A 57,040-nucleotide genomic window follows, 5' to 3' on the forward strand; every position below is an offset into this window, starting at 1 on the left:
TCACCCGTCACAATCACCCTCGTCCGCGTGTCACGGACGGGTGACGAATCCCTGCTCGACCATCCAGTTGAAGGCCACGTCGGCGGGCTCTTCACCCTCGACGTCGACCGCCAGGTTGAGTCGTCGCATCTCGGTGTCCGTGAGGGCCGGCGAGATCTCGTCGTACACCTCGGCCAGCTGCGGGTACTCCTGGAGGGTGGCCGTCGAGAGGACGGGTGCCGCGTTGTAGGCGGGGAAGAAGCCCTGGTCGTCCTCCAGCACGTCGAGGTCGAGCGAGTCGATCCGGCCGTCCGTGGTGAAGACCTCGCCGAAGTTGCAGCTGCCCCGGTCGGTCGCGGTGTAGACCGTGCCCGTGTCCAGGATGCTCACGTTGCTCGTCGGCACGCCGTCGGCGGCGCCGAGTTCGAGCCCGTACGCCGCGAGCATGGGCGCGAACCCGTCGGCCCTCGAGTTGAACTCGGCCTCGACGCAGAAGGTGCGCTGCTCGACGGGCAGGTCGGCGATCTGGGAGAGCGACGTGATGTCGCCGAGCTCGGGAACGGCCTCGGCCCGGACCGCCATGGCGTAGGTGTTGTTGAGGGGCGCCGGCTCGAGCCAGGTCAGGCCGTTGTCGGCGTCCGCGTCGCGGACGGCCTCGTACTGCTCCTGCTGGTCGGGGATGCCCTCCGCCTCGGCGAGATAGGTCAGCCAGGCGGTGCCGGTGTACTCGTAGGTCATGTCGGCCGTCCCGTCGAGCATCAGCTGTCGCACCGCCACCGACCCGGGCACGTTCGTCATGTCGGTCACCTCGAAGCCCGCGGCCTGCGCGGCGAGCACGGCGATCTTCCCGAGGATCAACTGCTCGGTGAAGTTCTTCGCCGTCACGGTGATCGCCGCGTCGTCGGGCAACCCCTCGACGGCTCGGATCGAGCCGGGCGCCACAGCGGGCACGAACGCCGTCGCCGGTTGCAGGCCGCACCCGGTCAGGGCGAGCGTCGCGGCGCCGATCACGGCGAGGGACGAGGAGGCGCGACGCAGTCGTCGGGGGAGGCGGGAGACGGTCATGCGCGGAGTCCCTTCGGACGGGCGACGTACTCGACCACACGGCCCAGCCAGTCGATCAAGAGGGCGAGCAGGGCGATGAGCAGGGCCCCGGAGACGAGGACCCGCGGCAGGAACAGGTTGACCCCGGTGGTGATCAGCAGCCCCAGGCCGCCGGCACCGATGAACGTGGCGAGGGCCGCCGACCCCACGAGCAGCACGAGGGCCGTGCGGATGCCGGAGAGCATCACGGGGACGGCCAGCGGCAGCTCGACCTTGAGCAGGACGGACGACGCGCTCATCCCCATGCCCCGACCGGCCTCGACGAGGCGGGCGTCGACGCTCTGCAGTCCGATCATGGTGTTGCGCAGCACCGGAAGTGCCGCGTACAGCACGAGGGCGACCACCGCAGCCCAGAAGGTGAAGCCGAGCCAGAACGCGAGCAGCACGATGAGTCCGATGGCCGGCGCGGCCTGGCCGAAGTTCGCGAGGACCAGGACGGGACCGCTGATGCGCACGAACGGCCGCCGGGTGAGCAGCACGCCGAGGGGGATGGCGAGGACGAGGACGATCGCCGCGGAGACGAAGGTCAACGCCAGGTGCTCGCCCGTGTAGGCCAGCAGGTCGGAGGGGTTGAGGGTGGTCCGTTCGGCCGTCGTCAGGTCGGCCGTGGTCAACCACGCGACGAATGCCGCGAACACGGCGAACACGGCCACGGGTTGCACGAGCAGTCCGAGCCACGCCGGGCGGGGCCCCCGCCGGCCGGACGAGCGTCCGTCGACCGAGGCCAGGGCGACCGAGGCGGTCACGCCGCGTCCTTCTCGTCGACGGGGGCTCCCGGCACGACGTCGAAGGAGCCCGTGTTGGTGCCCACCGGAGCGTCGTGGTGGGCCTCGGCGGCCGACGCGCGCGCCCGCGTGATGGCCTCCATGACGACCTCGACCGTGATGACGCCGATGAAGGCGTCGCGTCGACCGGTGACGAGGGCCGCACCCGCACTCGAGACGAGCATCGTGTCCAGGGCGTCGTTGAGGGTGGCGCCGCTGCCGATGACCGGCAGGTCGGCGTCGGGTGACGAGCCCAGCACGTCGAGACGGCCGAGCTGGCGGCGCGAGGGCCACGAGACGGGGCGTTCCCGGTCGTCCACGACGACCGCGTGGCCGTGACCGGCCGCCTCGACCCGGGCGAGGACGTCGGCGGCCGAGTCGCCCGCTCGGGCGACGACGGCCTCGGCGAGGTCGACGTCACGGACGCGCGTCAGCGTCAGCTGCTTGAGGCCGGCCCCCGACCCGATGAAGTTCTCGACGAACTCGTTCGCCGGCTCGGCGAGGATGCGCTCCGGGGTGTCGTACTGCACGATGTGCGCGCCCTCGGAGAAGATGACGATCCAGTCGCCGAGCTTCACGGCCTCGTCGAAGTCGTGGGTGACGATGACGATGGTCTTCTGCAGCTCGTGCTGGATGTTGATCAGCTCGTCCTGCAGGCGCTGGCGGGTGATGGGGTCGACGGCACCGAAGGGCTCGTCCATCAGCAACACGGGCGGGTCCGCCGCCAGTGCCCGCGCGACGCCGACGCGCTGCTGCTGACCACCCGAGAGCTCACGCGGGTAACGGTCGCGGTACGTGGCCGGATCGAGCGACACGAGTTCGAGCAGCTCGTCGACGCGGGCGGCGATGCGCTCCTTCGACCAACCGAGCATCTTCGGGACGATGGCGATGTTCGCCCCGACGGTCATGTGCGGGAACAACCCGCCGGCCTGGATCACGTAGCCGATGCGGCGGCGCAACTCGTCGCCGTCGATCGAGGTGACGTCGTCGCCGTCCAGGACGATCCGCCCCTCGGTGGGCTCGATCAGCCGGTTGATCATCTTGAGGGTCGTGGTCTTGCCGCACCCCGACGGTCCGACGAGCATGACGATCTTGCCAGCCGGGATCTCGAGCGTGATGCCGTCGACGGCCGGCTCGGCCTGGCCGGGGTACCGCTTGGTGACCTGGTCGAGGGTGATGCTGCGGCCCGAGACCTCGTCCGAGGGGGACGAGGAGGCGCGGGTGGGGTCAGTTCTGGACACGGATGCCTCTCGAGATGGTCAGGCGGCCGAGGCCGACGAGGAGGAGGTCGAGGACGAGGGCGAGGAGGACCACGCCCACCACGCCCGTGACCACGGAGGCGAGCGCGTTCGCGCCGCCCAGTCGGGACAGGCCCGAGAAGATGAAGCCGCCGAGGCCCGGGCCGAGCGCGTACGCCGCGACCGCGGCGATGCCCATCACCATCTGCGCGCTGACGCGCACGCCGGTGAGGATGATCGGCCAGGCGAGGGGCATCTGGACGGTCGCCAGGGTCCGGAAGCGCCCCATGCCGATGCCGCGAGCCGACTCGACGAGCGAACCGTCGACCTCGTGGAGGCCGACGACGGCGTTCCGCAGGATCGGCAGTGCGGCGAAGAACGTGACGACGATGACCGACGGCGCGACGCCGAACCCCGCGAAGGGGATGAGCAGGCCGACCAGCGCGAACGACGGAAGGGTCAGCCCCACGGCCGACACCCCGTTGGCCAGCGCGTAGAGCGTCGGGTTGCGGTGCACCAGGGCGGCGAGGCCGACCGAGACGACGACCGCCAGGACGAGGCACTGCACCACGAGCGAGAAGTGTTGCCATGAGGCGAACCAGATCTGGCTCCAGCGGTCCACCACGAAATCCCACGCCAAGCAGACCATCTCCTCTGAGCAACGACCATCAGTCCGAATCGTCGCTTCCCCGAGAGGCGACCGGCGTCCACACTAACCACGCCCCCCACGCCGCGTCATGTCGCCGACCACCCGTCCGGGAGCCCGGGAGTCGCCTGCCGTTATGAAATCCGGCAGATGAAAGCCCCGATGGGAACGGCGTGTCGACTTTCGCCGACACGCCGTTGTAACGATCCTCAGATCCTCGCCCCGCAGGGCCTCCGTCAGCCGACGCGGGCTCCGGTCGAGACCTTGTACCGCGCCCCGTGGTGCTCGTCCGGCAACCGGTCTCCGCGCCCGAACAGCTTCTGCCGCAGCGTGCCCGGTTCGTACTCGGTGGGATAGACGCCCCGCGCCTGGAGCACGGGGATCACGTGCTCGACGACGTCCTCGAACGTGCCCGGAGTGATGGCGTAGGCGAGGTTGAACCCGTCGACGTCGGTCTCGTCGACCCACTCCTGGAGCTGGTCGGCGATCTCCTCGCCGGACCCGACGATGCGGGGCCCGAGACCGCCGATCCCGGCCGCCTCGGCGATGTCGCGGATCGTCCACTCCGCGCCCGTGTCACCCGCCTGCGCCTGGAAGTTCGCGAGGGCCGACTGGATGGCGTTGCTCTCGACGTCACCCACCGGGTCGTCGAGCGAGTAGGTCGAGAGGTCGACGCCCATCCAGCCCGACATGAGCGTCAGGGCGCCCTCGTGCGAGGCGTAGCGCCGGTACTCGTCGTGCTTGGCCCGGGCGGCCTGGGGGGTGGCGTCGGTGATGATCGTCAGCAACGTGTAGATGCGCGCCGAGTAGCGGCCGCGGCCCGCGGCCTCGAGCGCGTCCCGGATCTTGCCGACCGTCGCGGCCAGGCGTTCCTTGGTCGGGGCCGCGACGAAGATCGACTCGGCGTTGCCGGCGGCGAAGCGGATGCCCCGCGGCGAGGCACCCGCCTGGTAGATCACGGGGGTGCGCTGTGGGCTGGGCTCGGCGATGTGGATGCCGGGCACCTTGTAATAGGTGCCGTCGTGCCTGATCTCGTGCACCTTGGCCGGGTCGGTGAAGACGCCGGACTCACGGTTGCGGACGACCGCGTCGTCCTCCCACGACCCCTCCCACAGCTTGTACAGGACCTCGAGGTACTCGTCGGCCTGGTCGTACCGGGTGTCGTGGTCGAGCTGGTCGTCGGCCCCCATGTTGCGGGCGGCGCTCGGCAGGTAGCCGGTGACGACGTTCCAGCCGATCCGCCCCTCCGTCAGGTGGTCGAGAGTCGACATGCGCCGGGCGAACGGGTAGGGGTGCTCGTAGGCCGTGCCGGCGGTGATGCCGAAGCCCAGGTGCTCGGTCGCGGCGGCCATGGCCGAGACGAGCAGCACCGGGTCGCCGACCGGGGTCTGGGTGCCGTTGCGCAACGCCGCGTCGTGGTTGCCGCCGTAGACGTCGTACGTGCCGAGCACGTCGGCGATGAAGAGCCCGTCGAAGACGCCCTTCTCGAGGAGGCGCGCGAGGGAGGTCCAGTAGCTCAGCTTCGTGTAGTCGGCCGAGCGGTCGTCGGGGTGCCGCCAGAGACCGGGGGACTGGTGCCCCACGCAGTTCATGTCGAAGGCGTTGAACCGGATTCGTCGAGTCATGAGGCCATCATCACGACCCGGGCCCGTGCTGTCGTCCTCGCCGACACACGAGGTCACACTCCGCGCCCCGTAGCCTGTGTCGGTGCTCCCGTTCCGCAGCCACGTCACCGACGTCGACCGCCCCCGTCTCACCCGCGATGTCTACGTCCTCGGCGTGATCGCCTTCTTCGTCATGGTCGGCTTCGGGGTGGTCGTCCCGGTCCTGCCGGTCTACGCCCGCAGCTTCGGCGTCGACCACGCCCTGGTGGGTGCCGTCCTCTCGGCCTTCGCCCTCATGCGCCTCGTGGCGAGCCCGTTCGTGGGTCGACTCATCGACCTGATGGGCGAGCGGGTCGTGCTCTCGGTGGGCATCGGCATCGTGGCGCTGTCGAGCGGACTCGCCGGGCTCGCCCAGACCTACCCGCAGCTCCTCCTGCTCCGGGGGGCGGGCGGCATCGGCTCGGCCATGTTCAGCATCGCGGCGATGACGTTGCTGCTCGGCGCGACCGACCCGTCGCTCCGGGCCCGGGCCGTCGGCTTCTACCAGGGCGGGTTCCTCGTCGGCGGCATGGCGGGTCCTGCCCTCGGCGGGCTGCTCGCGACCATCTCGTTGACGGCGCCGTTCTTCTTCTACGCGGGCACGCTCGCCGTGGCCGGCCTGGTCGGCGTCGTGCTCCTGCGCCGGGCACCGCAGCACTCCTCGACGACCGTCACCGCGCCTCCGGTGCCCCTCGGGGTCGTGCTGCGCGACGTGCGGTTCCGGACCGCGTGCGTGGCCAACTTCGCACAGGGTTGGTCGTCGCTGGGGGTGCGCAGCGCCCTCGTCCCCGTCCTCGTGGTCGAGGTACTGCGCGGACCGACGGCCTGGACGGGGTTGCTCTTCGCCGCGTCGGCGGTGGCCCAGACCATCGCGCTGGCACCGGCTGCGCGCTTCGTCGACACCGTCGGCCGTCGACCGGCCGTCATCGGCGCGTTCGCGGTGGCGGCCGTGACCCTGTTCGCGGTGTCCCTCGCCCCGGACGTCTGGACCCTCGGCGCCCTGCTCTGCGTCTACGGCGTCGCGACGGCGTTCATGGGCACCGCGCCCGCGGCACTCGTCGGCGACGCCGCGGGCGCCCGCGGTGGTCGTCCCGTCGCGATCTTCTCGATGTGCTCGGACGTGGGGGCGATCGCCGGGCCGCTCGTCGCGGGCCTGCTCGTCGACACGGTCTCGTACCCCGCGGCGTTCGGCGTCGCGGCCGTCCTGCTGGCCGTGGCGGCCGGGGCGGCGATCCGCCTGCCCCGGACCGCCACCGGCACGACGACCCCGGCCTGATCAGCCGAGGTGCACGGGCACCTCGGTGGGCAGCAGGTCCTCCTTGCGGCCGCGGATGAGGAAGAACGAGATCGGCGCGGCGAGCAGCATGGCGATCGCGGCGGCGAGGAAGGCCACCGAGTAGCCGTCGACCAGCGGACCGAGCGGCCCGCCCACCGTCGACGTCGAGGACGCGACGGCCCCCGCGTACAGGTTCGTGAAGACGGCGAGACCGATCGATCCGCCGATCTGCATCATGGCGTTCGAGGTCGCGCTGGCGGCACCGGCGTCGTGCGGCGCGACCCGGCTGAGCGCCAGGTTCTGCATGGGCACGAAGATGCCGGCGAGGCCGACGCCCATGACGAGCAGGGCCGGCAGCACCTGGACGGCGTACGAGCCGTCGGCCGTGATCTGCGTGGCGAGCCAGAGCAGCCCGGCCCCCGCGACGAGCGGCCCGACGATCATCATCGGGCGGGGGCCGACGATCGGCAGCGCCTTCGTCAGCAGGGGAGCGCAGACCATGATGACCAGCGTCATCGGCAGGCTGGCGAGCCCCGCCTCGAGCGGGCCGAAGCCGAGCACGATCTGCAGGTGGAAGGTCAGGTAGAGCAGGGCGCCGATCATGACGCTCCCGACGATCAACTGCACCAGGAAGGCACCGCCACGGACGCGGTCGGCGAGCACGCGCATCGGCAGCAGCGGGTGGTCGCTCCGTCGCTCGACGACGACGAACAGGGCGAGCAGACCGGCCCCCAGGGCGATGAAGCCGATGACGACGGCCGAGCCCCAGCCGTCCTCGGCCCGGGTGAAGCCGTAGACGAGGCTGGCGAGGCCGGCCGCGACGACGATCGTGCCGACGACGTCGAGGCGGTTCCGCCCCTCGGCCCGGCTCTCGCTCACGACGAAGGCGGCGGCGACGATGGCGACCAGCACGATCGGCACGTTGACGAGCAGGCACCAGCGCCAGCTGACGAACTCGGTCAGCACGCCGCCGAGCACGAGCCCGACGGCCGCGCCGGCGCCCGAGATGGCGCCGAAGACGGCGAAGGCGGTGTTCCGGTCGCGACCCGACGCGAAGGTGGTGGTGAGCACGGCCAGGGCCGCGGGGGCGAGCAGGGCCGCGAACACGCCCTGCAGGCCACGGGCGAGGATCAGCTCGCCACCGGTCTGCACGAGCCCGCCGAACGCGGAGGCGGCACCGAAGCCGACCATCCCGACGATGAAGGTGCGCTTACGGCCCCAGAAGTCGGCGATCCGACCACCGAGCAGCAGCAGCGCGCCGAAGGCGAGCGCGTAGGCCGTCACGACCCACTGGCGGTTCTCGTCGCTGAGGCCGAGGTCGGCCTGGGCGTCGGGCAGGGCGATGTTGACGATGGTGCCGTCGAGGACGACGACGAGTTGCGCGAGGGCGACGATGACGAGCACCCACCAACGGCGCGACGAACGCGTCTCGGTGGGGGCGGGGGCGACGGTGGTCACTGCGGTACCTGTTTCTCTGGGGGACGACGAACTACCCTACCTACTAGTTGGTTGGTTCGTAAGTCGGCTACGGTGATCCGATGCGAACCGATGCCGCCGAGACCCGTCGAGCCATCCTCGAGGCCGCGACCGCCGAGTTCTCGCGACACGGGTTGGCCGGGGCGCGCGTCGACCGCATCGCAGCCGAGGCCGGCTGCAGCAAGGAGCGCCTCTACGCGAACTTCGGTGACAAGAGGTCGCTCTTCACGACCGTCCTGAACGGCACCTTCGAGACCATGGGCGAGGCCGCGTCCCGCCCGGCCGCGAGCGTCGAGGAATTCGCCCTCGCCGTCTTCGACCACATGCAGGCCCACCCCGACCACAACCGGCTGCTCGCCTGGGCCCGGCTCGAGGGCGAGCACGACTGGGAGGCCTCGGTCCCCACCCTGCGCTCGGTCCAGGACGCCGCCCTGTCGCAGCTCGACCGCCTTCGCGGCGACCCCGCCGTGACGGTGTCCTGGAGCAGCGACGACATCTTCGCCCTCGTCATGTCGCTCGCCTGCGCCTGGCAGAACCTGCCCGGTCTCGGCGAGGCGCATCCGGGCGTGGTGCTCGACCCCGCCCTGCAACGCGAGATCGTGCGCGAGGCCGTGCGGCGCCTCACCACGGCCTGAGCCGGGCCCCGGGCCGCTCCACCGCACCGACGACGAAGGAGGCGCGCCCCGGTCACCCGGGACGCGCCTCCTTCTCGAGGTCGGTCGCGACTACTTCTTCGCGTCGACCTTCGGCGTCACCTTGAGGAATCCCGCGCGCGGGTCGCCGAGACCCACCAGCGGGGTCGTGTCGCGGCCGCCGACGAAGTTCGTCACCCATCCCGACAGGATGCGGAACTTCCGGTTCAGCGTCGGCATCGCGTACAGGTGGTAGCCACGGTGGGCCATCCAGGCCGGCACGTTCTTCAGCTGGAGGCCGAACATGCTGGCCGCGCCCTTGCCGATGCCGTAGCTCGCCACGGTGCCGAGCGACTCGTGGCGGTACTCCTTGACGGGCTCGCCCGACAGGGTCGCGATGACGTTGTCGGCCACGGTGACCGCCTGGCGCACGGCGTTCTGCGCGTTCGGCGGGTAGTACGCCGGCTGCTTCTCGGCCAGCAGGTCGGGGACCTGCGCGCCGTCGCCGAGGGCCCAGACGCCGTCGAGCTTCTGGCCGTCCTCGGTCTGGACCTGCAGGGTCGCGCTGACGTTCACGTGTCCCTTCGGGCCGAGGGGGAGGCCCATGTCGCCGAGCACCGGGTTCGGCTTGACGCCGGCCGTCCAGACGATCGTGCCGGCGGGGATGGTCTCGCCGTCGCTCAGCACGACGTCGCCGTCGACGCACGAGGGCATCGTCGTCTTGAGGCGGATGTCGATGCCTCGACCGCGCAGCTGGCCCAGGGTCCACTTTGAGAGCTCGGGACCGACCTCGGGGGCGACGCGGTCCAGGGCCTCGACGAGCACGAAGCGCAGTTCGTCGCGTGACAGGTTCGGGAACGTGTCGACGGCGGAGTTCGCGGCGTCGGACAGTTCGGCGAGGGCCTCGACGCCGGTGTAGCCGCCACCGACGAAGACGACGGTGAGGAGCTTGCGGCGGACGGCCGGGTCCTTGACGCTCGCCGCCTCGGCGATGTTGCCGAGGATGCGGTCACGGACGTACTGAGCCTCTTCGACGCTCTTGAAGCCGACGCCGTTCTCGGCCAGGCCCGGGGTCGGGAAGGTCCGGGTGACGGCGCCGAGGGCGACGACCAACTGGTCGTAGGCGATGTCGCTGGACTCGCCGTCCGCACTCGTGACGGTGACCTTCTTGGCCTCGCTGTCGAGCCCGGTGACCGACGCCTCGACGACCTTCGTGCGCTTGAGCGTCTTGCGCAGCGGCACGGTGACGTCGCGGGCGGCGATGTGGCCACCGGCGACCTCGGGCAAGAACGGCTGGTAGGTGAAGTACGGGGCCTGGTCGACGAGGGTGATGCTCGCCGCCTGGGGTGGGTGTCGCTTCTGCAGTTCGAGTGCAGTGGTGAGCCCGGCGGAACCGCCGCCGAGAATTACGATTCGCTTGGTCATGTATGTGTTCCTCCCTCAGACGACCGTACCCCCGGGGCCGCCTGCCGGAACGCCACACGCCGAACGGCCCGGCACCCCTCGGGGGCCGGGCCGGGCACGGCCGCGCGTCGGACGGTGGGGTCAGCGACCGCCGTCGAGGTCGCTCTGCGTGAACGACCCGTCCGGTTCGCCGTCGTGGGGTCCGCCGTCGGCGGCCGGCTCGTCCGGGACCTGCGCGTCGACGTACGACCCGTCGCCCTCGCTCGTGCCGGCTTCTTCGGTGTAGGTGCCGTCGGCCTCGCCGTCGTGCGGCCCGCGCGTGCGGGCGCCGCCGTCGAGGTCGTCGTCGACGTACGAGCCGTCCTCGCCCGAGGTGGGTCCGCCGGTGCTCGGCCGGTCGTGCTCGTGGTGGTTGGCGTCGCTGCCCATGGGTGCTGCCCTTCGTCGAGATCGGTCGGCGTCGTCGCCGCCCGTGCGGCTCACCCTAGACCGACGTGGTGCCGGTCGACCGGGCGGGACCGTGTCGTCAGAACCCCTCGTTCTCGCGGGTCACGTAGGGCGACTCCAGCGCGTCGAGCTCGTCGTCGGTGAGCCACAGGTCGACCGAGGCCACGGCGTCGTCGAGGTGCTGCATCTTCGTGGCACCGACGATGGGGGACGTGACCGCGTCCTGCTGCCGCACCCAGGCCAACGCGACCTGCGCGCGAGGGACGCCCCGCGCCTCCGCGACGTCGGCGACGGCCTGCGCCACGAGGCGGTCACCGTCCTCGCGCTGCTTGTAGAGCGTCTGACCGAAGCGGTCGGTCTCGGTCCGGGCCGTGGTGGCGTCCCAGTCCCGGGTCAGCTTCCCGCGGGCCAGGGGCGACCAGGGCAGCACGCCGACGCCCTGGTCCAGGCAATAGGGGTGCATCTCGCGTTCTTCCTCGCGTTGGATCAGGCTGTACTGGTCCTGCATCGAGACGAAACGCGTCCAGCCCCCGAGGTCGGCCGCGTGCTGCATCGAGGCGAACTGCCAGGCCCACATGCTCGAGGCGCCGATGTAGCGGGCCTTGCCGGCCTTGACGACGTCGTGGAGCGCCTCCATCGTCTCCTCCACGGGCACCTCGGGGTCGAAGCGGTGGATCTGGTACAGGTCGACGTAGTCGGTGCCGAGCCGGCGCAGGCTGTCGTCGATCGCGCTCATGACGTGCCCCCGGCTGAGCCCGGCCCCGTTCGGGCCGGGACGCATGCGGCCGTGCACCTTGGTCGCCAGGACGACCTCCTCGCGGGTCGCGAAGTCCCGCAGTGCCCGTCCGACGATCTCCTCGCTGGTGCCGTCCGAGTAGACGTCGGCGGTGTCGAAGGTCGTGATGCCGAGCTCGAGCGCCCGCGAGATGAACGGGCGGCTCTCGTCCTCGGGCAGGCTCCACTCGTGCGTCCCGCGGTCGGGCACGCCGTAGCTCATGCACCCCAGGGTCACCGCCGAGACGGTCAGGCCGCTCGTGCCCAGTCGTGCGTACTCCATGTGTGGCACCTCTCGTCGTCGAGGCGGGGCACCGACGCCCGCGCCGACTGCGACCCTACGCGCGGGGCGGCGCGGTCCGGCCCGCGATCGACGCGTCCCCACGGATCACCGAGGCGGCGTGTCGGAGCGCCCTCCGCGCCTCCGGGGTCCAGGGAGCGCCGACGAAGTCGTGGAAGGCACCGCGGTACAGCCGCAGCTCGACGCGTCCACCCGCCGCGGTCACGCCCGCGGCCAGCCGCTTCACGTCGGGCGTCAGCAGGTCGCGATCGCCGGCGTAGGCGAACACGGGCGGGAGACCCGAGAGGTCGCCGCGCACCGGGCTGACGACGGGGTCGGCCGGATCACGGTCGCCGGCCCACCACCGACCCGCGGCGACGAGACCGTCGCGGGCGAGCATCGGGTCGAGCGGTGCGACCTCGTCGATCGCGGGGGAGTCGAGCAGGGCGTCCACCCACGGCGAGAAGAGCACGAGCGCGTCGGGTGCCGGTCGGCCGGCGTCGCGTCCCCGCATGGCCGCGACGAGGGCGAGCGCCCCGCCCGCCGAGTCGCCGGCCACGACGACGCGGGACGGGGAGGCGCGGCGCACGTCCGCGAGGACGGCGTCCAGCAGCGGCAGCGCGTCGTCCACGTCGTGGGCCGGCGCGAGCCCGTAGAGGGGCACGGTGACGACGGCCCCGGAGGCGCGGACGAGACCCGCGAGCAGGTTCCAGTGCGTGGCCAGGACGGGGTGCACGTAGGCACCGCCGTGCAGGTAGACCACGTGGACGCCGCTCGGGGCCCGACGCGGACGGAGCGTGACGACGCGCGCACCACCGACCCGCGCCTCCTCGACGGTCGCGACGCGGTGCACCGCTCGCGTGACCGGCGCGGCGGAGCCCTGACGGGCGACCGAGCGGACGAGCGAGTCCTCGGACTCGGTCGAGCGGGGGCGGAAGCGGAGGCGCAGGCGCAGGCGCAGAAGAGCACGCGTGGCGGCCATCGAGAGCGACATGACCCGACCCTACGGGCGCCGGGGACGACCAGGGGAGGCGGGGGCTACCGGACGGGATGCGAGGGGGCTAGCTTGGCCCCCGAACGGGTCACCCGACCCCGACGTCGCCGGTGCCGTCATCTGGGAGCGCGCACCGACGGCACACCTCGCTGCACGAACACACCCGAAGGAACGACGATGTTCGACACACGCTTCATCAGCAGTGCCATCTCCCGGAGCGCCGAGACCCCGATCGATCGACGACGGCTGCTCGCCGCCGCCGGCGTCACGGGCCTCGGCACGGGGCTCGCCGCGGTCGCCGCGACGCTGCCCGCCCAGTCCGCGGCCGCCGTCTCGCCCTCCGACGAGGTGATCAGTGATGCGACGATCCTGAACTTCGCACTCAACCTCGAGTACCTCGAGGCGGAGTTCTACCTCCGGGCCGTCACCGGCTCGGGGCTGCCCGCCGACCAGATCACGGGCATCGACCCCCAGGGCGGCGTCGTCGGCGGCGCACCCGTGCCGTTCAAGACCACGATCGTCAAGCGCATCGCGCAGGAGATCGCGGCGGACGAGAAGGCGCACGTCTCCTTCTTGCGGTCGGCGCTCGGCGGCGCGAAGGTGTCGCGACCGGCGATCGACCTGCAGAGCAGCTTCACGGCGGCGGCCCTCGCGGCAGGTGTCATCACACCGGGCCAGACCTTCGACCCGTTCGCCTCGGAGGAGAACTTCCTGCTCGGGGCGTTCATCTTCGAGGACGTCGGCGTGACCGCCTACAAGGGGGCCGCACCCCTGATCTACAACAAGACCTACCTCGGCGCGGCCGCCGGCATCCTCGCGGTCGAGGCGTACCACGCAGGCATCATCCGCACCACGCTGAACGCCAAGGGACTGCAGGTGCCCGCGACGAAGATCTCGGACGCCCGCGACTCCCTCGACGGGTCGACGGACGACGACCAGGGTCTGACCCTCGGTGGCGTCCAGAACCTCGTGCCGACCGACGCCAACGCCATCGTCTACGGACGGACCGCCGAGCGCGTGCTCAACGTCGTGTACCTGACGCCGAACCAGATCGACAAGGGCGGGTTCTTCCCGCAGGGCATCAACGGCTCGATCGTCGCCAGCGGCAACCCCGGCAGCGCGGTCTGACGACCGACGAAGGCCCGAGAACCAAGGAAGGCCCGCACACCGAGGTGTGCGGGCCTTCCGTCGCTTGCGAACAAGCATCTGTCTCAACACAGATCTGGTGAAACATCTCTAGAGAGACTGTTTCGAGTGTCCGAGGGGGGACTTGAACCCCCACGCCCTATACGGGCACTAGCACCTCAAGCTAGCGCGTCTGCCATTTCCGCCACCCGGACTGGATGGTGCCGACCGAAGCCGACACGAAAGATTAGCACGGCTCGGAGGGCCCTCGTGACCACGGCCACGTCCGTCGGCGTGAGCGGCGCGGCAGGTAGCGTGGGGCGCATGACGACGACCCCCACGAGCACCGGTCCGACCGAGCCCGAGCTCGACGAGACGGCCCGCATCGCCCGCGACCTCATCCGGTTCGACACGTCGAACTACGGCGGTGGGCGGTCGAACGGCGAGGCGGATGCCGCCGAGTACGTCGAGGCGGCCCTCCTCGACCTCGGCCTCGAGCCGCAGCTGTTCGAGTCCGAACCCGGCCGGGTCAGCGTGATCGCCCGGGTCGAGGGCGCCGAGCCGGCGAAGCCCGGACTGGTGGTGCACGGCCACCTCGACGTCGTGCCCGCCGACCCCGCGAACTGGTCGGTCGACCCGTTCGGCGGCGTCGTCCGCGACGGCATGCTCTGGGGGCGCGGCGCCGTCGACATGAAGAACATGGACGCCATGATGCTGACGGCCGTCGGCGACATCCTGCGGGCGGGCGAACGACCGGCCCGCGACCTCGTGCTGGGCTTCCTCGCCGACGAGGAGGCCGGGGGAGTCCTCGGCTCGCACTTCCTGGTGAAGGAACACCCCGGGTTGTTCGACGGCGCCACCGAGGCCATCAGCGAGGTCGGCGGCTACTCGACCTTCATCGACGGTCGACGCTCGTACCTGCTGCAGACGGGCGAGAAGGCCCTGATCTGGATCAAGCTCAGGGCTCGGGGCACCGCCGGCCACGGCTCGCAGATGATCGAGGCGAACGCCGTGACGCGCCTGGCCGAGGCGGTGGCCGTCCTCGGCCGCCAGCAGTGGCCGATCGTGCTGACGGACACGACGACCGCCCTGCTGGGCGAGGTGGCCCGCATCCTCGACGTCGACGTGCACGAGGTCGCACCCGACGAACTGGTCCTGCGCACCGGCACCGCCAAGGGCTTCATCCGCGGCTCGCTGCGCACGACGACCAACCCGACGATGCTGACGGCGGGCTACAAGCACAACGTCGTGCCCGACACAGCCGAGGCCCTGGTCGACATCCGGTGCATGCCGGGGCAGGAGGCGGCGGTGCTCGCCGAGGTCCGGGCCCTGATCGGCGACGACGTCGAGATCGAGACGATGCACACCGACATCGGGCTCGAGACGCCCTTCTCGGGGCCCCTGGTGGACGCCATCACCGCCACCCTCGACCGGCACGACCCGGGGGCACCCGTCCTGCCCTACCTGCTCTCGGGCGGCACCGACAACAAGGCCCTCAGCCTGCTCGGCATCGCCGGGTACGGCTTCGCCCCGCTCCGGCTCGACGAGGGCATGGACTTCCCGGCCATGTTCCACGGCGTCGACGAACGGGTCCCGCTCGACGCACTATCCTTTGGCAGTCGCGTCCTGCGGGACTTGTTGTCGACGTACTAGCAACCCCCGCACCAGAAGGGTCACCCGCGTGGAGCATCTCCTCCAGGCACTCCTGCTCGGCCTCGTCCAGGGCCTCACGGAGTTCCTCCCCGTCTCGTCGAGCGCCCACCTGCGGCTCGTCGGCCTGTTCTTCAGCGATCCCGGGGCGGCGGCCGAGTTCGACCCGGGCGCCACCTTCACGGCGATCACGCAGCTCGGCACCGAGCTCGCGGTCGTCATCTACTTCCGGCGCGACATCACCCGCATCGTCTCGCGCTGGTTCGCGGGCGTGACCGGCAAGATCCCCCGCACCGACCCCGACGTCCGCATGGGCTGGCTCGTCATCATCGGCACCGTCCCGATCGTGCTCGTGGGGTACGTCGCGCAGGAGTACATCCGCACGGTGTTCCGCTCGCTCTGGATCGTGGCGATCGTCCTGATCGTGTTCGGCGTCCTTCTCGGACTGGCCGATCGTCTCGGCAAGAAGACCGAGCGCTTCGAGGACATGCGCTACGGCCACGGCATCGCCGTCGGCGTCGCCCAGGTGCTGGCGCTCTTCCCCGGCGTCTCGCGGTCGGGTGCCACGACGACCACGGCACTAGCACTCGGCTACACGCGTCCCGCCGCCGCCCGGTTCTCGTTCCTGCTCGCCGTGCCCGCCGTCTTCGGCAGCGGTCTCTACGAACTCGTCCAGAGCTTCAGCGACCCCGGGCCCTACTCGCTGGGCGAGACCCTGGCCGCCACGGTCGTCGCGTTCGTCGTCGGCTTCGTCGTCATCGCGTTCTTCATGAACTACATCTCGCGCCGCAGCTTCGCCCCGTTCGTGGCCTACCGCATCGTGCTCGGCGTCGTCCTGCTCGTCCTGCTCGGCACGGGCGTGGTGGCCGCATGAGGTCCTGGGCAGAACCCGACGTCCCGCGCCTCCCGGGCCTGGGCGACCTCCCGTCGCTCCACGACACGTCGACCGGCACGGTGCACCCGACCGAGGTCGACGGGTCGCGGGCCGGTCTCTACGTGTGCGGCATCACTCCGTACGACGCCACCCACCTGGGTCACGCGTCGACCTACCTGGCCTTCGACACCCTGCTGCGCGTCTGGCGCGACGCCGGGGTCGAGGTGGTCTACGCCCAGAACACGACCGACGTCGACGATCCGCTGCTCGAGCGGGCGACGGCCACCGGCGTCGACTGGCGAGAGCTCGCGGACGGCCAGACCGACCTCTTCCGCAGCGACATGCAGCACCTGGCCGTGGTGCCGCCGACGCACTACGTCGCGGTGACCGAGGTGGTGACCGACGTCGCCGACGCCGTGGCGCGCCTCCTCGACCGGGGTCTCGCGTACCCCGTGCCGACCGATGCCTCGAGCGCCGGCGACGACCTGTACTTCGACGTCCGGGCCGCCGAGCGCGACACCGACTGGCACCTGGGGCTCGAGAGTCGCTACGACGCCGAGACGATGGCCCGGTTCTTCGCCGAGCGCGGCGGCGACCCCGATCGCGCCGGCAAGCGCGACCCCCTCGACCCACTGCTCTGGCGCGCGGCCCGCGACGACGAGCCGTCGTGGCCCACCACCGTGGGCGCCGGCCGACCCGGTTGGCACATCGAGTGCACCGTCATCGCCCAGCAGCACCTCGACGTGCCCGTCACCGTCAACGGCGGCGGGAGCGACCTGGTGTTCCCGCACCACGAGATGAGCACGGCGCACGGCACGGCCCTCACCGGCCGCCCCTACGCCGTCCACCACACGCACACCGGGATGGTCGGCTACCAGGGCGAGAAGATGAGCAAGTCGCTCGGCAACCTCGTGAAGGTCAGCGAGCTCGTCGCCGCGGGCCGCGACCCCCGCGCCGTCCGGCTCGCCCTCCTGGCGCACCACTACCGCTCCGACTGGGAGTGGTTCGACGCCGACCTCGTCGCCGCCGAACGTCGTCTCGAGCGCTGGCTCGCCTGGGCAGCCACGAGAGCAGGAGGCGCGGTGCCGGTCCCGGCCCCCACCCCGTTGGTCGTCGGCCTGCGCTCGTCGCTGGCGGACGACCTCGACACGCCCTCGGCCCTCGACGCCGTCGACGCCGTCGTGGCCCGGGGAACGGCCCCGTCCGAGGTCGACGTCGACGCCGTGCAGGCGCTGCTGGGCATCGACCTGCGCGCCTGAACGCCGCCGACGGCGCCGAGGCGACCGGTCCGTCCCGGCACCCGGACGAAACGGGTCGTCCATCCCGTTCTCCATGCGCATGCATGAGTCTTCCTCAATCAGCACGCCCGTCTGCCCTACGATGGTCGGCGTGGAGACGTCGACGACCGCCCCGGCCCCGGCCGCGACGCCGGGCGACGCCCGCCGGCCGCTCACCCGACGCGACACCCGCGTCGACCTCTGGATCACCGCCCTCACCGCGGCGCTCGGCCTCGTCACGCTCTGGCTCAGCGCCGTCATCGTCGAGGACGCCGAGGGGGCGGGTTCGCCCTCGACCCTCGAGAGCGTGCTGTGGCTCCTGGGCCTCTGCGCCCCGCTCGCCTTCCGACGGCAGCGTCCCGTGGCCGTCCTCGTCGTCGTGTCGGCCGTGTTCCTGGCCGCCCAACTGAGGGGCTACCCCGACACCCTCACCCCGTCGATCGTCGAGTTCGTGGTCATCTTCACCGCGAACGCCTGGGCCGCCCGGCGCGGCCGTGCGCTCGTCGTCAGCGTCGTCGTGACCGCGGTCATGTTCGTCTGGCTGGGCGTGTGGCTGCACTCCGTCTACGTGTCCGACGCCGAGGCACCCGACCCCGTGACCCTCGCCACGATCGCCTACACGCTCGTGTCGAACGGCATCGTCCTCGTCACGGCCATCGCGTTCGGCCGGGCGGCCCGCGTGTCGGCCACCCGGCTCCACGCCCTCGAACGCACGGGGGTCGAGCTGCGCGCCGCCCACGAGCTCGTCGCCGATCGGGCCATCAACGAAGAACGCACCCGCCTCGCCCGCGAGCTGCACGACGTGGTCGCCCACCACGTGGCCGTCATCGGCATCCAGGCGGGCGCCGCCCGGCGGACGCTCGACCGGCCCGACATCGCACGAGGCGCCCTCTCGGCCGTCGAGGGCACGGCGCGGACGACCATCGACGAGCTGGACCGCCTGCTGTCCGTCCTGCGGTCGCGGGACGGCGAGGCCGGGTCCGGCCCCTCGGGCCTCGGCGCCCTGCCCGAACTCATGGCCGACACGCGAGCCCTGGGCCTCGACGTCCGGTTCTCGGTGCACGGCGACGCCCGCGACGTCCCCGAGAGCATCGGGGTCACCCTGTACCGCATCACCCAGGAGGCCCTGACCAACACCCTCAAGCACGGCAACGCCTCCCTCGCCGAGGTGCACCTCCGCTACGGCGACCGGACGATCGAGGTCGAGGTCGTCGACGACGGTCGTCCCGGCCCCATGCCCTATCCCGGCGCGGGTATCCCGCAGGGATCGACGGCGACCGGCCCCGGACTCGGCCAGCGGGGCATGCGCGAGAGGGTCGACCTGCACGGGGGCGAGCTCCAGCTCGGCCCCCGCTCGCGCGGGGGCTACCGGGTGTGCGCGGTCCTGCCCGTGAACGCCTGCGCCGACGCCCGCCCCCTCGACCACGTCACCGCCGCCGAACCCTCCGAGAGACCATGACCGACACGACCGCCCCCGTCTCCGTCCTGCTCGTCGACGACCAGGACCTCGTCCGCACGGGTTTCCGCATCATCCTCGACACCGCACCCGACGTCCGCGTCGTCGGCGAGGCCTGCGACGGGCTCGAGGCCGTCGACCTCGTCCGGCGGCTCCGCCCCGACGTCGTCGTCATGGACATCGAGATGCCCGTCCTCGACGGGCTCGAGGCCACGCGCCGCATCCTCGCGCAGTCATCCGGGGGCGGCCCGGCGATCCTCGTCCTGACGACCTTCGGCCGGGACGACTACGTCTTCCGGGCCCTGCAGGCGGGGGCGAGCGGCTTCCTGCTCAAGACGGCCACGCCGGAGGACCTGATCGAGGCGATCGCCGTCGTCCACCGCGGAGACGCCCTGCTCTCGCCCCAACTCACCCGTGCCGTGGTCGAACGCGCCGTGGGCGACCCCGCGACGACGCGCGTCGTCGTCCCCAGCCCCGCACTGGCGACCCTCACCGAACGCGAACGCGAGGTGCTCGACCGGTTGGCATCGGGGGCCTCCAACGCCGAGATCGCCCGCCGGCTGTTCCTGGGCGAGGCCACGGTCAAGACGCACGTCTCCAACGTGCTCGGCAAGCTCGGCCTCCGCGACCGGACGGCGGCCGTGGTGTTCGCCTACGAGAACGGCGTCGCGGTCCCGGGCGGGCCCGCCACCTGACCGGGGCCGTCGTACCGGGCCCCACCCCGCCCCTCCTGACGGGTCGCCGGAGGACCGGTCAGGGGACCGGGGGGTACCGCGGGTCGTCCGGTCGTCCGTCCCCGCCCTTGCCGTCGCGACGACGGAGGTACCGTTCGAACTCCTGCGCGATGGCCTCGCCGCTCGCCTCGGGGCTGTCCACCGTGTCGCGGGCCTGCTCGAGCTGCTCGATGTAGCCCGCCATGTCCTCGTCGTCGGCGGCGAGGGCGTCGATGCCGGACTCCCAGGCCGTCGACTCGGCGGCGAGCTCGCCGCGGGGGATCGTCACGCCCGAGAGCTCGTCGAGCTTCTCGATGAGCGCGAGCGTCGCCTTGGGCGACGGGGCGTTGTGGACGTAGTGGGGGACGGAGGCCCAGATCGACAGGGTCGGCACGCCCGCGGCCTCGACGGCGTCGGCGAGGACCGACAAGATGCCCACCGGCCCCTCGTAGGTGCTGCGCTCGAGGGTGTACTCGTCGCGGACGGCCTCGTTCTCGCTGCTGACGAAGACCGAGATGGGCCGCGTGTGGGGGACGTCGGCGAGCATGGATCCGAGGAACACCACGCCCGTGACGTCGTGCACGTCGATCAGGTCGACGATCTCGGCGGCGAAGCCGCGCCAGCTCCGCGACGGTTCGGCACCGAGCAGCACGAGCACCTCGGTGGTGGGCGACGACGGGTCGCGGGGGAGGACCGTCGCGGCGTCGGCGGCCGCGTGCAGCTGGATGCGCGGCCACACGAGGGTTCGCACCCCGTCGTCGTCGAGCCCCACCTGCGGGCGGTTGAACTGGTAGTCGATGTACCGTTCGCCGTCGAGTTCGGCCACCGGTTCGAGCGAGAGGGTCTCGACCAGGCTGCGCGCGACGCCGCTGGCGGCCTCGCCGGCGTCGTTCCAGCCCTCGAAGGCGACCACCAGCAGGCGTCCCGCAGCGAAATCCGACGTGTTCGTCAACCTGTGTCCTCACCGTGCCGGAAGGGCGTCCGGCGCTTGACCCTCCACGATAGACCGTGACCGCCACCAGGAGGCGCGGGCCGGGAGGCCACGTCGACCAGGCCCGGTAGACTGGTCCGCCGTGACCGAAACCCTGCCTGCCGCCGTCCTGTGGGACATGGACGGAACCCTCGTCGACACCGAACCGTACTGGTTCCTCTGCCAGGTCGAACTGGTCGAGTCGTTCGGCGGCACCTGGAGCCGCGAGGACGGCGACGCCATGATCGGGAGCGGCCTGTGGCAGTCCGCCCGGGTCCTGCAGTCCCACGGGGTCGACCTGACCGAGGACGAGATCATCGACCGCCTGACCACGGCGGTCCTCGAGCGGGCCGCGGTCGAGATCCCGTGGCGTCCCGGGGCGAAGGAACTCCTCGCCGAGCTCCGGCGAGAAGGCGTCCCGACCGCCCTGGTCACCATGTCCATCCGCCGCATGGCCCAGTTCATGGTCGACGCCATCGAGTTCGAGGCCTTCGACGCGATCGTCGCCGGCGACGACGTCGAACACGCCAAGCCGCACCCCGAGGCCTACCTGCGGGGTGCCGCCCTGCTGGGCGTCGACCCCGCCGACTGCATCGCCATCGAGGACAGCACCCCCGGCCTGGCCTCGGCCGTGGCCGCCGGCACCGTCGCGATCGGCGTCGAGCACCACGCACCGCTCGCCGACGACGGCCCCTACATCCGCCGCGACACCCTCGTCGGCACCACGGTCGACGACCTCCGCGCGTTGCACCGGGCCGGCCGTGCCGTCCGCGACCAGGCGACCTCCGACTCCTGACCCCGGTGCGCACGCCGCGCCTCCTGCACCCCTCGGGGTGCGACCCGATCGAAAGCAGCACCCTCGCATGACCGCGTTCCGCCGCCAGTCCGGCCCCTTCGTCGAAGGCGACAAGGTCCAGCTCACGGGCCCCAAGGGCAAGATGAACACCATCGTGCTGACCCCGGGCGCCGTGTTCCACACGCACCGCGGCATGATCGCGCACGACGACGTCGTCGGGTTGCCCGACGGGTCCGTCGTCCCCAGCACGACGGGCGACGAGTACCTCGCCCTCCGTCCGCTGCTGAGCGACTTCGTGATGTCCATGCCCCGGGGCGCGGCCATCGTCTACCCGAAGGACGCCGCCCAGATCGTGGCGTTCGCCGACATCTTCCCCGGCGCGACGGTCGTCGAGGCGGGCGTGGGTTCGGGTGCGCTGTCGCTCTGGCTGCTGCGGGCCGTCGGCCCCGAGGGTCGCCTGGCGTCCTTCGAGCGCCGACAGGAGTTCGCCGACGTCGCCGAGGGCAACGTCGCGAGCTTCTTCGGTGCCGAGCCCGAGAACTGGACGGTCACGGTCGGCGACCTGGCCGACGAGTTGCCCGCGGCGATGCCCGACGGGACGGTCGACCGGGTCGTGCTCGACATGCTCGCGCCGTGGGAGAACGTCGACGTCACGGCCGACGCCCTCAAGCCGGGCGGTCTGGTGATCTGCTACGTCGCCACCGCGACACAGCTCTCGCGCACGGCCGAGGCCCTGCGCGCCTCCGGGGCCTTCACCGAGCCCGACGCGTCCGAGACGCTCGTCCGCGGCTGGCACGTCGAGGGCCTCGCCGTCCGCCCCGACCACCGCATGATCGGGCACACCGGCTTCCTCCTCACCGCCCGCCGGCTGGCACCGGGAGCGGTGCTCCCGCAGCTCAAACGACGCCCCTCCAAGTCCGACTACAGCGATGCCGACGTCGAGGCCTGGACGCCCGGCGCACTCGGCGAGCGGTCGGCCAGCGACAAGAAGCTGCGCAAGACGGCACGCCAGGCCCGGACGGCGGCCGAGGCCGCGATCGCGGCGACCGAGGCCGTCGACGGCACCACCGACGGAGCCGGCGCCGACGGCACGTCGACCGGTTCCACCCCGGCCTGAGCATCGTCGAGGGCTCCGACCACCCCCGCTAAGCTGTCCCCGCATCCGAACGACCCGACCGGTCGCCCCACCCGACCCCCCGGTCGCCTCCACGAAATGAGTCCCCGTGCGCAAGATCCCCGCCCTCGTCGTGACGGTCGGCCTGCTCGCCTCGATGACGGCCTGCTCGAGCACGGCCGGCCCCGGCTCCGCCGGCTGCCCTCCCACGGGTGACGCCGCCTCGGTCGTCACCGCGACCGGCGACTTCGGCACGAAGCCCGACGTCGACGTGCCGACGCCGATCGTGACCAAGAAGACCGAGGTCTCGACGCTCATCGAGGGCGACGGTCAGCGACTCGTCGACGGCACCCCGGTCGTCATCGACTACACCCTGTTCGACGGCAGCACGGGCCAGGAACTCGAGGACAGCGGCTACGACGGCTCGACGAACGTCCCGTTGACGGTGGGCGGGCAGACGCTCGCCCCGCTCGTCGACGCGTTGGAGTGCTCCACGGTGGGGTCGCGCGTCGCGGTCGCCGTCAAGGCCAGCGACCTCTCGGCATCGATCAACGGCGCCGCGTCGACCCCGAACGACGATCCCGACGCCGCCTACGTCGCCGTCGTCGACGTCAAGCGGGCGTTCCTCGAGAAGGCCGACGGGGCCCTCCAGCTCGGCGCGGACGGCCTGCCCGCGGTGGTCACCGCCCCCGACGGTGCACCCGGCATCACGATCCCCGCGGGTGACGCCCCCACCGACGAGGTCGTGCACCTCGTCCGCAAGGGGCACGGTCCTACGTTGACCGCCGACGACTCCGCCGTCGTGCAGTTCACGGCCGTCACCTGGAGCCAGCCGTCCACGGTCGCGGGGTCGACCTGGACCAACGGCGGTTCGGCAACGCCGGTCGACCTCGGCGACGAGCAGATCCCCGACGACATCCGCTCGGCCCTGGTGGGCCAGCAGGTCGGCTCGCAGGTCATGGTCGTGCTCCCCGCGACGTCCGACAGCGGTGGCTCCGCCTACGTGTACGTGTTCGACGTGCTCGGGGCGATCCGATGACCCGGCCCTGCTGAGCCGGTCGCCGTGCCCACTGCCCGCACCCCCCGCGTCCCCGTCGAAGAGCGACTCTTCAGCCTCGTGTTGGCCTTGCTCGCGACGGACTCCGGGTTGAGCAAGACCGAGATCCTGTCGACCGTCCAGGGGTACCGCCAGAAGTACTCGCGCTCGGGTGACAACGCCGCGCTCGAGCGGCAGTTCGAGCGGGACAAGGACGACATCCGCGAACTGGGCGTCCCCCTCGAGACGATCGACGACCCGGCGGCGGCAGGCAACAACCAGGCACTCCGCTATCGCATCCCGCGGGGCGCGTACGAGCTGCCCGAGGACATCTCGTTCTCGTCCGAGGAGACCGCCCTCCTCACCTTGGCGGCGATGGTGTGGCGCGAGGGGTCGCTCTCGCACGAGTCCCGACGGGCACTCCTCAAGTTGCGCTCGCTCGGCGGCGCGGCGAGCGTTCCCGAGCTCGAGTACGCCCCTCGGCTCCGTTCCCGCGACGCGGCCTTCGAGCCGCTGCGGACGGCGCTCGACCGGGGCGTCGTCGTCCGGTTCGACTACCTGAAGCCCGGTGACGAGTCCGCCCGCCGGCGCGAGGTCGCCCCGGCAGCCCTGGTGCAGCACCAGGGCCGGTGGCTGGTGTCGGCGGTCGAGGTCGGCACGGGGGCGCTCAAGACCTTCCTCCTGTCCCGTGTCGTCGGCCCCGTCCAGCTGACCACCACCCCGTACACGAGACCCGACGACGCCACGGCCGAGCGCGCGCTGGCCGACCTCGAGCAGGTCTGGCGCGATCGCACCGCGACCGTCCGCGTCGAGCCCCTGTCCGACGCCGAGACCCGACTCGGCAAGCGCCGTGGCACGACCCGTCTCGATGCCGACACGCTCCTCGTCCACTGGACCGACGACAACCTGCTCGCCGACGAGCTGGCCTCCTTCGGTCCCGAGGTCACCGTCGTCGAACCCGACGGTCTCCGTGCCCTGGTGCGCACCCGCCTCGAGGCCGTGCTCGCCGCCCACACCACCGGCCCGGTCGACGGGGGTGCCCGTGGCTGAGCCCCGCGGTGCCCTCCACGCGGCCGACAAGCTCGCCTTCCTGCTGTCGCTCGTCCCGTGGCTCATGGACCACGAGCGAGTCAGCGTGGCCGAGGCGGCCGCGCACTTCGGCGTGAGCGTGGGCGAGATCCGGCGTGCGGTCGAGCTGATCGCCGTCTCGGGCGTCCCTGGCGAGACGACGCAGTACCAGCACGGCGACCTCTTCGACATCGCGTGGGACGACTTCGAGCAGAACGACGTCATCGTGCTGACCAACCTCGTCGCCATCGACGACTCGCCACGGTTCTCCGCCCGCGAAGCCGCCGCCCTCATCGCGGGCCTGCAGTACCTCTCGTCGCTGCCCGAGAACGCGGACCGCGCGGCCATCGCCACACTGATGAGCAAGCTGTCGCGTGGGGCGTCCAGCGAACCGAGCCAGGTGGCCGTCGACCAGTCCGAGACGAACGAGGTCCTGGGGCTCGTCGGCCGGGCGGTCGAGGCGGGCGTCCAGCTCGAGTTCGACTATCGCGGCACCCGGGGGGTCGCGGAACGACGGCGGGTGGACCCGCTGCGGGTCGAGTCGGTCGACGCCGACTGGTACCTCAGGGCCTGGGACCACCTGCGCGAGGCTCCCCGGACGTTCCGACTCGACCGGATCGCCTCCCCGGCGCTCACCGCGACTCCGATCGCTCACCGGGCCGACGACGTCACCCTGCCCGAGACGCTGTTCGAGGGGTCTCCGGACGACCTGGTCGTGGTGCTCGACCTCGACGCCGCCGCGGCGCCGCTCCTCGCGGACTATGGTCCCGACGAACCCGAACCCCTCCCGCACGACCGCGTGCGCCTCCGGTTGCGCGTCAACCGACTCGGCACGCTCTGTCGGCTCGTGGCGGGACTCCCGGGTCACCCCGAGGTCGTCGGGCCCGAGTCGGCGCGCTCGGCCGTGGCCGACTGGGCGCGTCGGGCGATCGAGCGTTACGACGTCGACCCGTCCGTCACTCCCTGAACGTCCGGCTGCGGCACGCCCTGTGCATCGCCTGCGCCGTGCCTGCCGCAGACGAGGCCGCACGGTAGAGTGGACGTCACCCTGCCCCGCAAGGAGACCCCATCATGTTCGGAAACGCGCTCTCAGGCTGGCACCTGATCATCATCCTGGCGATCGTCCTGTTGCTCTTCGGTGCGCCGAAGCTCCCGGCCCTCGCGAAGAGCATCGCCCAGTCGATGCGCATCTTCAAGAACGAGGTCAACAGCGACAAGAAGGAGTCGGCCGTCGACGACGACCTCGACGACCGTCCCGTCCGTCGTCCGGACGACTCGTCCGCCCGGTACACCGACGGTCCGACCGCACGCCGCGTCGACGACTCGTACCCGTCGCCGAACCGCGACGTCCCGCCGAAGTCCTGACGCGTGGCCACGACGACGACTCGTGGCGACAGCACCCAGGGAAGGGGCACGGGCCGCAGCCGAGGCCGCGACGGCAAGATGTCCCTCGGGCAACACCTGCTCGAGTTGCGCAAGCGACTCTTCATCTCCGCCCTGGCCCTCATCCTGGCCGCTGTCGCCGGTTGGTTCCTCGCGCCCTTCGTCCTCGACGCCCTGAGGTCGCCGGTCGAGGCGATCGCGGCGGCACGCACGGGTGAGACCACCCTCAACTACTCGAACATCACGGGCGCCTTCGACCTGAAGCTCCAGATCGCGGTCACCGTCGGGGTCGTCATCTCCAGTCCCGTCTGGCTGTACCAGGTCTGGGCCTTCATCGTTCCCGCCCTCGTGCGCAAAGAGAAGCTCTACGCCGTCGGCTTCATCGGCACCGCCATCCCGCTCTTCCTGGGCGGCTGCCTGGCGGGATGGTACGTGCTGCCCCACATCGTCGAGGTCATGACCGGCTTCGTCGACACCCAGGACGCGACGATCATCGAGTCGAAGGTCTACTACGACTTCGTCCTCAAGCTGGTGCTCGCCGTGGGCATCGCCTTCGTCATGCCGGTGTTCCTGGTGCTGTTGAACTTCGTGGGCGTCGTCTCGGCCGCCGCCATCGTCAAGGGCTGGCGGGTGGCCATCCTCGTCATCGTCCTGTTCACCGCGATCGCGACCCCGTCGGCCGACATCTTCTCGATGTTCCTCCTGGCCATCCCCATGATCGTGCTGTTCTTCCTCGCCGCCGGCGTCGCCTGGCTGCACGACCGCCGGGTCGCGAAGCGGGCAGCCGCGCTCGACGCCGAACTCGCGGCGGGGTGACCCGGTGAGCCCCGACCTCAGTCCCGCGGAACGCTTCGCCGCGGCGAAGACGCGAGACAAGACCCCCAAGCTCCAGGCCTTCCGGTCCCGTCTCGGCTTCGCCCTCGACCCGTTCCAGCTCGCCGCGTGCGCCGCCCTCGAAGCGGGCGACAGCGTCCTCGTCGCGGCACCGACCGGCGCCGGCAAGACCCTGGTGGCCGAGTACGCGATCCATCTCGCCATGCAGGACCCGCGGGCCAAGGTGTTCTACACCGCACCCATGAAGGCACTGAGCAACCAGAAGTTCCAAGAACTCGTGGCCGAGTACGGAGCGTCCGAGGTCGGGCTGCTCACCGGTGACACGAACGTGAACTCCCGGGCGCGCATCGTCGTGATGACGACCGAGGTGCTCCGCAACATGATCTACGCCGGGTCCGAGATGCTGACCGACCTGCGGTACGTCGTCCTCGACGAGGTCCACTTCCTGGCCGACCGGTTCCGCGGCGCGGTCTGGGAAGAAGTCATCATCCACCTGCCGCTCGACGTGAGGCTCATCTCGTTGAGCGCCACGGTGTCGAACGCCGAAGAGTTCGGCGACTGGCTCCAGACGGTCCGGGGGAGCACCGAGGTCATCGTCTCCGAGGACCGTCCCGTGCCCCTCGACCAACACGTCCTGGTCGGGGGCAAGTTCCTCGACCTCTTCGACTCCTCGGGGCAGGCCGCGACGAACCGGGTCAACCCCGAGCTCCTGCGCGCGACCTCGCTCGGCCGACGCGGCGGGCGGAGCGGTGGTCGTCGAGACGGCCACTCCGCGGGTCGGACCGGCCCCCGGGGCCACGTCGTACCGCCGACGCAGGGCGGTCCCGGTCGCCTCGACCGCTGGAAGATCGTCGAGATGCTCGACGACCAGAACCTGCTTCCCGCGATCTTCTTCGTCTTCAGCCGGGTCGGCTGCGACCAGGCCGTGTCCCAGGTGCTGCGGTCGGGCATCCGTCTCACGACCGCCGACCAGCGTCGTGAGATCCGCGAGATCGTCGAGGCCCGTTGTCGCACCCTGCGCGACGAAGACCTCGCGGTCCTCGGCTACTGGCGGTGGCTCGACGGGCTCGAGCGAGGTGTGGCGGCCCACCACGCCGGCCTGTTGCCGGCCTTCAAGGAAGTCGTCGAAGAGCTCTTCCAGAAGAAGCTCGTCAAGGTCGTGTTCGCGACCGAGACGCTGGCGCTCGGCATCAACATGCCGGCCCGCACGGTCGTGCTCGAGAAGCTCGAGAAGTTCAACGGCGAGGCTCGGGTGCCCATCACGCCCGGCGAGTACACCCAGTTGACCGGTCGTGCCGGTCGCCGGGGCATCGACGTCGAGGGCCACTCGCTCATCCAGTGGCAGCAGGGTCTCGACCCGCAGGCCGTCGCCTCGTTGGCCTCGCGGCGCACCTACCCGATGAACAGCAGCTTCCGGCCGACGTACAACATGGCCGTCAACCTCATCGAGCAGTTCGGACGATCCCGCACCCGCGAGGTGCTCGAGACGTCGTTCGCACAGTTCCAGGCCGACCGCTCGGTCGTCGACCTGGCCCGCAAGGTGCGATCGCAGCAGCAGTCACTCGACGGCTACGCCGCGTCGATGGCGTGCCACCTGGGTGACTTCGGCGAGTACACGATGCTGCGTCGCGAGGTCGGCGACCTCGAGAAGCAGGGGGCGGCCCGGGCCGACTCGCAGTCGCGGGCCGAGCGCGACAAGCGTCAGCGTCGCATCGGCGAACTGCGTCGGCAGGTGCGGACGCACCCCTGCCATGCCTGTCCGGAGCGCGAACAGCACGCCCGCTGGTCCGAGCGCTGGTTCAAGCTGAAGAAACAGACCGACCAACTGTCGGCGCAGATCCGCAGTCGGACCGGCGCCGTCGCCAAGGTCTTCGACCGGGTCACCGACGTGCTGCTCGACCGCGGCTACCTCGTCCCCACGGGCACGAACGCAGGAGGGGCGGGTCGCGTCCCGCGGGACGCCGAGGTCACCGTCGCCCCGACCGGTCGCACGTTGCGGCGCATCTACGGCGATCGCGACCTGCTCGTGGCCGAGAGCCTGCGCCTCGGTGTGTGGAACATGCTCGACGTGCCGTCCATGGCGGCCATGGCGGCCACCCTCGTGTACGAGCCCCGTCGGGACGAAGGCCAGCTCTCCGAGCGATTCCTGCCTCGCGGCGAGTTCCGTGCCGCGCTCGACGCCACGCAGCTGCTCTGGGCGGAGCTCGACGACCTCGAGCACGAGCACCACCTTCCGGGCAGCCAGCCCCCGGCACCGGGTCTCGCCCTCGCGATGCACCGTTGGGCCCGAGGTGCCGCACTCGATTCTGTGCTCGACGACGCCGACCTCGCCGCCGGCGACTTCGTCCGCTGGACGAAGCAGACGATCGACCTGCTCGACCAGCTGTCGGTCGTGGGGGACCTGCCGGTCGGTCCGACGGCCCGGCAGGCGCTCGACGCCGTCCGTCGCGGCATCGTGGCCTACACCGCGGTCGGCCCCTGACCCTCCTCCCCGACGAGGCCGGACGTCCGCCGAGGACGACCGGCCTCCCAGACGCCGCCACCTAGAATCACGGGGTGTCTTCCCGAGCGACCGACGTCCGACTGCCCCTCTGGCTCGCCCTGATCGTCGCCCTCGGTGCCGGCGCCGTCCTCGACGGCGGCTTCCCGGACGGCGACGTCTGGCCGCTGACCTTCGTCGGCATCGGGTTCGTGCTGGTGGCCCTCCGGGGCCGATCGCTCGGCGGTTCCTTCCTGGTCGGGCTCGTGGCGGGCCTGTCCTTCTACCTGATCCACATCTCGTGGGCGACGCTCTTCCTCGGTGTCGTCCCCTGGGCCGCGCTGTCGACCCTCGAGGCGCTCTTCTTCGCCGCCGGGGCGATGCTCATCACCCTCGCGTACCGCTGGGTCCCGCTCATCTGGCCCGGCACCCTGGGCCGCACGGTCCTCCTGCCCGTCGCCGTCGGGGGGCTCTGGACGCTCCGTGAGTTCGTCGCCGGCAACTGGCCCTACGGCGGCTTCGCCTGGGGTCGCGTGGCTCTCAGCCAGTCCGAGAGCCCGTTCGCCGGTCTCGTCGCCTGGCTCGGCATCTCGGGGCTGTCGTTCCTCATGGTGGCGATCGTCGCCGCACTGATCCAGCTCGCCCTGCAGACGACCGTCCGGGGTTCGACCCGCGTGCTCGCCGCTGCCACGGTCGTGGTCGCCGCCCTCGCGGTGCCGCACTGGCCGACGCACTCCTCGGGCACCGCCACCATCGCCGCCGTCCAGGGCGACGGCGACGCCGGCTACTTCGCCGACCGGCAGTACGGCGACCTGACCAACGCCCAGGTCCTCGCGATGAGCGACTTGCAGGCCCAGCTCGCACGGCTGCCGGAGGACCAGCGCTCCCTCGACATGATCGTCTGGCCCGAGGGAGGCAGCGACCGTGATCCCACCCGCGACGCCACCGGCCAGTACGTCTTCGACGCGATCTCCCGTGGCTACGACGCCCCCCTCGTGTCGGGCGTCATCACCGAGAGCGACGACGGTGAGACCGTCCACAACTCGTCCCTGCTCTGGTCGGACGGTGGAGTGGCGGACCAGTACGACAAGAAGCACCCGGTCCCGTTCGGGGAGTACGTCCCCGATCGCGCCTTCTGGCGGCCCTTCGCTCCCGACCTGATCGACCTCATCGGGCGGGACTACACGCCGGGCACGCGGGACGAGGTCTTCGACCTCGGTGACTTCCGTGCCGGGATCTCGATCTGCTTCGACATCGTCGACGACCAGCTCATCACCAACATGATGGACGAGGGCGCGCAGGTCATCATCGGCCAGACCAACAACGCCGACTTCGGGACCCGTCCCGGGCAGACCGACGAGAACGAGCAACAGCTCGCCATTGCACGCCTGCGGGCGATCGAGACGGCACGTCCCCTCGTCAACGTCTCGACCGTCGCCTCGACGCGGGCCATCGACGCCTCGGGCAGGACGACCGCGAGCATCCCCGACTACGAGCCCGGAACGATGGTGGCTGTCGTCGACCTCGGTACCGGGACGACGCCCGCCGTCGTGGCGAGTCGAGCGATCGAACTCCTCGTGTCGTTCTTCGGTCTCGCGATGCTGCTGCTGTCGCGCCCCTTCATCGGGACCCGGCGTTCCACTCGTCGACGCCGGCTCGACGAGGCACCCGACCCGATCCTGCCGCGGTGGCGGGTCGTCGACTGACGGTCCGGCCCCGCCGGGACGAGAGAAGGCCCGACCACCGTGAGGTGGTCGGGCCTTCTCGTCGGATCGCTGCCGGACGGGTCGTCAGGCGCCGATCTTGTGCTGACCCTTTCGGGCCCTGAGGAAGTCGAGTCGTTCTTGGAGGAGCTCCTCGAGCTCGTCACGGCTGCGTCGCTCGAGCAACATGTCCCAGTGGCTCCGGGGGACCTTCACGTCTCCGGCGTCGATCTCGACGGGCTTGCCGTCGGCCGAGAGCAGACGACCCTCTTGGCCGCTCTTGGGCGACTGCCAGATGTCCGGGATCTCGGCGTCCGCAGCGAACACCATGTCGAACGTCTGACCGTCGGTCGTCTGGTAGACGGCCTTCTTGCGGGGCGAGAACTCCACGCCCTCTTCGCTCTGCAGGCTCTGGCTGCCGAGCCTCATTCCGCGCAAACTGCGATCTGCCATTGTGTGGTCTCCTCTCGCGTTGCAATCACCCGTTGTAACCCGTTCTGGACCTCCGCCGTTCCGAGCCGTGCGATTTCACAGTCCCTTCACAGTGCCCGGGCAGTCTCGGGCCAGGGTCACACGGCGCGCCGACGCACCTCGTCGAGCGCCAGGTCCGCGCGATCGGTGACGATGCCGTGCACGCCCAGGTCGAGCAGCCTCACCATGTCGTCAGGCTCGTTGACGGTCCACACGTGTGTCTCGACGCCCAGGGCCGCCCACTCGGCCACGCGCGCAGCCGTGACGATGCGGACCGGGCCCTTGCGCTCAGGGACCTGGACGGCCCGGCACCCGACGAGGGCGCGCCGCACCAGTGACCGCCGGAGGCGGGGGAGCGGTACGAGGCCTGCGGCCACCGCCGCGACGATGCCCCGGGACGAGGCCGACGTCGCGACTCCCGGCAGCGCCCGGACCGCCCGCAGACGCCTCCGGTGGTCGAACGAGGTCACCAGGACGCGATCCGTCGCCCGGACGCGGGCGATCGCTCGAACGGCCGGCGCGACGGCCTCGTCCGACTTGAGGTCGATGTTGAACCGGGTCTCGGGGAAGGCGTCGAGCGCCTCGTCGAGGGTGGGGATCTCGTGCTCACCGTCGAGCCGGACCATCTTGACCTCCGCGAGGTCGAGGTCGAGGAGGCGCTGCTCACGTCCCGCGAGCCGCGTCAGGTCGGGATCGTGGCTGATCACCGCGATGCCGTCGCGCGTGGCGTGCACGTCGGTCTCGACGTACGTCGCCCCGGCCGACACGGCGAGGGCGAACGCCAGCATCGTGTTCTCCGGGGCGTCGACGGCCAGGCCGCGATGCGCCAACACCCGGGGGCCGGCCGGAGCGAACCAGCCGGCCGAGATCGGGGGAGCGGACGGCACTACGAGGTCGCCGGAGGAGTGGTCGGCCCGGTGTCCGTCGCGCTCGCTCCGGGAGCCGGCCGATCGGCGCCGGCCGCACCCGCGCCTCCGGAACCGACACCGGAGCCGGTCTCACCGGGCGTGGTGACGGTCGGGAAGCCGAGGTCCGGTTCGGCCTCGAGGTCGACGGTCGATGCGAGGTCGGGCGTGACGTCCATCTCGGAGACCTTGGGGGCCTCGGTCGGGGTCCACCCCGGGGCGTTCGGGTCGCGCGGGGCGAAGAAGCCCTGCCCGATGCCCTTCAGGGCCTCGGTCAACTCGCTCGGGATGATCCACATCGTGTTGGCCGAGCCGTCCGCGATCTTCGGCAGGGTCTGGAGGTACTGGTACGCGAGCAGCTTCGGGTCGGGGTCGCCGGCGTGGATGGCGTTGAAGACCGTCGCGATGGCCTCGGCTTCGCCCTGTGCCCGCAGCACCTGGGCCTTGGCGTCGCCCTCGGCCTTGAGGATCGACGACTGTCGCGACCCCTCGGCCTCGAGGATCTGGGACTGCTTGGTGCCCTCGGCGGTGAGGATGGCGGCGCGACGGTTGCGCTCGGCACGCATCTGCTGCTCCATGGAGTCCTGGATCGACAGGGGCGGATCGATGGCCTTCAGCTCGACGCGGCCGACCCGGATGCCCCATTTCCCGGTGGCCTCGTCGAGCACGATGCGCAACTGGCCGTTGATGTTGTCGCGACTGGTGAGGGCCTGCTCGAGGTTCAACCCACCGACCACGTTGCGCAGCGTGGTCGTCGTGAGCTGTTCGACGGCCCCGAGGTAGTTGGCGATCTCGTAGGTGGCCGCCCGGGCGTCGGTCACCTGGAAGTACACGACCGTGTCGATCGAGACGACCAGGTTGTCCTCGGTGATGACGGGCTGCGGCGGGAACGAGACGACCTGCTCGCGCATGTCGATCAGCGGCCGCACGCGGTCGATGAACGGCACCAGCAGGTTGAGCCCGGGGGAGAGGGTCTTGTGGTACCGCCCCAGACGTTCGACCACGCCGGCACTCGCCTGCGGGATGATGCGGACCGAGCGGAAGAGGATGACGAGGACGAGCACGACGACGATCGCGACGACCACGATCGTGACGACGGTTCCGGCACTGATGGTGTCCATGGCTTCAGGACCTCTCTGCGGGGGCGACGAAGGCGGTCGACCCCTCGATGGCGGTCACGACGACCGGGGCCCCGGTGTCGAGTGCGAGGTCGGCGCCCGCCGACGTCGCGGGGGAGGACAGCACGCGGGCTGTCCAGGTCTCGCCGTTCGACAGCTTGACCTGGCCGGGGTCGGAGCCGATGGGCACCACGACCGTGCCGCGCAGCCCGAGCAGCGCCTCGACGTTGCTGGGGGTCGGATCGCCCCCGCGGCGGAGCGCCCGCAGCAACGGCGGCCGCACGGTGAACAGCAACAGGACCGCGAGGACGGCCGCGATGATCGCCTGCAGCCACCACGGGGCGCCGAAGAAGCCGGCGAGCAGACCGCCGACGCTGCCGATGGCGAGCATGAGGAAGGTGAATTCGAGCGTCGTCACCTCGACGATGACGAACACCAGGATGAGCGCGATCCACGCGACCCATGCGTAATCGTTCAAGACGTCCACGTCGACCTTCTCTCGTTCCCCTGTTATGAAAACTATCACCCGCCCCTGACGATGACGAGGGGGATTGGTAGGGTCGAGTCCGGTCCACGGGCCGATCGATCCCCGCACAGTCTGGAGCACGCCTTGTCCAACCCCCTCGCCGCAGAGTCCCTCGCCGGAGCCCGAGTCCTGGTCACCGGATCGTCCCGGGGGATCGGTGCCGACACCGTGCGCTACTTCGCCGAGGCCGGAGCCAAGGTCGTCGTGAACTACCGCAACAAGGAGAAGCGCGCACTGCAGCTCGTCTCGACCATCGAGCAGGCGGGCGGCGAGGCGATCGCCATCGGGGCCGACCTCACCGACGAGGCCAGCCTGGCGGCGATGTTCGACACGGTGCGTGACGCCTGGGGCGGCCTCGACGTGCTCGTGATGAACGCCTCGGGCGGCATGGAGACGGGCATGGCCGAGGACTACGCACTCAAGCTCAACCGCGACGCCCAGGTGGCGCTCTTGACCGCGGCCCTGCCGCTGCTCGCCCCGGGGTCGCGCGTCGTCTTCGTCACGAGCCACCAGGCGCACTTCATCCGCACGACCGAGACGATGCCCGAGTACCTCCCCGTCGCCCTCAGCAAGCGTGCCGGCGAGGACGCCCTGCGCGAGATGCTGCCGCAGCTCGAGACCGCGGGCGTCGAGTTCGTCGTGGTCTCGGGGGACATGATCGAGGGCACGATCACGGCGACCCTGCTCGAACGCTCGAACCCCGGTGCCATCTCGTCGCGGAAAGAGAGCGCGGGCAAGCTGTACAACGTCGCCGAGTTCGCCGCCGAGGTCGCGTCGGCCGCCGTCGACCCCGTCCCGGCCGACCACACCCGCCTGGTGGGCGACACCAGCGACTTCGCCCCGATCGTCTGAGACGGGCCCCTTCGTGACCGAGCGCATCGTCCGACCGACCTCGCGCCTCCTCGTCCTCGACGACGACGACCGCGTGCTGCTGATGAAGACGGTGGCGCCCGACACGAGTCGCGTCGCTCGCTGGATCACGCCGGGTGGCGGGGTCGACCCGGGCGAGACCCATGTCGAGGCGGCGATCCGCGAGTTGCACGAAGAGACCGGTCAGGTGGTCACCGAGGTCGGTGACGTCGTGCGCGTGGACGACTTCGAGGTGTCCTGGGACGACGCCGACCACACGCACGGTCACGCCGAATTCTACGTCGTCCGCCTTCCGCACTTCGAGGTCGTCGACGACGACTGGACCGACGACGAGCGCAGCGACATCCTCGAGTCGCGCTGGTTCACCCTCGACGAGCTGGCGACCACCGACGAGCCGGTCGAACCCGGCGACCTGGCCGAGCTGCTGCGTCGGGTGCTGGCCTAGTCATCCGGGGCGTGAGGGCGGGGCGCCACCCGAGCCACCGTGCACCCCTTCCGGCGTCACTACCGCGCGACTGATAATGCACATTATGTCAAGTAACATCGAGAGGGGCGACGGAAGCGCTCCCCGCTGACGCACGCCGCGCCTCCTCGGAGTTTCCTGGTCGCATGACGACCGACACGACCCCCACGCCGCCCGACGACGCGCATCGCCGACCCCAGGGGCTCGACGACGACACCGTCGCTGCCCTCGGTGAACTCTCCGCCGCGCTCGAGATCGTCGAGCAGGCCCGTGGATTCCTCTACGGATTCCACCGACTGACGGGCAAGGCCGACCTCGCCCTCGGCGATGCCGTGGAATCGCTTCGCCGAGCCGGGCACGACGAGATCGCCGACCTGCTGGACCGGGACCTCGTCGGTCGCAACGTCGTCGAGGGACGCTGGACCTACCAACTCGTCGAGGACTACGACGACGGCTACTACGCCGCCTTCCGCGACCATGAGAAGAACGTACGTGATTCCTTGGCGGACGGCAAGAAGCACCTCTTCGAGGCCGAGATGAAGGAGGCGCGGCGCAGCCACGGACGGCGCCACCACGAGGCGCTCCCCCGCGAGACCGCCGTCGACCTCGGGAGCAGCACGGACGGCGCGGTCGACCCCTCCGCCTGAGAGGATGGTGCGATGACTCCTCCGCCGATCGACGGGCCCCGCATCGAGGCCGCCGTGCTCGAACTGCTCACCGCGATCGGTGAGGACGTCGACCGGCCCGGGCTCGAGTCGACCCCCCGACGCGTGGCCGACGCCTACGCCGAGTTCTTCTCGGGGCTCACGGTCGACGCGGCCGAACTCGTCCGCCAGGCCACCGTCCCGGCCGAAGCGCACCAGCTGGGCGAGGTCGTGATCGTTCGCGACATCTCGTTCCGGTCGGTGTGCGAGCACCACCTGCTGCCCTTCGTCGGCGTCGCTCACGTGGCCTACGTCCCGGGCGAGACGATCGTCGGCTTGGGTGCGCTCCCCCGCGTGGTCGACGCGGTCGCCTCGCGCCCCCAGCTCCAGGAGCGGCTCGGCGAGGAGATCGCCGAGGCCGTGGAGACCGGCGCCCGCCCCGACGGCGTCCTCGTGGTGCTCGACGCCTCGCACGGATGCGTCACGACCCGGGGCCCCCGTCAGACGGGCAGCACGACGGTGACGCTCGCGAGCCGGGGCGTCCTGTCCACGCCGTCGGCGCGGGCCGAGGCGGTCGCCCTGATCGGCACCTCCCGTGGCTGAGGCGGCCGCTCCCTCCCCCGCGGCCGACCCCGCCGGATTCGCCGTGCCGCCCCTCCTCGTCCCCCGCCGCCGCATCGGGTCGCGGACCTTCGACTTCTCGCACCAGGTCGCCGTGATGGCGATCGTCAACCGCACGCCCGACTCGTTCTTCGACCGTGGCGCCACCTTCGCCCTCGACCGCGCCGTGGAGGCCGCCGTGGACGCGGCCGAGGCGGGCGCCGACTGGGTCGACATCGGGGGCGTCCCCTTCGCGCCCGGGCCCGAGCTGTCCGCCTCCGACGAACTCGACCGGGTGCTGCCCGTGGTCGAGGCGCTCGCGAGCCGGTCCGACGTCGTGATCTCGGTCGACACCTTCCGCCCCGAGGTCGCCGAACGCGTCATCGCCGCCGGGGCGCACGTCGTCAACGACACCACGGGGCTCCACGATCCGCGCCTGGCCGACGTGGTCGCCGACAGCGAGGCCACGCTCGTCGTCACCCACAGCCTGGCGGCACCACGGCGTCCGCACCCCCGTCCGCACTACGGCGACGTCGTGGCCGAGGTCGTCGAGTTCCTCGCACGACGGGTCGACGTCGCCCGTGCCCACGGCGTGCCCGACGACCGACTCGTCGTCGATCCGGGGCACGACCTGAACAAGACGACCCGGCACTCGCTCGAACTCACCCGGCGCCTGTCCGAGGTGGCGGCCCTGGGTCACCCGACGCTCGCCGCGGTGTCCAACAAGGACTTCGTCGGCGAGTCGCTCGGTCGCGACAAGCCCGACCGCCTGGCGGGCTCGCTCGCGGCGGCCACGGTGAGCGTGCTGCAGGGCGCACGCATCGTCCGCATGCACGACGTCCGGGCCAGCGTCGACGCCGTCCGGATGATCGAGGCGATCCTCGGCTGGCGGGAACCCCTCGTCGAGCGCCACAACCTCGACGAGGCCGCCTCGTGACCGCGACCACCCTCGTGCAGCTGCACCCCGCTCCCCCGGTCGGCCGTAACGCACTGACGATCGACGACCTCGTCGAGCTCCACCGGCCCCACGACCGGACGACGCCGTCCGTGCGGGCGAACTTCGTCGCCAGCGTCGACGGATCGGCGACGGCGGCCGGCAGGACGCGCGACCTGGGCGGGCCGGCCGACCTGCTCGTCTTCGACCTGCTGCGCCGACTCTGCGACGTGGTCGTGGTCGGGGCGGGCACGGTCCGCGACGAGGGCTACGGCCCGATGCGACTCGACGACGAGGCCGTCGCCTGGCGTCGGGCCGCGGGCCTGTCCGACCACCCCGTTTTCGCCGTGGTCTCGAGCGGACTCGGCCTCGACCCGGCGAGCGGCGTTTTCGCCGACGCGCCCGTCCGCCCCCTGGTGCTCACCCACGACGCGGCACCCCGCGCGGCTCGGGCCCGACTCGACGAGGTTGCCGACGTCGTGTCGTGCGGTCGCGACCGGGTGGACCCGCGCCTCCTCGTCCGGGTCCTGGTCGAGCGCGGGCTTCCCCAGATCCACACCGAAGGAGGCCCGGCGTTGCTCGGCGACCTCGTCGCCGCCGACGTCGTCGACGAGCTGTGCCTCACCGTGTCGCCCAACCTCGAGGGCGGAGCCGGCCCGCGCATCGTCGCGGCCCGCGACGAGATGGCCCTGCGCGGCCTCGCCCTCGACCACGTCCTGGTGTCGGGCGACATGCTCCTCACGAAATGGTCGCGACGGCGCTAGGTCGCGACGGCGCTAGGTCGCGACGGCGCTAGGTCGCGACGGCGCTGGGTGGCGGCCGCGCGACGCGAGGTCAGGAGGCGCGGGCTCCGCGGGCGATCAGCTCGCCTTCTCGCCGAAACCGCCTTCGATCAAGGCGATGAGGTCGTCCACGGCGGCCGCGGCGTCGGGACCGGTCGCCATGACGGCCACCGTCGAACCGACGCCCACGTTCAACCCCATGATGCGGAGCAGGCTCTTGGCGTCGACACCGTTCACCGTGACGTCGGCCTGGAACCGCGACGCGTGCGTGACGAGATCGGCGGCAGGACGGGCGTGCAGCCCCGACGCGTTGACGAGGACGGCCGAGCGCTCGACGGCGTCGCCACCTCGGAGGTCGCGCTCGTCGGCGTGCGCGTCGGCGACGCCGGTGGCCGTCCGGGCGGCCGCCGCCACGGCCTCGAGGTCTCCCCCGGTCTCGGCGGAGACGGCCGCGGCGACCGTTCCCTCGACCAGTGGCGCGTCGGCGATGAGCACCCGCTGCTTGTCGGCGTCGTCGAGGAAGTCGACGGCCGTCTCGCTCGTCAGGATGGCGGAACCGAGGTCGCAGAGCACGACCGCCCCGCCGTCCCGCCCGGCCTCGGCCAGGGCGGCGGAGATCTTGTCGAAGCTGGTGCCGATGGACCCGTCGTCCGTCCCTCCGGCGGCCACGAGGGTGGTCGTGGGGGCCATCTGGCGAGCGAGGTCGACCACGCCCTCGGCGATCTTGACACTGTGCGAGACGACGACGATTCCGATGGTGGGCATGCTCAGGACTCCTTGCTCGAGCCGTCCGCGGCGTCGGCCGCGGCGGCGATGATGAGGGACGACGACTGCGCGCCGGGATCGCGGTGACCCACGGCACGCTCGCCGAGGTAGCTGGCTCGGCCCTTGCGGGCGACGAGGGGTTCGGTCGAAGCGGCACCGGTCGCCGCGGCGTCCGCTGCGGCACGGAGGACGCCTGCGGGCGAGGCACCGTCCGCAGCTGCGGCGGCTGCTGCGTCGACGGCCGGGGTCCACGCGTCGATCATGGTCTTGTCGCCGACCTCGGCCTTGCCCCTCAGCACGACACCGTCGCGGGCCGCGGTCAGGAAGGCGACCAGCGCCTCCGCGTCCAGCTCCGTGGCGTCGCCCAGGGCCGCCGACCCTTTCAGGTACGCCGTGCCCAGCAGGGGGCCCGACGCGCCACCGACCGTCGAGATGAGCGTCGTGGCGACGAGTTTGAGGGCTGCTCCGGGCGTCGCGTCGGCGGGGAGGTCGGCGAGCCGGGCGCGCACGGCGGTGAAGCCGCGGGACAGGTTCTCGCCGTGGTCGCCGTCGCCGATCTGGCGGTCGAGTTCACTGAGGGCCGTGTGGTGGGCGGCGACGACGTCGGCCGTCCGGTCGATCCAGGCCCGGGTCCAGGTGGCGTCGAGTGTCATGCGGTGGTCGTTCCTCTCATCGTGCGGTGGTTCGGTGATGCGGCGCGGCGTGCCCTGCTCTCGGCATCCACGCGGACGCCTACCGGCCCCGGCGCAGGGCCGCGGTCTCGACCGGGGCGTCCCAGAGCTCGGCCAGCTCGTCGTCGAGGCGGGTCACCGTGATCGACATGCCCTGCATCTCGAGCGACGTGACGTACGAGCCGACGAGGCTGCGGTACACCTCGACGCCTCGTGCTTCGAGGGCCTCGGCCGCACGACGGTAGGCGATGTACAGCTCGACGAGCGGCGTACCGCCCATGCCGTTGACGAAGAGCAGCACCCGTTCGCCGGAGGCGAGTCCCAGATCGTCGGTGACGGCGTCGAGCAACCGGTCGACGATGGCGTCGACCGGTTCGAGCGGGATGCGCTCCCGCCCCGGTTCGCCGTGGATGCCGATCCCGATCTCGACCTCGTCGTCGGCCAGCGTGAAGCTCGGCTCACCGGCATGGGGGACGGTGCCCGCGGTGAGGGCGACGCCCATCGACCTGGTCGCCGCGTTCGTGCGTCGAGCCACCTCGGCGACGGCGTCGAGGGAATCGCCCCGCTCGGCCGCGGCACCGGCGGTCTTCTCGACCACGACCGTGCCGGCGACGCCTCGGCGACCGGCGGTGTAGAGGGAGTCCTTGACCGCGACGTCGTCGTCGACCACCACCGAGCGCACCTGGATGCCCTCGGCCTCCACGAGGTCGGCAGCCGTCTCGAAGTTGAGGACGTCGCCCGTGTAGTTCTTGACGATGTAGAGGACGCCCGCTCCGGCGTCCACCGCCTGCGTGGCGGCGACGATCGGATCGGGCGTGGGCGACGTGAACATCGGACCCGGCACGGCGGCCGAGAGCATGCCGAGGCCGACGAACCCCGCGTGCAACGGTTCGTGACCGCTGCCGCCGCCGCTCACGATCGCGACCTTGCCGGCCACGGGAGCCGCCGATCGGCGGACGAACGTCGGGTCGTGCGAGACGACCACGAGGTCCGCGTGGGCCGCGCCGAAGCCGGCCACGGCCTCGGCGACGACGTCGGACGGATCGTTGATGAGCTTCTTCATCGAAGTCCCTTTCTCGGCGCCGGGAACGGTGCTCTGGTGCACCAGGCTGCCGCTCAACCTACTCCCGGCACCCCCTGATGCACATATGTGCAATCACCGGATCTTTCCTTCTCATCACGTGTGATCACCGCACTAAGGTGTTGACACACGCTCACCGCGGGTGCACTGTCGCCCCGCCGTACGACAAGGAAGGTCGACGTGAACCTGGGATTGATTTTTCTTTCAGAAACGGTGGGCACCGCATTGCTGCTCACCCTCGGTGGCGGAGTCGTCGCCAACGTCGCCCTCACGAAGACGAAGGGCTTCAACGGCGGCACGCTCATGGTCAACTTCGGCTGGGGCCTCGCGGTCTTCGTCGGCATCCTGGCCTCGTACTCGTCCGGGGCGCACCTCAACCCGGCCGTCAGCATCGCCCAGCTGATCCTCGGCAACATCACGTTCGCCGCGTTCCTCGTCTACGTCGCGGCGCAGATGGTCGGTGCGATCATCGGTGCGGTCGTCGTCTGGCTGGCCTACAAGCAGCACTTCGACGAGGAGCCCGACCCCGCCACCAAGCTCGGCGTGTTCTCGACCGGCCCGGCCATCCGCAACTACGGCTGGAACCTCGTCACCGAGATCATCGGCACCTTCGTGCTGGTCTTCACGATCATCGCCATCACCAACGGCGCCTCCCCGAACGCCGCGAACCTCGGCCCGCTCGGCGGCCTGGCCGTCGCACTCCTCGTGGTCGGCATCGGCGCCTCGCTCGGTGGTCCCACGGGCTACGCCATCAACCCGGCCCGCGACCTCGGCCCGCGCATCGCCCACGCCTTCCTGCCCATCAAGGGCAAGGGCGGCAGCGACTGGTCCTACGCCTGGGTGCCGGTCGTCGGCCCCCTCGTCGGCGGTGCCCTCGCGGCGCTGCTGTCCTTCCCGCTCCTCCCCCTGGCCGCCTGACCCGGCGACCTGCTGATCGGCCGAGGCCGGCTCCCCGCGCCGTCCGACGCCCATCGATCCACCCGCTCCCCGCAGAGGCTCGGGCCCGTCCGCTCCACTGGACCGACCCGGGCCTCCGTGCGAGCCGCATCCATCAACGACGAAGGAGTTCCACCCGTGAGCGACACCGACTACATCCTGGCCATCGACCAGGGAACGACCAGCACCCGCGCCATCATCTTCGACCACTCGGGCTCGATCGTGGCCACCGGCCAGAAAGAGCACGAGCAGATCTTCCCCCGTGCCGGCTGGGTCGAGCACGACCCCGCCGAGATCTGGGAGAACACCCGCGAGGTCATCGGCCAGGCCCTCTCCCGGGCCGACATCACGCGCCACAACATCAAGGCCGTCGGCATCACCAACCAGCGCGAGACCGCCGTGGTCTGGGACAAGACCACCGGCAAGGCCGTCTACAACGCCATCGTCTGGCAGGACACCCGCACGCAGTCCATCGTCGACCGCCTGGCCGCCGACGGTGGCGTCGAGCGCTTCAAGCCGATCGTCGGCCTGCCGCTCGCGACCTACTTCTCGGGCACGAAGGTCGTCTGGATCCTCGAGAACGTCGAGGGCGCCCGTGAGAAGGCCGAGGCGGGCGACCTGCTCTTCGGCACGACCGACACCTGGGTCCTCTGGAACCTCACCGGCGGCACCGACGGTGGCGTCCACGTCACCGACGTGACGAACGCCTCGCGCACCCTCTTCATGGACCTCGAGACGCTCGAGTGGCGCGACGACATCCTCGAGGCCTTCGACGTGCCGAGGTCGATGCTCCCCGAGATCAAGAGCTCGTCCGAGGTCTACGGCACGGTCGAGGCCTCGAGCCTGCTGCGCGAGGTGCCCATCGCCGGCATCCTCGGCGACCAGCAGGCCGCCACCTTCGGCCAGGCCGCCTTCGACCAGGGCGAGTCGAAGAACACGTACGGCACCGGCAACTTCCTGATCTTCAACACGGGCGAAGAGATCGTCCACTCGAAGAACGGGTTGCTCACGACGCTCGGCTACAAGCTCGGCGACGCCGCACCCCACTACGCCCTCGAAGGGTCCATCGCGGTCACGGGTTCGCTGATCCAGTGGCTGCGCGACAACCTGGGCATGATCGGCTCCGCCCCCGAGGTCGAGGAGCTCGCCAAGACCGTCGAGGACAACGGCGGAGTGTACTTCGTGCCCGCCTTCTCGGGCCTGTTCGCGCCCTACTGGCGGTCCGACGCGCGTGGTGCCCTCGTCGGCCTCACCCGCTACGTCAACAAGGGCCACATCGCCCGCGCCGCCCTCGAGGCGACCGCGTTCCAGACCCGCGAGGTGCTCGACGCCGTCAACGCCGACTCCGGCGTCGACCTGACCGAGCTCAAGGTCGACGGTGGCATGACCGCCAACGACGCGCTCATGCAGTTCCAGGCCGACATCCTCGACGTCCCGGTCGTCCGTCCCGTGGTCGCCGAGACCACCGCGCTCGGAGCGGCCTACGCGGCCGGTCTCGCGGTCGGCTTCTGGGAGACGCTCGACGACCTCCGTGCCAACTGGCAGGAGGACAAGCGCTGGACGCCGAACATCGACGCCGACGAGCGTGACCGCACGCTGCGTCTCTGGAAGAAGGCCGTCACGAAGACCTTCGACTGGGTCGACGACGACGTCAACTGATCCTCCGCGCGAAGGGCCCGTCCGATCGGACGGGCCCTTCGTCGTCCGCCCGCCCGAGGACGAGGAGGCACGGTTCGTCTCAGGAGGCGCGGGTCGCCGCCACCCACTGGTCCAGTTTCGCGATCGCCGCCCCCGAGTCGACGGCGCGGGCCGCGACGTCCAGCTGCTCCCGGAAGCGGGCGAGGAGCGGCCGTTCGCGCTGGCCCGGGTCCGCGGCCAGCCCGTACGAGACCAGTCCGGCCGCCGCGTTGAGCAGCACGATGTCGCGGACGGGGCCGCGTTCCCCCGCCAGCACCTCGCGGGCGACGGCCGCGTTGTACGCCGCGTCGCCGCCGACGAGGTCGGAGATGCGCGCCCGCGGGATGCCCAACTCGAGCGGGTCGAGGTCGTGCTCGGTCACCGAGCCTCCGGTGACCTCCCAGATGTGGCTGTGACCGGTGGTGGTCAACTCGTCGAGGCCGTCGTCGCCGCGGAACACGAGCGCCGTCGCGCCCCGGGTCTGGAACACGCCCACGATCAGCGGCACCTTGTCGAGCGACGCGACGCCGACCGCACTCGCCTCGGGTCGTGCCGGGTTCACGAGGGGCCCCAGGAAGTTGAAGACCGTCGGGACGCCGATCTCACGCCGCACGGCGGCGGCGTTGCCGAAGCCCGGGTGGAAGGCGGCCGCGAAGGCGAAGGTCAGCCCGGCTTCGCGCAGGACCTCGGCCACACGGTCGGCGCCGATGGTCAGGTCGATGCCGAGGGCCGACAGGACGTCCGAGGAACCGGACGACGAACTCGCCGCCCGGTTGCCGTGCTTGATGACGGGCACGCCGGTGGCCGCCACGACGACGGAGGCCATGGTCGAGACGTTGACCGTCCCGAAACGGTCTCCGCCCGTGCCGACGATGTCGACGGCCATGCTGTCGACCGGCAGGGCCACGGCGTGGGCGAGGACGGCGTCGCGGAATCCCACGATCTCGTCCACCGTCTCCCCCTTGGCCCGCAGGGCCACGAGGAAGGCCCCGAGCTGGGCCGGGGTGACGTCGCCGGTCATGACCTGCTCCATCGACCACGTCGCCTCGCTGATCGAGAGGTCGCGACCGACGAGGAGCGCGTCGATGATCAGGGGCCAGGTGAGCTCGGAGGTCATGCGCCCAGGCTACCGGCGGAGCACGGGCGGCTCCGATGTCTCGGCGTCAAGGGAAATTCCCGACCCGGGGTTTCGAGCGCAAACCCAAAGCGACTTACCAGGCATAATGGACCTCGTGACAAGTACCTCTCTCTCGAGACCTTCTGGCGGCCCCGTCGTCAATCGACCCAGCACGGTTGCCGTGGGCACCATCGTGTGGCTCGGCAGCGAGGTCATGTTCTTCGCCGGCCTCTTCGCGATCTACTTCACGCTCCGCTCGACGTCTCCGGGCCTGTGGGCCGACCAGACGGCGCTGCACAACGTGCCGTTCGCGCTGACCAACACCATCACCCTGGTGCTGTCCTCGGTCGCCTGCCAGTTCGGCGTGTTCGCGGCCGAGCGCATGCAGCCGCACCGTACCGGCCGCCTGTTCCAGGTCGGCCGCTGGGGCATGGTCGAGTGGTTCTTCCTCACCTACGCCATGGGCGCGGTCTTCGTCTGCGGCCAGGTGTTCGAGTACGCGACGCTGATCTCCGAGCACGTCACCCTCAGCTCCAGCGCCTACGGCTCGGCCTTCTACATGACGACCGGCTTCCACGGCGCCCACGTCATCGGTGGCCTCATCGCCTTCCTGCTCACCATCGGTCGTGCCTACGCAGTCAAGAACTTCGGGCACAAAGAGGCCACGACGGCCATCGTCGTGTCGTATTACTGGCACTTCGTCGACGTCGTCTGGATCGGCCTCTTCATCGTCATCTACCTCCTCAAATAGGCATTGGATCGTCTGCACAGCATGTTCTCGAGAACCTCGTCCTCCCGACGCACCAAGAAGGCCGGCCGTCGCGGCCCCGTCGCCACCGCCTCCCTCCTGCTCGTCGGTCTGCTCACCACGGGCGGTGCCTACGCGCTCTTCTCCTCGACCGCCTCGGCAGACGAGAGCAGCGCCACCGCCACGTCGCAGCAGAGCATCGACGAGGGTCAGAAGCTCTTCGCCTCGAACTGTGCGACCTGCCACGGTCTGAGCGCCGCCGGCACCGACAGCGGTCCCAGCCTGATCGGCGTCGGGGCGGCCTCGGTCGACTTCCAGGTCGGCACCGGTCGCATGCCCATGGCCGTGAACGGTCCTCAGGCCGAACAGAAGCCCACGCAGTTCTCCGACGAGCAGGTCGCCGCCATGGCCGCCTACGTCGCCTCCCTCGCCCCGGGTCCGGCCATCCCCGACGAGTCGCTGCTCCAGGCCGACGGCGACACGACCAACGGCGCCGAGCTGTTCCGCATCAACTGCGCCATGTGCCACAACGTGGCCGGTGCGGGTGGCGCGCTCACCCAGGGCAAGTTCGCCCCCGCACTCGACGGCGTCACCGCCCACCACATCTACGAGGCCATGCAGACGGGCCCGCAGAACATGCCGGTCTTCAACGACCTCAACCTGTCGCCCCAAGACAAGGCCGACATCATCACGTACCTCAAGTACGTCGAGAACAACCCGTCGCCGGGTGGATTCGAGCTCGGGAGCCTTGGCCCCGTCGCCGAAGGTCTCTTCATCTGGATCTTCGGGCTCGGTGCGATCGTCGCGATAACCATCTGGCTGACCGCCCGGTCGAACTGACCCGCGTTCTCTCCGTACTTCACGAAAGGCAGAATCAATGGCAGAGCACGACGACGAGGCCCCCACGGCGGGCTCGGCTGTCGAGAAGCGCGAGCCTCGACAGGTCTCGGCCGGCACGGCGGTCGTGACGTCCGACGTGTTCCAGAACCCGGGTGAACCGCCCCACCGCGACCGCGTCACCGACATCGACCCCAAGGTCGAGAAGCGTGCGGAGCGTCAGGTCAGCCTGTTCTTCTTCCTGTCGATCGTCGGCAGCATCGCGGCCATCGGCGCGTACGTGGCCTTCCCGATCACGTCGGGTGACTCCGGCTCGGTCCGCCTGAACAACCTGTTCCTGGGCCTCGGGATCGCCCTCGGTCTGTTGTCCGTCGGAATCGGTGCGGTGCACTGGTCCAAGACCCTCATGCCGGCGCGAGAGATCACCGAGATGCGCCACGACACGCGTGGCTCCGAGCCGACGCGTGAGAAGGCCGTCGAGGTCTTCGCACTGGGCAATCACGAGAGCGGCTTCGGTCGTCGTTCGCTGATCCGCAACAGCCTGATCGGCGCTCTCGTCGCGACGCCCCTCCCCGCCGTGGTGCTGTTCCGCGACCTCGCACCTGCGGAAGACCCCAACGCGGTCCTCCGCCACACCTTGTGGGAAGAAGGCATGCACCTCGCAGCCGACCCCTCCGGGACCCGCATCAAGGCGTCGGACGTCACCCTCGGTTCCGTGTTCCACGTCATCCCCGAGAACCTCAACGAATCAGAACACCTGCTCGAAGAGAAAGCCAAAGCGGCCGTCCTTCTCATGCGCCTGAAGCCGGAAGACCTCAACCCGGCCGAGGGACGCGAAGACTGGCAGTACGACGGAATCGTCGCCTACTCGAAGATCTGCACGCACGTCGGGTGCCCCGTGGCCCTCTACGAACAGCAGACACACCACCTGCTCTGCCCCTGCCACCAGTCCACGTTCGACGTGACGAACAACTGCGAAGTCATCTTCGGGCCCGCCAAGCGCCCCCTGCCGCAGCTGCCCATCACTGTCGACGCCGACGGGTACCTCGTCGCGCAGAGCGACTTCCACGAACCTGTGGGCCCGAGCTTCTGGGAGCGCGAAAAGTGATCACCACCACCCCGGCACACGGTGCCGAACCGGCCACGTCCGAGAACATCGGCAAGGCCCCTGCCTTCGCACCGACGAAGACGAACAAATTCCTCGGCGCGACGGCCAACTACATCGACGAGCGCACGAGCATGTCCGGCCTGGTCAAAGAGGTGGGTCGAAAGATCTTCCCCGACCACTGGTCGTTCATGTTGGGCGAGGTCGCTCTCTACTCGTTCGTCGTGATCCTGCTCTCGGGCACGTTCCTCACGTTCTTCTTCCAGCCCTCGATGGCTGAGGTCAACTACAACGGTTCGTACGTTCCGCTCAAGGGCCTCAACATGTCGGCGGCGATGGCCTCGACGCTCGACATCTCGTTCGACATCCGTGGCGGCCTCCTGTTCCGCCAGATCCACCACTGGGCCGCACTGCTGTTCGTGGCCGCGATCATGCTGCACATGCTGCGCGTCTACTTCACCGGCGCGTTCCGCAAGCCCCGCGAGATCAACTGGGTCGTGGGCTTCACGCTCTGGATCCTCGCGATGGCCGAGGGCTTCACCGGGTACTCGCTTCCCGACGACCTCCTCTCCGGCAACGGTGCCCGCATCATCGACGGCATGATCAAGGGCATCCCCGTGATCGGCGTCTGGATCTCGTACCTCGTGTTCGGTGGAGAGTTCCCGGGAACCGACATGGTCGGCCGGTTCTACTCGCTGCACATCATGCTGCTCCCCGCACTGTTGATCGCCCTCCTGGGCGTGCACCTGCTGTTGCTCATCATCAACAAGCACACGCAGTTCGCCGGCCCCGGCAAGACGAACCAGAACGTCGTGGGCGTGCCCGTCATGCCCGTGTTCGCGGCGAAGGCCGGTGGATTCTTCTTCATCGTCTTCGGCGTCATCGTGTTGATCGCCTCGCTGTTCACGATCAACCCCATCTGGAACTACGGCCCGTACGACCCCTCCCCCGTGTCGGCAGGTACGCAACCCGACTGGTACATCGGTTTCGCCGACGGCGCCCTCCGTCTCGTTCCTCCGGGCTGGGAGTTCGTCGCCTTCGGTTACACGGTCTCCATGAACATCCTCGTGCCGATCACGGTCCTGGGTCTCTTCATCGTCGTCGTCCTGCTGTACCCGTTCTTCGAGGCCTGGGTGACCGGCGACAAGCGCGAGCACCACATCCTCGACCGGCCTCGCAACGCTCCGACGCGCACCGCGATCGGCGCCGCCGGCATCGTGTTCTACGCCAGCCTCTGGGCAGCGGCGAGCTCCGACATCATGGCGACGCACTTCCACCTGTCGTTGAACTACGTCATCCACGCGTGCCAGGCAGCCCTGATCATCGGGCCCTTCATCGCCTTCTGGGTCACGAAGCGGGTCTGCCTCGCCCTTCAGAAGAAGGACCGTGAGATCGCCCTCCACGGCTACGAGTCGGGACGCATCGTTCGCCTGCCGGGTGGTGAGTACATCGAGGTGCACGAGCAGCTCGACGAGTACGAGCGCTGGCGCTTGCTCGACTTCAACGAGTACGAGCCCCTCATGGTCCGACCGAACGCCAACGGCAAGATCACCGCTCTGCAGCGGGCCCGAGCATCAGCGTCGTCGTTCTTCTTCGAGGACCGCATCGCCCCCGTGAAGCGTTCCGAGATCGAGGCATCGCACCACGACGAAGGACACTGACCTTCGGTAGCCCTTGGGCCCGGTCGCACATCGTGTGCGGCCGGGCCTTCGGCGTTCCTGGAGTGGCGAACGGCAGTTCAGTCGGCCCACCCTCGCGCAGCCGACGAGTCCAACCGTTGGGTGAGATGGGATCTCCGGCGACAATACCTCTGGACGTCATCGGATCGAGTGTCGAGACGCCGCGACTGCTTCTCCCTCAGAGCGGTCGAGGCTGAGACATCCCGGCCGACCGCACGAGCGGGCCTCCTCCGAAGGATGCTGCGTGGTACCTGGCTATGATGACTCCTCCAGTCCTGCACGGAGTTGACACAGTGATCCCGGCGACGGTGATTGGTACATCACCGCGGCCTGCGGCCAGGTTCTCAGCCACGACGTCACACCCTCGGTTGAGCGCATGTCACGGTCGGCAGTGGCGATCATCGCCCGGATTCTCGACCTCGTGTGCTCCCTGTGCCCACTCCACGCGAGCCCTCAGGATGACGCTGGCTCCGCCCACCACTCGCTCCGGGCTCGGAGGACCGATGTCAGCTCCCTCGAGGGGCGTGCTCACCAACCCCAGCTGACGACCGCATGAAATCGTCACGATCGACCACACAGGCGCTGTCGTCCCCAGCGACAAGGCCCACGTTCCCCATCAGGACGGCACCCCCGAGGAAGTCTGTAGACGTCCCTGAGCCGCCTCTCCCCGGCCCGGACAGCCGACGATGCATCGGTCGCTTTACGAGATCCAGAGCCACACCCGGCTCGGCGAGAAGGGCAACCGTGGTTCGGGCAGCACTCCCCCAGCCTCACTCACGTCGTCCGGAGCCTCATGGCCATGGCGCCTACCTCCCACTCCTGGCCGCGTCCCCGCGCCTCAGGACCGCGCGTCGACCAGCACCAGGAGCGACCGCGACCCCGGTGGACACCGTGACGACCAAAACCCGGCCCTGCGACCGAACCCAAGGCAGCCGTGTGGAGGAAGGAATCCGGTACGGCCGGTGCTGTCGCCACCGGGACGGACGCATGCGGAGCCAGAGTGGACAGCGCAGGCGCAGGCCCGGGCCAGGCCCAGGCACTGCCACGGGAAGGCTACGGCTACCAGCGCTTGTCCACCCGCGCTCGGCACCGACCAGCGGCCAGTGGCCCAAGGCAGCGGCCAGCGGCCCGTAGAGGCAGCAACCCGTGGCCCGTAGGCAGCGGCAGCGGCTCGTGGGCGGCGGTCATCGGGCGGAGGCCAGCGGACGGCGGACGGCTGACAGCGGACAGCGGCTGACTCATGGCTCACACGATCACCAAACTGGTCGTCTGGGCCGGCCCAGGGCGGCCTGTCCCGCACGTGGGAACGAGAGGCCCAGTGGCCACTCATCAGTTCAGATCTGCATTCCTCGCCTCTGGCCACAACACCCGTGGCGAACACGACGAAGGGCGCCGGCCCGAAGACCGACGCCCTTCACACTCGAGGGAGCAGTGATGTCAGTGTGCGAAGTTTCCGCGGTAGTACTCGTAGACCCAGCCGACCAAGGCAACGGCCGTCAGGGCCGCACCGATGTAGATGATCCACATGCCGACGGCCAGCGCCAGGAAGATCAGGCTGCAACCGGCGGCCAAGATGATAGGCCACCACGACCAGGGGCTGAAGAAGCCCATCTCGGGGTCACCGTCGTCGATGTTGGCGTCCAGACGGTCCTCGGGAAGCTCGCCTCCCTGGGTCGCGTGCGAGCGACCCATGTAGAACGCCAGAAATGCTCCGAGCATGCCGGCCAGACCGATGCCGAGCGTGCCAGCCCATTCGACCTGACCTGTGTCGAGCAGGCTCCAAAGCACGTAGACCGCACACATGAGGAAGAAGAAGATCGCGAGGATCCAGAACAGCGTCGCGTTGGTCTTCATCAGGTCTACTTCACTTTCTCGCTGGACGCGTCGTACGTGGGGGCGTCAGGGGCATCCTTCACCGGCCCGATGCCGACGGGCAGTCCGGCCTCGGGGTGGTTGAGGTCGAATGCGGGCGACTCCGAACGGATGCGCGGGATCGACGTGAAGTTGTGTCGCGGCGGCGGGCACGAGGTGGCCCACTCGAGCGAGCGAGAGTAACCCCAGGGATCGTTGACCTCGACCTTGGGCGCACGACGAGCCGTGATGTAGACGTTGTAGAGGAACGGCAGGATCGAGACACCGAGCAACATGGCGCCGATGGTCGAAAGCTGGTTCATCCACGTGAAGTGGTCTTCGGGCTGGTAGGTGGCGTAGCGACGGGGCATGCCCATCACGCCGAGCCAGTGCTGCACGAGGAACGTGGTGTGGAAGCCGACGAACAGCATCCAGAAGTGGATCTTGCCGAGACGCTCGTTGAGCATCTTGCCGGTCCACTTCGGCCACCAGAAGTAGAACCCGGAGAACATCGCGAAGACGACGGTACCGAAGACCACGTAGTGGAAGTGAGCCACGACGAAGTACGTGTCGGACACGTGGAAGTCGAGCGGGGGCGAGGCCAGGATGACGCCGGTGAGACCACCGAAGGTGAACGTGATGAGGAATCCGATGGCCCAGAGCATGGGCGTCTCGAACGTCACCGAACCGCGCCACATGGTGCCAATCCAGTTGAAGATCTTCACGCCGGTGGGCACCGCGATGAGCATGGTCATCAGCGAGAAGAAGGGCAGCAGGACCGAGCCGGTCACGTACATGTGGTGGGCCCACACGGTGACGGACAGGGCGGCGATCGAGATGGTGGCGTAGACGAGCGTCTTGTACCCGAAGATCGGCTTGCGGCTGAAGACCGGGAACACCTCGGACACGATGCCGAAGAACGGCAGGGCGATGATGTAGACCTCCGGGTGACCGAAGAACCAGAACAGGTGCTGCCAGAGGATGGCGCCACCGTTCGCGGGGTTGAAGACCTGCGCGTCGAAGACGCGGTCGAACCCGAGGCCGAAGAGTGCGGCCGCCAGCACGGGGAACGCCATGATCACCAAGATGGAGGTGATGAGGGTGTTCCAGGTGAAGATCGGCATGCGCCACATGGTCATGCCCGGAGCACGCATCGAGACGATGGTCGTGATGAAGTTCACCGAACCGAGGATCGTGCTGAAGCCGGTGAGGCCGAGACCGAACACCCACAGGTTGCCGCCGAGCCCTGGAGAGAACGTCGTGTCACTCAGCGGTGCGTAGGCGAACCAGCCGAACGATGCGGCACCCTGCGGGGTGAGGAAGCCCGCGACGGCGATGATCGAGCCGAACGAGTAGAGCCAGAACGCGAAGCCGTTCAGGCGGGGGAAGGCGACGTCCGGTGCACCGATCTGCAGCGGCATGAGCACGTTGGCGAATCCCGAGAAGAGCGGGGTCGCGAACATGAGCAACATGATCGTGCCGTGCATGGTGAAGAGCTGGTTGTACTGCTCTTTCGTGGCCACGATCTCGAGGCCCGGTGCGAAGAGCTGGGCGCGGATGATGAGCGCCATCACCCCACCGAGGCAGAAGAAGAGGAACGACGTGATCAGGTACATGTACCCGATCGTCTTGTGGTCGGTCGACGTGATCCAGTTGACGACGACGTTGCCCTTGCGGCCGACCTTCGTGGCGCCGAAGTTCTGACCGGACGAGGTCCCGCCGGTGGTGGGACGGGTGGCGGTGGCTGAGCTCATCGAACCGTGCCTTACTTCTCGGAGTCTTCGGTGCCGGCGGCGTTGGCGGGAGCCTCGGTGCCGGGCTGGTTGGTGTTGGTGTTGTACTGGTCGCCCAGCAGGCCGGTGTTTCCCTCGGCATCGAGCGACTGGATGTACTGGTCGTACTCGGACTGGGACACGACCTTGACGTTGAACAGCATCAACGAGTGGTATTCGCCGCACAGCTCGGCGCACTTGCCGCTGAACGTGCCCTCTTTCTCGGGCGTGAAGTACATCGAGTTGGTCTTGCCGGGGATCGTGTCCTTCTTGTAGAGGAAGTCGATGATCCAGAAGGAGTGAGCCACGTCGCGGGACTTGAGGTCGATCTGCACCGTCTTGCCGACAGGGAGGTAGAGCTCGGGGAGCTGGCTCTCGTCGATCGTGCCGTCACCCAGTTCTTGCGCCTGGATGCCCTGGTAGTAGACGCTCTCGTCTTCGTTCTGCTGGTCGATGTAGTTGAAGTCCCACGCCCAGCGCTTGGCGTAGACGTCGATCTTGACGTCGGGGCTCGCGGTGGGTGCCTCGATGGCAGCCTGGTCGCGGGCCGTGAAGGCGAAGAAGCCCAGCACGAGGATCAGGGGGACGACGGTGTAGAAGATCTCGATCGGCATGTTGTAGCGAAGCTGGACCGGGAGGCCGGTCTGGCCCTTGCGACGCCGGTAAGCGACGCAGACCCAGATGATCAGGCCCCACACGATCACGCCGACGATCAGCAGGACGATCCACGAGGTGACCCAGAGTCCGATCACACGGTCCACGTGGTTGGTCGTGCCCGCGGTGGTGGGCAGCCACCCCTGGAGCTGGTCGGTGGTGCACCCCGCTAGCACGAGAGCCAGGACGACTGCCATGGGGGCGGCAGCCCAACGAAGACGGCGGTTAGAACGCACTGTTACCTCTCGGATGACACGACAGTGGGGGTGTTCCCAGTGTTGACGGGGACCTGCCTAGCTTACTCGCAGGTTCGCCTCCCCAACGCACGGCACGCGCCGGAAGCCTCTCGACGTCGAGCGAGAACCGTCGTGGTACGACCGAGGGGACCACCCTGTCGGATGGTCCCCTCGGTGACGCCGGCTCAACCGCGACGGACGGCCCGGAGTCGTCCTTCGACGACCGGAGCCGCCCCTCGACGATCAGTGGAAGCTGTCGCCGCAGGCGCAGCTGCCCTGTGCGTTGGGGTTGTCGATGGTGAATCCCTGCTTCTGGATGGTGTCCTCGAAGTCGATGGCTGCGCCGTCGAGGTAAGGGACGCTCATCTTGTCGACGATGACCTCGACGCCGTCGAAGTCGACGGTGGCGTCCCCGTCGAGCATGCGCTCGTCGAAGTAGAGCTGGTAGATGAGCCCCGAGCAGCCACCGGGCTGGACGGCCACGCGAAGGCGGAGGTCGTCGCGCCCCTCTTGCGTGAGCAGGCTCTTCACCTTGTCCGCGGCGGTGGACGTGATCGTCACGCCGTGCGCCTTCGCGTCGACGGGAGCGGTTGCGATGTCGGTCATGGTGCCTCCTTCGGGCCGGGTCGAGTGCGGGGCACTCGTCGTCGACCAGTGTAAGCAGCCGTGGGCCGGTTTTGTTCCGGACCCGCGCCTCCCCCGCTCGACAACGGTGCCGAGGAGGCGCGGGTCGTGCCGGTCAGCCCCTCGCGTCGAGGCGCGCCAACAGGATCGCCTCGCTGAGGACGGCCCGGTGGAGGACTCCGAGGTGCTGGGACTCATTCGGGCTGTGCGCTCGGGTGTCGGGGTCCTCGACGCCGGTCACGAGGATCTGGGCTTCGGGGAACGTGCGCACGAGGTCGGCGATGAACGGGATCGACCCGCCGATGCCCGTCTGGACCGGGGCCTCGCCCCACCCCTCGGTCATCGCGACGGTCGCGTCGGCGATCGCCGTGCCCGTGGTGTCCACCAGGAAGGGGTCACCCCGGTCGACGTCGTCGATCTGGACGTGGGCGCCGAACGGTGCGTGCGCACGCAGGTGCGCGTCCAGGGCGGCGTAGGCGTCCTCGGCGGTCTGCCCGGGAGCGATGCGGGCGCTGATGCGGACGGACACCTCGGGACTCAGGGTGTTCGACGCGTTGGCGACCGACGGGGCGTCGATGCCCGTCACGGTGATCGACGGTTGCGACCACACCCGGCTCAGGATCGGACCCCGACCGATGGGGGTCACCCCCTCGAGCAGGCCGCTCTCGTCGCGCAGCTGCTGCTCGCTCTGCTCCGGGTGGTCGGCCTCGCGGCTCGTCAGCCCGGCGACGGCGACGCTGCCGTCGTCGTCGTGCAGGGTCGCGAGGAGCTTGACCATGGCCAGCATGGCGTCGGGGACGGCGCCGCCGAGCATGCCGGAGTGGGAGGCGTGGGCCAAGGTGCGGACGGTCAGGCGGAAGGTCACGTTGCCGCGCAGGCCCACGGTGATGGCGGGGACGGTCGTGCTCCAGTTGTCGGAGTCGGCCACGACGATGACGTCGGCACGGAGCTCGTCTTCGTGCTGCACGAGGAAGTCGGCGAAGGAGCGGGAACCGAACTCCTCCTCGCCCTCGATGAACAACGAGACGCCGACACCGAGGTCGTCTCCGAGCACCTCGTGCACCGCGCGCAGCGCCGCGACGTGCGTCATCACGCCGGCCTTGTCGTCGGACGCCCCACGCCCGTACAGCCGGTCGCCCTTCACGGTCGGTTCGAACGGAGGGGTGTCCCAGTCGGCGTCGTCGCCCTGCGGCTGCACGTCGTGGTGGGCGTACAGGAGGACGGTCGGCTTGCCCTCGCGGGCCGGGCGTCGAGCGAGTACGGCGGGCTGGCCGAGGGGGCCGCCCTCGCCGATCGGCGCCCTGCTCACGGTCACCTCGTCGAAGAGGCCCGTCCCCTCGACCAGGGCGGCCACGGCCTCGGCACTACGTCTCACGTGCTCGGGGTCGAAGGCGTCCCACGAGACGGAAGGGATGCGCACGAGGGCACCCAGGTCGGCGATCGTCGCGGGTAGACCCGCGTGCACGGCCTCCGCGAGTTCGCTGACAGTACGGGGATCGGTCGGTCGGACGGGATGCTGCGAGTCGCTCATGCAGGTAATCTTAGGAACTCGGACAACCCTGAGGATCTCCTGTGGCCAAGCCAGACAGCAAGACGACCGAGACGACCACCGTCGCCGAGCCCGAGTCGACCGCGGTCGGCAAGGGTCGCCCGACGCCCACGCGACGCGAGCGCGAAGCCGCCAACCAGAGGCCCCTGGTGGCCTCGGGCAAAGAAGCCCAGAAGGCCCAGCGTGCCCGTCTCGCCGAACAGCGTGACCGCGCCCGCGTCGGCTTGGCGAACGGCGAGGAGCGCTTCCTGCCCGACCGCGACAAGGGGCCGCAGCGCCGCTTCATCCGCGACCACGTCGACGCCCGCTACAGCGTCGGCGAGGCCATGATCCCCATCATGGTCGTCGTCATCGCGATGACGCTCGTGCAGTCTGCGGCCATCCAGTCCATCACCCTGCTCGTGCTGTGGGGATTCTTCGCCCTCGCCGTCGTCGACTGCCTGATCGTCGGCCGGAGCGTCAACCGCAAGCTCGCTGCCAAGTACGGCGCGGAGAACGTCCGGAAGGGCAACCGCTGGTACGCGGCGATGCGCGCGATGCAGCTCAAGCCCATGCGCCTGCCGAAGCCGCAGGTCAAGCGCGGCGAGTACCCGACCGCGTAGCGGACGCGGCTCCCCGTACGACGAACGGCGTCACCCCCGGTGGGTGGCGCCGTTTCGCGTTCTCGACCTCGCCGACCGCGTGGTTCGTCAGGTGGTGCGTCGGCGCCGATCCAGGGCGACGAGCCCCCGGTTGACCTGTCGGGCCCAGAGGGGCCCGCGGTAGAGGAACGCCGTGTAGCCCTGCACGAGCGTGGCCCCGGCCCGGAGCCTCGCGTCGACGTCGGCGGCGCTCGAGACCCCACCGACCGAGATGACGCACATGCCGCTCGGGACGGACTCACGGACCAACTTGAGGACCTCCAACGACCGGACGGCGAGCGGGGCACCCGACAGACCGCCGGCTCCGGCGGCCTCGACGACCGCCCCCTCGGTGGCGAGGCCTTCCCTGGACACCGTCGTGTTGGTCGCGATGACGCCCGCGAGGCCGAGCTCGGTGACGAGGGCACCGATCCGACGAACGCCGTCGTCGTCGAGGTCGGGAGCGATCTTGACCAACACCGGAGTGTGCCCGGCGGCGTCGCGCACGGCCTCGAGGAGTGGAGCGAGCCTCTCGAGCTCTTGCAACCCGCGGAGCCCCGGGGTGTTCGGCGAGCTGACGTTCACGGCGAGGTAGTCCGCCAGAGGAGCCAGGAGGCGCGTGCTGGCCAGGTAGTCGTCGATCGCGTCGTCGACGTCGACGACGCGGCTC

The 57,040-nt window shown here is 70.1% G+C and carries 55 protein-coding genes and 1 tRNA gene (1 of these 56 cut by a window edge); 30 read left to right on the plus strand and 26 right to left on the minus strand.

Annotation, left to right across the window (positions count from 1 at the left end; all coding sequences use genetic code 11):
- Positions 1 to 30 precede the first annotated feature (30 nt).
- From IFT79_RS08765 to IFT79_RS08785, 5 genes are all read right to left on the minus strand, one after another.
- The gene (locus tag IFT79_RS08765; RefSeq protein ID WP_192123666.1) at positions 31 to 1,044 is read right to left on the minus strand and encodes a glycine betaine ABC transporter substrate-binding protein; all 1,014 of its coding nucleotides are present in this window, start codon (positions 1,042 to 1,044) and stop codon (positions 31 to 33) included.
- Positions 1,041 to 1,811, minus strand: a complete 771-nt coding sequence (locus IFT79_RS08770; protein WP_192123966.1) for an ABC transporter permease — start codon at positions 1,809 to 1,811, stop codon at positions 1,041 to 1,043. The genes IFT79_RS08765 and IFT79_RS08770 overlap by 4 nt, the downstream gene beginning before the upstream one ends.
- 14 nt (positions 1,812 to 1,825) lie before the next feature.
- On the minus strand, positions 1,826 to 3,088 hold the full coding sequence (locus IFT79_RS08775; RefSeq protein ID WP_056045134.1) for an ABC transporter ATP-binding protein: 1,263 nt from the start codon (positions 3,086 to 3,088) through the stop codon (positions 1,826 to 1,828).
- Positions 3,075 to 3,725: an ABC transporter permease gene (locus tag IFT79_RS08780; protein ID WP_233568317.1), complete on the minus strand. Its 651-nt coding sequence runs from the start codon at positions 3,723 to 3,725 to the stop codon at positions 3,075 to 3,077. The genes IFT79_RS08775 and IFT79_RS08780 overlap by 14 nt, the downstream gene beginning before the upstream one ends.
- Positions 3,726 to 3,967: 242 nt before the next feature.
- Complete coding sequence (locus IFT79_RS08785) at positions 3,968 to 5,356, minus strand: LLM class flavin-dependent oxidoreductase (protein ID WP_192123667.1); 1,389 nt, start codon at positions 5,354 to 5,356, stop codon at positions 3,968 to 3,970.
- Between the two features lie 82 nt (positions 5,357 to 5,438).
- On the opposite strand from IFT79_RS08785, the gene IFT79_RS08790 reads away from it, so the two are divergent.
- Positions 5,439 to 6,650, plus strand: a complete 1,212-nt coding sequence (locus IFT79_RS08790) for an MFS transporter (RefSeq protein ID WP_267658021.1) — start codon at positions 5,439 to 5,441, stop codon at positions 6,648 to 6,650.
- Here the strand turns inward: IFT79_RS08790 and IFT79_RS08795 are convergent, their stop codons facing one another.
- On the minus strand, positions 6,651 to 8,108 hold the full coding sequence (locus IFT79_RS08795) for an MFS transporter (protein WP_267658019.1): 1,458 nt from the start codon (positions 8,106 to 8,108) through the stop codon (positions 6,651 to 6,653).
- Between the two features lie 80 nt (positions 8,109 to 8,188).
- Here IFT79_RS08795 and IFT79_RS08800 point away from each other — a divergent pair, with 80 nt between their 5' ends.
- Positions 8,189 to 8,761: a TetR/AcrR family transcriptional regulator gene (locus IFT79_RS08800; protein WP_192123668.1), complete on the plus strand. Its 573-nt coding sequence runs from the start codon at positions 8,189 to 8,191 to the stop codon at positions 8,759 to 8,761.
- A gap of 90 nt (positions 8,762 to 8,851) precedes the next feature.
- On the opposite strand, the gene IFT79_RS08805 is transcribed toward IFT79_RS08800, so the two are convergent.
- From IFT79_RS08805 to IFT79_RS08820, 4 genes are all read right to left on the minus strand, one after another.
- Positions 8,852 to 10,183: an NAD(P)/FAD-dependent oxidoreductase gene (locus IFT79_RS08805; protein WP_123570054.1), complete on the minus strand. Its 1,332-nt coding sequence runs from the start codon at positions 10,181 to 10,183 to the stop codon at positions 8,852 to 8,854.
- 120 nt (positions 10,184 to 10,303) lie between these two features.
- Positions 10,304 to 10,591: a hypothetical protein gene (locus tag IFT79_RS08810; RefSeq protein WP_043594967.1), complete on the minus strand. Its 288-nt coding sequence runs from the start codon at positions 10,589 to 10,591 to the stop codon at positions 10,304 to 10,306.
- Between the two features lie 97 nt (positions 10,592 to 10,688).
- Positions 10,689 to 11,666, minus strand: a complete 978-nt coding sequence (locus tag IFT79_RS08815; RefSeq protein ID WP_056045111.1) for an aldo/keto reductase — start codon at positions 11,664 to 11,666, stop codon at positions 10,689 to 10,691.
- Between the two features lie 55 nt (positions 11,667 to 11,721).
- A complete protein-coding gene (locus IFT79_RS08820) occupies positions 11,722 to 12,657 on the minus strand; it encodes an alpha/beta hydrolase fold domain-containing protein (RefSeq protein WP_192123669.1) in 936 nt (311 codons plus the stop codon).
- Between the two features lie 177 nt (positions 12,658 to 12,834).
- Between IFT79_RS08820 and IFT79_RS08825 the strand changes: the two genes are divergently transcribed.
- Positions 12,835 to 13,785: a ferritin-like domain-containing protein gene (locus IFT79_RS08825; protein ID WP_043594964.1), complete on the plus strand. Its 951-nt coding sequence runs from the start codon at positions 12,835 to 12,837 to the stop codon at positions 13,783 to 13,785.
- A gap of 127 nt (positions 13,786 to 13,912) precedes the next feature.
- On the opposite strand, the gene IFT79_RS08830 is transcribed toward IFT79_RS08825, so the two are convergent.
- Positions 13,913 to 13,997, minus strand: a tRNA-Leu gene (locus IFT79_RS08830).
- Positions 13,998 to 14,106: 109 nt separating this feature from the next.
- On the opposite strand from IFT79_RS08830, the gene IFT79_RS08835 reads away from it, so the two are divergent.
- From IFT79_RS08835 to IFT79_RS08855, 5 genes are all read left to right on the plus strand, one after another.
- A complete protein-coding gene (locus tag IFT79_RS08835; protein ID WP_192123670.1) occupies positions 14,107 to 15,435 on the plus strand; it encodes a M20/M25/M40 family metallo-hydrolase in 1,329 nt (442 codons plus the stop codon).
- A 28-nt stretch (positions 15,436 to 15,463) separates the two neighbouring features.
- Positions 15,464 to 16,306, plus strand: coding sequence for an undecaprenyl-diphosphate phosphatase (locus IFT79_RS08840; RefSeq protein WP_056045103.1), 843 nt, complete (start codon positions 15,464 to 15,466; stop codon positions 16,304 to 16,306).
- Entirely contained in the window at positions 16,303 to 17,565 is a 1,263-nt protein-coding gene (gene mshC / locus IFT79_RS08845; RefSeq protein ID WP_192123672.1) for a cysteine--1-D-myo-inosityl 2-amino-2-deoxy-alpha-D-glucopyranoside ligase, read from the plus strand. The genes IFT79_RS08840 and mshC overlap by 4 nt, the downstream gene beginning before the upstream one ends.
- Positions 17,566 to 17,695: 130 nt before the next feature.
- Positions 17,696 to 19,042, plus strand: a complete 1,347-nt coding sequence (locus tag IFT79_RS08850) for a histidine kinase (RefSeq protein WP_192123674.1) — start codon at positions 17,696 to 17,698, stop codon at positions 19,040 to 19,042.
- The gene (locus tag IFT79_RS08855; protein WP_123570049.1) at positions 19,039 to 19,734 is read left to right on the plus strand and encodes a response regulator; all 696 of its coding nucleotides are present in this window, start codon (positions 19,039 to 19,041) and stop codon (positions 19,732 to 19,734) included. Before IFT79_RS08850 ends, IFT79_RS08855 begins: the two co-directional genes overlap by 4 nt.
- Positions 19,735 to 19,792: 58 nt before the next feature.
- On the opposite strand, the gene IFT79_RS08860 is transcribed toward IFT79_RS08855, so the two are convergent.
- Positions 19,793 to 20,704, minus strand: a complete 912-nt coding sequence (locus tag IFT79_RS08860; protein ID WP_192123676.1) for a proteasome assembly chaperone family protein — start codon at positions 20,702 to 20,704, stop codon at positions 19,793 to 19,795.
- A gap of 121 nt (positions 20,705 to 20,825) precedes the next feature.
- On the opposite strand from IFT79_RS08860, the gene IFT79_RS08865 reads away from it, so the two are divergent.
- From IFT79_RS08865 to lnt, 9 genes are all read left to right on the plus strand, one after another.
- Entirely contained in the window at positions 20,826 to 21,518 is a 693-nt protein-coding gene (locus tag IFT79_RS08865) for an HAD family hydrolase (RefSeq protein WP_233568315.1), read from the plus strand.
- 67 nt (positions 21,519 to 21,585) lie between these two features.
- Complete coding sequence (locus tag IFT79_RS08870; protein ID WP_192123678.1) at positions 21,586 to 22,635, plus strand: tRNA (adenine-N1)-methyltransferase; 1,050 nt, start codon at positions 21,586 to 21,588, stop codon at positions 22,633 to 22,635.
- A 106-nt stretch (positions 22,636 to 22,741) separates the two neighbouring features.
- Positions 22,742 to 23,671, plus strand: a complete 930-nt coding sequence (locus IFT79_RS08875) for a hypothetical protein (RefSeq protein ID WP_192123680.1) — start codon at positions 22,742 to 22,744, stop codon at positions 23,669 to 23,671.
- Positions 23,672 to 23,695: 24 nt separating this feature from the next.
- Complete coding sequence (locus tag IFT79_RS08880) at positions 23,696 to 24,718, plus strand: helix-turn-helix transcriptional regulator (protein ID WP_123570048.1); 1,023 nt, start codon at positions 23,696 to 23,698, stop codon at positions 24,716 to 24,718.
- Complete coding sequence (locus tag IFT79_RS08885) at positions 24,711 to 25,703, plus strand: helix-turn-helix transcriptional regulator (protein ID WP_056047399.1); 993 nt, start codon at positions 24,711 to 24,713, stop codon at positions 25,701 to 25,703. Before IFT79_RS08880 ends, IFT79_RS08885 begins: the two co-directional genes overlap by 8 nt.
- Positions 25,704 to 25,807: 104 nt before the next feature.
- Complete coding sequence (gene tatA, locus IFT79_RS08890) at positions 25,808 to 26,101, plus strand: twin-arginine translocase TatA/TatE family subunit (RefSeq protein WP_159826684.1); 294 nt, start codon at positions 25,808 to 25,810, stop codon at positions 26,099 to 26,101.
- A 78-nt stretch (positions 26,102 to 26,179) separates the two neighbouring features.
- Complete coding sequence (gene tatC / locus IFT79_RS08895) at positions 26,180 to 26,935, plus strand: twin-arginine translocase subunit TatC (protein ID WP_056047397.1); 756 nt, start codon at positions 26,180 to 26,182, stop codon at positions 26,933 to 26,935.
- 4 nt (positions 26,936 to 26,939) lie between these two features.
- The gene (locus tag IFT79_RS08900; protein WP_159826686.1) at positions 26,940 to 29,435 is read left to right on the plus strand and encodes a DEAD/DEAH box helicase; all 2,496 of its coding nucleotides are present in this window, start codon (positions 26,940 to 26,942) and stop codon (positions 29,433 to 29,435) included.
- Positions 29,436 to 29,509: 74 nt separating this feature from the next.
- Positions 29,510 to 31,138, plus strand: coding sequence for an apolipoprotein N-acyltransferase (gene lnt, locus IFT79_RS08905; protein ID WP_192123682.1), 1,629 nt, complete (start codon positions 29,510 to 29,512; stop codon positions 31,136 to 31,138).
- 84 nt (positions 31,139 to 31,222) lie between these two features.
- Here lnt and IFT79_RS08910 read toward each other — a convergent pair whose 3' ends face one another.
- The 4 genes from IFT79_RS08910 to IFT79_RS08925 form a co-directional block, all read right to left on the minus strand.
- Positions 31,223 to 31,588: an RNA polymerase-binding protein RbpA gene (locus tag IFT79_RS08910; RefSeq protein WP_043594952.1), complete on the minus strand. Its 366-nt coding sequence runs from the start codon at positions 31,586 to 31,588 to the stop codon at positions 31,223 to 31,225.
- Between the two features lie 116 nt (positions 31,589 to 31,704).
- Entirely contained in the window at positions 31,705 to 32,493 is a 789-nt protein-coding gene (locus IFT79_RS08915) for a glycerophosphodiester phosphodiesterase family protein (RefSeq protein ID WP_342211803.1), read from the minus strand.
- Positions 32,493 to 33,632 (minus strand): SPFH domain-containing protein, encoded by a 1,140-nt coding sequence (locus IFT79_RS08920; protein ID WP_192123684.1) that lies wholly within the window; start codon positions 33,630 to 33,632, stop codon positions 32,493 to 32,495. Before IFT79_RS08920 ends, IFT79_RS08915 begins: the two co-directional genes overlap by 1 nt.
- Before the next feature lie 4 nt (positions 33,633 to 33,636).
- Entirely contained in the window at positions 33,637 to 34,116 is a 480-nt protein-coding gene (locus IFT79_RS08925) for an NfeD family protein (protein ID WP_342211804.1), read from the minus strand.
- A 123-nt stretch (positions 34,117 to 34,239) separates the two neighbouring features.
- On the opposite strand from IFT79_RS08925, the gene IFT79_RS08930 reads away from it, so the two are divergent.
- The 6 genes from IFT79_RS08930 (at position 34,240) to IFT79_RS08955 (ending at position 38,430) form a co-directional block, all read left to right on the plus strand.
- Positions 34,240 to 35,007, plus strand: coding sequence for an SDR family oxidoreductase (locus tag IFT79_RS08930; RefSeq protein ID WP_056045077.1), 768 nt, complete (start codon positions 34,240 to 34,242; stop codon positions 35,005 to 35,007).
- A gap of 13 nt (positions 35,008 to 35,020) precedes the next feature.
- A complete protein-coding gene (locus tag IFT79_RS08935) occupies positions 35,021 to 35,470 on the plus strand; it encodes an NUDIX hydrolase (RefSeq protein ID WP_342211805.1) in 450 nt (149 codons plus the stop codon).
- 164 nt (positions 35,471 to 35,634) lie between these two features.
- Complete coding sequence (locus IFT79_RS08940) at positions 35,635 to 36,135, plus strand: hypothetical protein (protein ID WP_192123686.1); 501 nt, start codon at positions 35,635 to 35,637, stop codon at positions 36,133 to 36,135.
- A 12-nt stretch (positions 36,136 to 36,147) separates the two neighbouring features.
- Positions 36,148 to 36,735 carry a GTP cyclohydrolase I FolE gene (gene folE / locus IFT79_RS08945; RefSeq protein ID WP_192123687.1) on the plus strand — a complete coding sequence of 196 codons (588 nt, stop codon included), beginning with the start codon at positions 36,148 to 36,150 and terminating at the stop codon, positions 36,733 to 36,735.
- The gene (gene folP / locus IFT79_RS08950) at positions 36,728 to 37,669 is read left to right on the plus strand and encodes a dihydropteroate synthase (protein WP_342211806.1); all 942 of its coding nucleotides are present in this window, start codon (positions 36,728 to 36,730) and stop codon (positions 37,667 to 37,669) included. The genes folE and folP overlap by 8 nt, the downstream gene beginning before the upstream one ends.
- On the plus strand, positions 37,666 to 38,430 hold the full coding sequence (locus tag IFT79_RS08955; RefSeq protein ID WP_199859524.1) for a dihydrofolate reductase family protein: 765 nt from the start codon (positions 37,666 to 37,668) through the stop codon (positions 38,428 to 38,430). The genes folP and IFT79_RS08955 overlap by 4 nt, the downstream gene beginning before the upstream one ends.
- Before the next feature lie 96 nt (positions 38,431 to 38,526).
- Here IFT79_RS08955 and dhaM read toward each other — a convergent pair whose 3' ends face one another.
- The 3 genes from dhaM to dhaK form a co-directional block, all read right to left on the minus strand.
- Positions 38,527 to 39,213: a dihydroxyacetone kinase phosphoryl donor subunit DhaM gene (gene dhaM, locus IFT79_RS08960; RefSeq protein ID WP_056045065.1), complete on the minus strand. Its 687-nt coding sequence runs from the start codon at positions 39,211 to 39,213 to the stop codon at positions 38,527 to 38,529.
- Positions 39,214 to 39,215: 2 nt separating this feature from the next.
- On the minus strand, positions 39,216 to 39,866 hold the full coding sequence (dhaL, locus tag IFT79_RS08965) for a dihydroxyacetone kinase subunit DhaL (RefSeq protein WP_056045063.1): 651 nt from the start codon (positions 39,864 to 39,866) through the stop codon (positions 39,216 to 39,218).
- A 79-nt stretch (positions 39,867 to 39,945) separates the two neighbouring features.
- On the minus strand, positions 39,946 to 40,947 hold the full coding sequence (dhaK, locus tag IFT79_RS08970; protein WP_192123688.1) for a dihydroxyacetone kinase subunit DhaK: 1,002 nt from the start codon (positions 40,945 to 40,947) through the stop codon (positions 39,946 to 39,948).
- A 198-nt stretch (positions 40,948 to 41,145) separates the two neighbouring features.
- On the opposite strand from dhaK, the gene IFT79_RS08975 reads away from it, so the two are divergent.
- Complete coding sequence (locus tag IFT79_RS08975) at positions 41,146 to 41,883, plus strand: MIP/aquaporin family protein (RefSeq protein WP_123517649.1); 738 nt, start codon at positions 41,146 to 41,148, stop codon at positions 41,881 to 41,883.
- Between the two features lie 156 nt (positions 41,884 to 42,039).
- Positions 42,040 to 43,560, plus strand: coding sequence for a glycerol kinase GlpK (gene glpK / locus IFT79_RS08980; RefSeq protein WP_056045060.1), 1,521 nt, complete (start codon positions 42,040 to 42,042; stop codon positions 43,558 to 43,560).
- A 79-nt stretch (positions 43,561 to 43,639) separates the two neighbouring features.
- Here the strand turns inward: glpK and trpD are convergent, their stop codons facing one another.
- Positions 43,640 to 44,695, minus strand: a complete 1,056-nt coding sequence (trpD, locus tag IFT79_RS08985; RefSeq protein WP_123570026.1) for an anthranilate phosphoribosyltransferase — start codon at positions 44,693 to 44,695, stop codon at positions 43,640 to 43,642.
- 106 nt (positions 44,696 to 44,801) lie between these two features.
- Between trpD and ctaE the strand changes: the two genes are divergently transcribed.
- From ctaE to qcrB, 4 genes are read left to right on the plus strand one after another with little or no spacing between them, the layout of a single operon-like run.
- Positions 44,802 to 45,446: an aa3-type cytochrome oxidase subunit III gene (gene ctaE / locus IFT79_RS08990; RefSeq protein ID WP_082460212.1), complete on the plus strand. Its 645-nt coding sequence runs from the start codon at positions 44,802 to 44,804 to the stop codon at positions 45,444 to 45,446.
- A gap of 21 nt (positions 45,447 to 45,467) precedes the next feature.
- Positions 45,468 to 46,283, plus strand: a complete 816-nt coding sequence (gene qcrC, locus IFT79_RS08995) for a cytochrome bc1 complex diheme cytochrome c subunit (protein WP_056045057.1) — start codon at positions 45,468 to 45,470, stop codon at positions 46,281 to 46,283.
- Positions 46,284 to 46,320: 37 nt separating this feature from the next.
- Positions 46,321 to 47,388, plus strand: coding sequence for a cytochrome bc1 complex Rieske iron-sulfur subunit (qcrA, locus tag IFT79_RS09000; protein ID WP_043594939.1), 1,068 nt, complete (start codon positions 46,321 to 46,323; stop codon positions 47,386 to 47,388).
- 47 nt (positions 47,389 to 47,435) lie between these two features.
- Positions 47,436 to 49,046, plus strand: coding sequence for a cytochrome bc1 complex cytochrome b subunit (gene qcrB, locus IFT79_RS09005; RefSeq protein WP_043595069.1), 1,611 nt, complete (start codon positions 47,436 to 47,438; stop codon positions 49,044 to 49,046).
- 1,455 nt (positions 49,047 to 50,501) lie between these two features.
- Here qcrB and IFT79_RS09010 read toward each other — a convergent pair.
- From IFT79_RS09010 to IFT79_RS09030, 5 genes are all read right to left on the minus strand, one after another.
- Positions 50,502 to 50,918, minus strand: a complete 417-nt coding sequence (locus tag IFT79_RS09010; RefSeq protein WP_054146161.1) for a cytochrome c oxidase subunit 4 — start codon at positions 50,916 to 50,918, stop codon at positions 50,502 to 50,504.
- A 5-nt stretch (positions 50,919 to 50,923) separates the two neighbouring features.
- A complete protein-coding gene (ctaD, locus tag IFT79_RS09015; RefSeq protein ID WP_082460211.1) occupies positions 50,924 to 52,669 on the minus strand; it encodes an aa3-type cytochrome oxidase subunit I in 1,746 nt (581 codons plus the stop codon).
- A gap of 11 nt (positions 52,670 to 52,680) precedes the next feature.
- Entirely contained in the window at positions 52,681 to 53,577 is an 897-nt protein-coding gene (gene ctaC, locus IFT79_RS09020) for an aa3-type cytochrome oxidase subunit II (RefSeq protein ID WP_056045055.1), read from the minus strand.
- Positions 53,578 to 53,820: 243 nt separating this feature from the next.
- The gene (erpA, locus tag IFT79_RS09025; RefSeq protein ID WP_043594936.1) at positions 53,821 to 54,183 is read right to left on the minus strand and encodes an iron-sulfur cluster insertion protein ErpA; all 363 of its coding nucleotides are present in this window, start codon (positions 54,181 to 54,183) and stop codon (positions 53,821 to 53,823) included.
- 133 nt (positions 54,184 to 54,316) lie between these two features.
- Entirely contained in the window at positions 54,317 to 55,732 is a 1,416-nt protein-coding gene (locus IFT79_RS09030) for a dipeptidase (RefSeq protein WP_159826702.1), read from the minus strand.
- A gap of 41 nt (positions 55,733 to 55,773) precedes the next feature.
- On the opposite strand from IFT79_RS09030, the gene IFT79_RS09035 reads away from it, so the two are divergent.
- The gene (locus tag IFT79_RS09035; RefSeq protein ID WP_056045052.1) at positions 55,774 to 56,352 is read left to right on the plus strand and encodes a DUF3043 domain-containing protein; all 579 of its coding nucleotides are present in this window, start codon (positions 55,774 to 55,776) and stop codon (positions 56,350 to 56,352) included.
- An 87-nt stretch (positions 56,353 to 56,439) separates the two neighbouring features.
- Here the strand turns inward: IFT79_RS09035 and IFT79_RS09040 are convergent, their stop codons facing one another.
- Positions 56,440 to 57,040: the 3' portion of a quinone-dependent dihydroorotate dehydrogenase gene (locus tag IFT79_RS09040; RefSeq protein WP_192123689.1), read on the minus strand. Its footprint extends 452 nt past the window's final position; 601 of the gene's 1,053 nt are visible here — the last part of the coding sequence; the start codon falls outside the window, past its right edge — the gene reads right to left on this strand; the stop codon is at positions 56,440 to 56,442.

Origin of the sequence: Frigoribacterium sp. CFBP 8759, from assembly GCF_014841655.1 — a bacterium.
Taxonomy (GTDB): domain Bacteria; phylum Actinomycetota; class Actinomycetes; order Actinomycetales; family Microbacteriaceae; genus Frigoribacterium.

Excerpts from the sequence above, each read along its gene's own strand:
- IFT79_RS08910 (WP_043594952.1), bottom strand. The coding sequence starts at position 31,588 with ATGGCAGATCGCAGTTTGCGCGGAATGAGGCTCGGCAGCCAGAGCCTG.
- tatC (WP_056047397.1), top strand. The coding sequence starts at position 26,180 with ATGTCCCTCGGGCAACACCTGCTCGAGTTGCGCAAGCGACTCTTCATC.
- IFT79_RS08855 (WP_123570049.1), top strand. The coding sequence starts at position 19,039 with ATGACCGACACGACCGCCCCCGTCTCCGTCCTGCTCGTCGACGACCAG.
- IFT79_RS08940 (WP_192123686.1), top strand. The coding sequence starts at position 35,635 with ATGACGACCGACACGACCCCCACGCCGCCCGACGACGCGCATCGCCGA.
- folE (WP_192123687.1), top strand. The coding sequence starts at position 36,148 with ATGACTCCTCCGCCGATCGACGGGCCCCGCATCGAGGCCGCCGTGCTC.
- mshC (WP_192123672.1), top strand. The coding sequence starts at position 16,303 with ATGAGGTCCTGGGCAGAACCCGACGTCCCGCGCCTCCCGGGCCTGGGC.
- dhaM (WP_056045065.1), bottom strand. The coding sequence starts at position 39,213 with ATGCCCACCATCGGAATCGTCGTCGTCTCGCACAGTGTCAAGATCGCC.
- IFT79_RS08825 (WP_043594964.1), top strand. The coding sequence starts at position 12,835 with ATGTTCGACACACGCTTCATCAGCAGTGCCATCTCCCGGAGCGCCGAG.
- erpA (WP_043594936.1), bottom strand. The coding sequence starts at position 54,183 with ATGACCGACATCGCAACCGCTCCCGTCGACGCGAAGGCGCACGGCGTG.
- IFT79_RS08820 (WP_192123669.1), bottom strand. The coding sequence starts at position 12,657 with ATGTCGCTCTCGATGGCCGCCACGCGTGCTCTTCTGCGCCTGCGCCTG.
- IFT79_RS08765 (WP_192123666.1), bottom strand. The coding sequence starts at position 1,044 with ATGACCGTCTCCCGCCTCCCCCGACGACTGCGTCGCGCCTCCTCGTCC.
- qcrA (WP_043594939.1), top strand. The coding sequence starts at position 46,321 with ATGGCAGAGCACGACGACGAGGCCCCCACGGCGGGCTCGGCTGTCGAG.
- IFT79_RS08835 (WP_192123670.1), top strand. The coding sequence starts at position 14,107 with ATGACGACGACCCCCACGAGCACCGGTCCGACCGAGCCCGAGCTCGAC.
- IFT79_RS09010 (WP_054146161.1), bottom strand. The coding sequence starts at position 50,918 with ATGAAGACCAACGCGACGCTGTTCTGGATCCTCGCGATCTTCTTCTTC.
- IFT79_RS08870 (WP_192123678.1), top strand. The coding sequence starts at position 21,586 with ATGACCGCGTTCCGCCGCCAGTCCGGCCCCTTCGTCGAAGGCGACAAG.
- tatA (WP_159826684.1), top strand. The coding sequence starts at position 25,808 with ATGTTCGGAAACGCGCTCTCAGGCTGGCACCTGATCATCATCCTGGCG.
- IFT79_RS08815 (WP_056045111.1), bottom strand. The coding sequence starts at position 11,666 with ATGGAGTACGCACGACTGGGCACGAGCGGCCTGACCGTCTCGGCGGTG.
- ctaE (WP_082460212.1), top strand. The coding sequence starts at position 44,802 with ATGGACCTCGTGACAAGTACCTCTCTCTCGAGACCTTCTGGCGGCCCC.
- IFT79_RS08800 (WP_192123668.1), top strand. The coding sequence starts at position 8,189 with ATGCGAACCGATGCCGCCGAGACCCGTCGAGCCATCCTCGAGGCCGCG.
- ctaD (WP_082460211.1), bottom strand. The coding sequence starts at position 52,669 with ATGAGCTCAGCCACCGCCACCCGTCCCACCACCGGCGGGACCTCGTCC.
- dhaL (WP_056045063.1), bottom strand. The coding sequence starts at position 39,866 with ATGACACTCGACGCCACCTGGACCCGGGCCTGGATCGACCGGACGGCC.
- trpD (WP_123570026.1), bottom strand. The coding sequence starts at position 44,695 with ATGACCTCCGAGCTCACCTGGCCCCTGATCATCGACGCGCTCCTCGTC.
- IFT79_RS08920 (WP_192123684.1), bottom strand. The coding sequence starts at position 33,632 with ATGGACACCATCAGTGCCGGAACCGTCGTCACGATCGTGGTCGTCGCG.
- IFT79_RS08785 (WP_192123667.1), bottom strand. The coding sequence starts at position 5,356 with ATGACTCGACGAATCCGGTTCAACGCCTTCGACATGAACTGCGTGGGG.
- qcrC (WP_056045057.1), top strand. The coding sequence starts at position 45,468 with ATGTTCTCGAGAACCTCGTCCTCCCGACGCACCAAGAAGGCCGGCCGT.
- dhaK (WP_192123688.1), bottom strand. The coding sequence starts at position 40,947 with ATGAAGAAGCTCATCAACGATCCGTCCGACGTCGTCGCCGAGGCCGTG.
- IFT79_RS08810 (WP_043594967.1), bottom strand. The coding sequence starts at position 10,591 with ATGGGCAGCGACGCCAACCACCACGAGCACGACCGGCCGAGCACCGGC.
- IFT79_RS08805 (WP_123570054.1), bottom strand. The coding sequence starts at position 10,183 with ATGACCAAGCGAATCGTAATTCTCGGCGGCGGTTCCGCCGGGCTCACC.
- IFT79_RS09030 (WP_159826702.1), bottom strand. The coding sequence starts at position 55,732 with ATGAGCGACTCGCAGCATCCCGTCCGACCGACCGATCCCCGTACTGTC.